General features: G+C 49.6%; 55 protein-coding genes and 1 pseudogene. 29 read left to right on the top strand and 27 right to left on the bottom strand.

The genetic code is table 11. The features are described from left to right. Positions 1-180: 180 nt before the first annotated feature. From FEK50_RS01110 to FEK50_RS01100, 3 genes are read left to right on the top strand one after another with little or no spacing between them, the layout of a single operon-like run. Complete coding sequence (locus FEK50_RS01110) at positions 181-1,413, top strand: ABC transporter substrate-binding protein (RefSeq protein ID WP_131161571.1); 1,233 nt, start codon at positions 181-183, stop codon at positions 1,411-1,413. Then, positions 1,410-3,377, top strand: coding sequence for an ATP-binding protein (locus FEK50_RS01105; protein WP_131161570.1), 1,968 nt, complete (start codon positions 1,410-1,412; stop codon positions 3,375-3,377). Before FEK50_RS01110 ends, FEK50_RS01105 begins: the two co-directional genes overlap by 4 nt. Positions 3,378-3,379: 2 nt before the next feature. Continuing rightward, positions 3,380-4,642: a sigma-54 dependent transcriptional regulator gene (locus tag FEK50_RS01100; protein WP_131161569.1), complete on the top strand. Its 1,263-nt coding sequence runs from the start codon at positions 3,380-3,382 to the stop codon at positions 4,640-4,642. A gap of 81 nt (positions 4,643-4,723) precedes the next feature. Here the strand turns inward: FEK50_RS01100 and rpmE are convergent, their stop codons facing one another. Next, complete coding sequence (rpmE, locus tag FEK50_RS01095; protein WP_000710769.1) at positions 4,724-4,936, bottom strand: 50S ribosomal protein L31; 213 nt, start codon at positions 4,934-4,936, stop codon at positions 4,724-4,726. 203 nt (positions 4,937-5,139) lie between these two features. Here rpmE and priA point away from each other — a divergent pair, with 203 nt between their 5' ends. From priA to FEK50_RS01055, 8 genes are all read left to right on the top strand, one after another. Next, positions 5,140-7,338 (top strand): primosomal protein N', encoded by a 2,199-nt coding sequence (priA, locus tag FEK50_RS01090; protein WP_131161568.1) that lies wholly within the window; start codon positions 5,140-5,142, stop codon positions 7,336-7,338. A 155-nt stretch (positions 7,339-7,493) separates the two neighbouring features. Beyond that, entirely contained in the window at positions 7,494-8,519 is a 1,026-nt protein-coding gene (cytR, locus tag FEK50_RS01085) for a DNA-binding transcriptional regulator CytR (protein WP_130206604.1), read from the top strand. 91 nt (positions 8,520-8,610) lie between these two features. Continuing rightward, entirely contained in the window at positions 8,611-9,570 is a 960-nt protein-coding gene (gene ftsN / locus FEK50_RS01080) for a cell division protein FtsN (protein ID WP_131161567.1), read from the top strand. Positions 9,571-9,662: 92 nt separating this feature from the next. Then, positions 9,663-10,193: an ATP-dependent protease subunit HslV gene (gene hslV, locus FEK50_RS01075; protein WP_000208242.1), complete on the top strand. Its 531-nt coding sequence runs from the start codon at positions 9,663-9,665 to the stop codon at positions 10,191-10,193. A gap of 9 nt (positions 10,194-10,202) precedes the next feature. Further along, positions 10,203-11,534, top strand: coding sequence for an HslU--HslV peptidase ATPase subunit (hslU, locus tag FEK50_RS01070; protein ID WP_001293348.1), 1,332 nt, complete (start codon positions 10,203-10,205; stop codon positions 11,532-11,534). A gap of 66 nt (positions 11,535-11,600) precedes the next feature. Continuing rightward, on the top strand, positions 11,601-12,527 hold the full coding sequence (gene menA / locus FEK50_RS01065; protein ID WP_130206608.1) for a 1,4-dihydroxy-2-naphthoate polyprenyltransferase: 927 nt from the start codon (positions 11,601-11,603) through the stop codon (positions 12,525-12,527). Between the two features lie 92 nt (positions 12,528-12,619). Beyond that, on the top strand, positions 12,620-13,105 hold the full coding sequence (gene rraA / locus FEK50_RS01060) for a ribonuclease E activity regulator RraA (protein WP_000872908.1): 486 nt from the start codon (positions 12,620-12,622) through the stop codon (positions 13,103-13,105). Between the two features lie 59 nt (positions 13,106-13,164). Continuing rightward, positions 13,165-13,839 carry a hypothetical protein gene (locus FEK50_RS01055; protein WP_131161566.1) on the top strand — a complete coding sequence of 225 codons (675 nt, stop codon included), beginning with the start codon at positions 13,165-13,167 and terminating at the stop codon, positions 13,837-13,839. A gap of 251 nt (positions 13,840-14,090) precedes the next feature. Here FEK50_RS01055 and zapB read toward each other — a convergent pair whose 3' ends face one another. Beyond that, positions 14,091-14,336 (bottom strand): septal ring assembly protein ZapB, encoded by a 246-nt coding sequence (gene zapB / locus FEK50_RS01050; protein WP_001296623.1) that lies wholly within the window; start codon positions 14,334-14,336, stop codon positions 14,091-14,093. A 424-nt stretch (positions 14,337-14,760) separates the two neighbouring features. Here zapB and glpF point away from each other — a divergent pair, with 424 nt between their 5' ends. From glpF to fpr, 4 genes are all read left to right on the top strand, one after another. Next, positions 14,761-15,606, top strand: a complete 846-nt coding sequence (gene glpF, locus FEK50_RS01045; RefSeq protein WP_130206614.1) for a glycerol uptake facilitator protein GlpF — start codon at positions 14,761-14,763, stop codon at positions 15,604-15,606. Between the two features lie 22 nt (positions 15,607-15,628). Then, the gene (glpK, locus tag FEK50_RS01040) at positions 15,629-17,137 is read left to right on the top strand and encodes a glycerol kinase GlpK (protein WP_130206616.1); all 1,509 of its coding nucleotides are present in this window, start codon (positions 15,629-15,631) and stop codon (positions 17,135-17,137) included. Positions 17,138-17,335: 198 nt separating this feature from the next. Next, positions 17,336-18,346, top strand: a complete 1,011-nt coding sequence (gene glpX / locus FEK50_RS01035; protein ID WP_131161565.1) for a class II fructose-bisphosphatase — start codon at positions 17,336-17,338, stop codon at positions 18,344-18,346. Positions 18,347-18,442: 96 nt separating this feature from the next. Then, positions 18,443-19,189 carry a ferredoxin--NADP(+) reductase gene (gene fpr, locus FEK50_RS01030; protein ID WP_130206620.1) on the top strand — a complete coding sequence of 249 codons (747 nt, stop codon included), beginning with the start codon at positions 18,443-18,445 and terminating at the stop codon, positions 19,187-19,189. A gap of 4 nt (positions 19,190-19,193) precedes the next feature. On the opposite strand, the gene uspD is transcribed toward fpr, so the two are convergent. From uspD to FEK50_RS01015, 3 genes are all read right to left on the bottom strand, one after another. Further along, on the bottom strand, positions 19,194-19,622 hold the full coding sequence (uspD, locus tag FEK50_RS01025; RefSeq protein WP_130206622.1) for a universal stress protein UspD: 429 nt from the start codon (positions 19,620-19,622) through the stop codon (positions 19,194-19,196). Between the two features lie 26 nt (positions 19,623-19,648). Next, complete coding sequence (locus FEK50_RS01020; RefSeq protein WP_032204720.1) at positions 19,649-19,948, bottom strand: DUF406 domain-containing protein; 300 nt, start codon at positions 19,946-19,948, stop codon at positions 19,649-19,651. A 211-nt stretch (positions 19,949-20,159) separates the two neighbouring features. After that, a complete protein-coding gene (locus tag FEK50_RS01015) occupies positions 20,160-20,600 on the bottom strand; it encodes a DUF805 domain-containing protein (RefSeq protein WP_064530283.1) in 441 nt (146 codons plus the stop codon). A gap of 100 nt (positions 20,601-20,700) precedes the next feature. Between FEK50_RS01015 and FEK50_RS01010 the strand changes: the two genes are divergently transcribed. Both FEK50_RS01010 and tpiA read left to right on the top strand, forming a co-directional pair. Beyond that, positions 20,701-21,300, top strand: a complete 600-nt coding sequence (locus FEK50_RS01010) for a YiiQ family protein (protein ID WP_130206624.1) — start codon at positions 20,701-20,703, stop codon at positions 21,298-21,300. 107 nt (positions 21,301-21,407) lie between these two features. Further along, positions 21,408-22,175, top strand: a complete 768-nt coding sequence (gene tpiA, locus FEK50_RS01005) for a triose-phosphate isomerase (protein ID WP_130206626.1) — start codon at positions 21,408-21,410, stop codon at positions 22,173-22,175. A gap of 58 nt (positions 22,176-22,233) precedes the next feature. Here the strand turns inward: tpiA and cdh are convergent, their stop codons facing one another. The 5 genes from cdh to cpxP all read right to left on the bottom strand — a co-directional run bounded on the left by cdh (position 22,234) and on the right by cpxP (position 27,097). Then, on the bottom strand, positions 22,234-22,989 hold the full coding sequence (gene cdh, locus FEK50_RS01000) for a CDP-diacylglycerol diphosphatase (RefSeq protein ID WP_131161564.1): 756 nt from the start codon (positions 22,987-22,989) through the stop codon (positions 22,234-22,236). Between the two features lie 104 nt (positions 22,990-23,093). Further along, complete coding sequence (sbp, locus tag FEK50_RS00995) at positions 23,094-24,083, bottom strand: sulfate/thiosulfate ABC transporter substrate-binding protein Sbp (RefSeq protein ID WP_130215254.1); 990 nt, start codon at positions 24,081-24,083, stop codon at positions 23,094-23,096. A 319-nt stretch (positions 24,084-24,402) separates the two neighbouring features. Beyond that, positions 24,403-25,365, bottom strand: a complete 963-nt coding sequence (gene pfkA / locus FEK50_RS00990; RefSeq protein WP_032185626.1) for a 6-phosphofructokinase — start codon at positions 25,363-25,365, stop codon at positions 24,403-24,405. A gap of 180 nt (positions 25,366-25,545) precedes the next feature. Further along, positions 25,546-26,448 (bottom strand): CDF family cation-efflux transporter FieF, encoded by a 903-nt coding sequence (gene fieF, locus FEK50_RS00985; RefSeq protein ID WP_064530279.1) that lies wholly within the window; start codon positions 26,446-26,448, stop codon positions 25,546-25,548. Positions 26,449-26,596: 148 nt separating this feature from the next. Then, positions 26,597-27,097, bottom strand: a complete 501-nt coding sequence (gene cpxP, locus FEK50_RS00980; RefSeq protein WP_130206850.1) for a cell-envelope stress modulator CpxP — start codon at positions 27,095-27,097, stop codon at positions 26,597-26,599. A 148-nt stretch (positions 27,098-27,245) separates the two neighbouring features. Between cpxP and cpxR the strand changes: the two genes are divergently transcribed. Beyond that, entirely contained in the window at positions 27,246-27,944 is a 699-nt protein-coding gene (cpxR, locus tag FEK50_RS00975) for an envelope stress response regulator transcription factor CpxR (RefSeq protein ID WP_130206632.1), read from the top strand. Then, positions 27,941-29,314, top strand: coding sequence for an envelope stress sensor histidine kinase CpxA (cpxA, locus tag FEK50_RS00970; protein WP_000580414.1), 1,374 nt, complete (start codon positions 27,941-27,943; stop codon positions 29,312-29,314). The genes cpxR and cpxA overlap by 4 nt, the downstream gene beginning before the upstream one ends. Before the next feature lie 214 nt (positions 29,315-29,528). Here the strand turns inward: cpxA and yiiM are convergent, their stop codons facing one another. Next, a complete protein-coding gene (gene yiiM / locus FEK50_RS00965; protein WP_131161563.1) occupies positions 29,529-30,203 on the bottom strand; it encodes a 6-hydroxyaminopurine reductase in 675 nt (224 codons plus the stop codon). 152 nt (positions 30,204-30,355) lie between these two features. Between yiiM and FEK50_RS00960 the strand changes: the two genes are divergently transcribed. After that, a complete protein-coding gene (locus FEK50_RS00960; protein WP_131161562.1) occupies positions 30,356-31,246 on the top strand; it encodes a dihydrodipicolinate synthase family protein in 891 nt (296 codons plus the stop codon). A 55-nt stretch (positions 31,247-31,301) separates the two neighbouring features. Here the strand turns inward: FEK50_RS00960 and kdgT are convergent, their stop codons facing one another. From kdgT to FEK50_RS00945, 3 genes are all read right to left on the bottom strand, one after another. Beyond that, entirely contained in the window at positions 31,302-32,285 is a 984-nt protein-coding gene (gene kdgT / locus FEK50_RS00955; RefSeq protein WP_131161561.1) for a 2-keto-3-deoxygluconate transporter, read from the bottom strand. Positions 32,286-32,544: 259 nt separating this feature from the next. Further along, a complete protein-coding gene (gene sodA, locus FEK50_RS00950; RefSeq protein ID WP_131161560.1) occupies positions 32,545-33,165 on the bottom strand; it encodes a superoxide dismutase [Mn] in 621 nt (206 codons plus the stop codon). Between the two features lie 156 nt (positions 33,166-33,321). Continuing rightward, positions 33,322-34,062 (bottom strand): MipA/OmpV family protein, encoded by a 741-nt coding sequence (locus FEK50_RS00945; protein WP_130206640.1) that lies wholly within the window; start codon positions 34,060-34,062, stop codon positions 33,322-33,324. A 124-nt stretch (positions 34,063-34,186) separates the two neighbouring features. On the opposite strand from FEK50_RS00945, the gene FEK50_RS00940 reads away from it, so the two are divergent. Then, complete coding sequence (locus tag FEK50_RS00940) at positions 34,187-35,161, top strand: LysR family transcriptional regulator (RefSeq protein WP_130206642.1); 975 nt, start codon at positions 34,187-34,189, stop codon at positions 35,159-35,161. Here FEK50_RS00940 and FEK50_RS00935 read toward each other — a convergent pair. Continuing rightward, complete coding sequence (locus tag FEK50_RS00935) at positions 35,158-36,294, bottom strand: HlyD family secretion protein (RefSeq protein ID WP_062883751.1); 1,137 nt, start codon at positions 36,292-36,294, stop codon at positions 35,158-35,160. The genes FEK50_RS00940 and FEK50_RS00935 overlap by 4 nt on opposite strands. Before the next feature lie 5 nt (positions 36,295-36,299). Then, positions 36,300-36,623 (bottom strand): DUF3302 domain-containing protein, encoded by a 324-nt coding sequence (locus FEK50_RS00930; RefSeq protein ID WP_130206646.1) that lies wholly within the window; start codon positions 36,621-36,623, stop codon positions 36,300-36,302. 182 nt (positions 36,624-36,805) lie between these two features. On the opposite strand from FEK50_RS00930, the gene FEK50_RS00925 reads away from it, so the two are divergent. Then, entirely contained in the window at positions 36,806-37,120 is a 315-nt protein-coding gene (locus FEK50_RS00925) for a hypothetical protein (protein ID WP_130259277.1), read from the top strand. Here the strand turns inward: FEK50_RS00925 and FEK50_RS00920 are convergent. Both FEK50_RS00920 and FEK50_RS00915 read right to left on the bottom strand, forming a co-directional pair. Further along, the gene (locus FEK50_RS00920; protein WP_131161559.1) at positions 37,117-37,527 is read right to left on the bottom strand and encodes a type II toxin-antitoxin system HicB family antitoxin; all 411 of its coding nucleotides are present in this window, start codon (positions 37,525-37,527) and stop codon (positions 37,117-37,119) included. The two genes, FEK50_RS00925 and FEK50_RS00920, sit on opposite strands and share 4 nt — an antisense overlap. Before the next feature lie 16 nt (positions 37,528-37,543). Continuing rightward, a pseudogene (locus FEK50_RS00915) lies at positions 37,544-37,737 on the bottom strand (type II toxin-antitoxin system HicA family toxin). 478 nt (positions 37,738-38,215) lie between these two features. On the opposite strand from FEK50_RS00915, the gene FEK50_RS00905 reads away from it, so the two are divergent. Further along, positions 38,216-39,295 (top strand): type I restriction endonuclease, encoded by a 1,080-nt coding sequence (locus tag FEK50_RS00905; protein WP_171025401.1) that lies wholly within the window; start codon positions 38,216-38,218, stop codon positions 39,293-39,295. Between the two features lie 40 nt (positions 39,296-39,335). On the opposite strand, the gene aldB is transcribed toward FEK50_RS00905, so the two are convergent. From aldB to FEK50_RS00865, 8 genes are all read right to left on the bottom strand, one after another. Continuing rightward, a complete protein-coding gene (aldB, locus tag FEK50_RS00900; protein ID WP_001551836.1) occupies positions 39,336-40,874 on the bottom strand; it encodes an aldehyde dehydrogenase AldB in 1,539 nt (512 codons plus the stop codon). 107 nt (positions 40,875-40,981) lie between these two features. Then, positions 40,982-42,277 (bottom strand): Fic family protein, encoded by a 1,296-nt coding sequence (locus FEK50_RS00895; protein ID WP_131161558.1) that lies wholly within the window; start codon positions 42,275-42,277, stop codon positions 40,982-40,984. 119 nt (positions 42,278-42,396) lie between these two features. Beyond that, on the bottom strand, positions 42,397-43,548 hold the full coding sequence (yiaY, locus tag FEK50_RS00890) for an L-threonine dehydrogenase (RefSeq protein ID WP_131161557.1): 1,152 nt from the start codon (positions 43,546-43,548) through the stop codon (positions 42,397-42,399). 189 nt (positions 43,549-43,737) lie between these two features. Beyond that, positions 43,738-45,582, bottom strand: coding sequence for a selenocysteine-specific translation elongation factor (gene selB, locus FEK50_RS00885; RefSeq protein WP_130258358.1), 1,845 nt, complete (start codon positions 45,580-45,582; stop codon positions 43,738-43,740). Then, the gene (gene selA / locus FEK50_RS00880; protein WP_131161556.1) at positions 45,579-46,970 is read right to left on the bottom strand and encodes an L-seryl-tRNA(Sec) selenium transferase; all 1,392 of its coding nucleotides are present in this window, start codon (positions 46,968-46,970) and stop codon (positions 45,579-45,581) included. The genes selB and selA overlap by 4 nt, the downstream gene beginning before the upstream one ends. A gap of 97 nt (positions 46,971-47,067) precedes the next feature. Continuing rightward, positions 47,068-47,676, bottom strand: coding sequence for a glutathione S-transferase (locus tag FEK50_RS00875; RefSeq protein ID WP_130206664.1), 609 nt, complete (start codon positions 47,674-47,676; stop codon positions 47,068-47,070). 70 nt (positions 47,677-47,746) lie between these two features. Then, entirely contained in the window at positions 47,747-48,883 is a 1,137-nt protein-coding gene (locus FEK50_RS00870; protein ID WP_000364939.1) for an HlyD family secretion protein, read from the bottom strand. Positions 48,884-48,885: 2 nt separating this feature from the next. Continuing rightward, the gene (locus FEK50_RS00865) at positions 48,886-49,248 is read right to left on the bottom strand and encodes a DUF3302 domain-containing protein (protein ID WP_131161555.1); all 363 of its coding nucleotides are present in this window, start codon (positions 49,246-49,248) and stop codon (positions 48,886-48,888) included. Positions 49,249-49,783: 535 nt separating this feature from the next. On the opposite strand from FEK50_RS00865, the gene mtlA reads away from it, so the two are divergent. The 3 genes from mtlA (at position 49,784) to mtlR (ending at position 53,657) form a co-directional block, all read left to right on the top strand. Beyond that, positions 49,784-51,697 (top strand): PTS mannitol transporter subunit IICBA, encoded by a 1,914-nt coding sequence (gene mtlA / locus FEK50_RS00860; protein WP_130206668.1) that lies wholly within the window; start codon positions 49,784-49,786, stop codon positions 51,695-51,697. A 227-nt stretch (positions 51,698-51,924) separates the two neighbouring features. Next, on the top strand, positions 51,925-53,070 hold the full coding sequence (gene mtlD / locus FEK50_RS00855; RefSeq protein WP_131161554.1) for a mannitol-1-phosphate 5-dehydrogenase: 1,146 nt from the start codon (positions 51,925-51,927) through the stop codon (positions 53,068-53,070). Then, positions 53,070-53,657 (top strand): mannitol operon repressor MtlR, encoded by a 588-nt coding sequence (gene mtlR / locus FEK50_RS00850; protein ID WP_130206672.1) that lies wholly within the window; start codon positions 53,070-53,072, stop codon positions 53,655-53,657. Before mtlD ends, mtlR begins: the two co-directional genes overlap by 1 nt. 4 nt (positions 53,658-53,661) lie before the next feature. On the opposite strand, the gene yibT is transcribed toward mtlR, so the two are convergent. Beyond that, positions 53,662-53,871 carry a protein YibT gene (gene yibT / locus FEK50_RS00845; protein WP_130206674.1) on the bottom strand — a complete coding sequence of 70 codons (210 nt, stop codon included), beginning with the start codon at positions 53,869-53,871 and terminating at the stop codon, positions 53,662-53,664. A 279-nt stretch (positions 53,872-54,150) separates the two neighbouring features. Between yibT and FEK50_RS00840 the strand changes: the two genes are divergently transcribed. The 3 genes from FEK50_RS00840 to FEK50_RS00830 form a co-directional block, all read left to right on the top strand. Then, the gene (locus tag FEK50_RS00840; protein ID WP_000665680.1) at positions 54,151-54,513 is read left to right on the top strand and encodes a YibL family ribosome-associated protein; all 363 of its coding nucleotides are present in this window, start codon (positions 54,151-54,153) and stop codon (positions 54,511-54,513) included. A gap of 535 nt (positions 54,514-55,048) precedes the next feature. Beyond that, positions 55,049-55,732 carry a DUF3251 domain-containing protein gene (locus FEK50_RS00835; protein WP_130206676.1) on the top strand — a complete coding sequence of 228 codons (684 nt, stop codon included), beginning with the start codon at positions 55,049-55,051 and terminating at the stop codon, positions 55,730-55,732. Between the two features lie 43 nt (positions 55,733-55,775). Next, positions 55,776-57,671, top strand: a 1,896-nt coding sequence (locus FEK50_RS00830) for an ESPR-type extended signal peptide-containing protein (RefSeq protein ID WP_276607070.1), incomplete at its 3' end; no start/stop codon positions are given.

The following is a 57,671-nucleotide window of genomic DNA, read 5'->3' as shown; positions in this document are numbered from 1 at the left end:
AACTAATGCACATTTCCGTAACAGTCACTTGCGGATATAGTAATGCTGGTTGCTTGCCGAATTAATGATAATTTACAAATACAAAAACATATGGCTTAAAGTTCGTTGCTTATGTTAACTAATGGATAACAACATGGATTACAGCCCAGGAATTTATCTCTTATTAATGGGATTTTTGACATGATTCGCATTATACAAAGAGCGCTAATCTGTTGGATTTTATATATCAGCGTTGCCTCAGCGCATGAATTAGTGATTGCTACAACGCTTTCTTCGGAAGCGACAGAGCACATTATCAGTCAATGGCAAAAGCAACCACAGGCAACCAAAATCCGTACGCTCAACCGAACCAGTGCATCTATTGAGCGCCTGCTGGAAAATCCATTGGGTGAAAATATTGATCTGGTACTGAGTTCATCCCCGATGTTGCTACAGCGGTTACAAAGTAAAAATCTGCTCCAGCCATTTAATAATCAAATAGAAACAAGTAGAAAGTTAGTACCGGAATCCATTCGTTCAACCACCGTTGCTGTTGCCATATCGGGCTACGGCATTCTTATCAATGTGGCGCATCTGGAAGACAAAAAAGAGCCGGTGCCAACGTCATGGCAGGAATTAAGTAAGTCGCGTTATCAAGGAACGCTATTAATGAGCAGTCCTTCTCGTTCAGATACTACTCATCTGATGATTGAAGATCTTCTGCAGCAACAAGGATGGAGTAGCGGTTGGAGTACACTACTGAAAATAGGCGGTAATCTCGCCACCATTTCATCACGTAGCTTCGGCGTAGCAAATAAGATCAGTACAGGACTGGGGGACGCTGGTCCGGTAATCGACAATTACGCTAACGTACTGCTTAATAATTCAACTTTACGTTTCAGCTATTTCCCCAACTCGCGCGCAGCGCCTATGTTTATTGCCATTACAGAAGGCAGTAATCATCCACAAGAGGCGGGACGTTTTATTGATTTCTTGTTGAGTCCGGAAGGTCAGCAAGCACTGAGCGATTCTGATTCAGGGAAGTATCCGGTATATCCTCTGCCCTCCGGCACTCCACTCGCTGACCAACAAATGCGGTTATTTGCATCTCCTTCGCTTGATTACCCGTTGATCATGCAACGCCAAAAGCTCGTGCAATTGTTATTTGATTATGCGATTACTTTTCGCCTTACCGAGCTTCAGAAAAGCTGGAAAGCATTATATGCCGCAGAACATCGGCTTAAGCGGACATTGCCAGAGATGCGCGCACTATTAACCGCGGTTCCCGTTACTCCGCAACAGTCTGTTAATCCTACATATCTACAGCAATTCGAACTGCAATCAGGTTTTCGTGAAGCCCAGATTATGGCATGGCAGCAGTTTTTCCTGCAGCAGCAGCAATTAGTGAATACGCAACTTGAGTCATTAAAGTGAAACAACTACATACTATCGGGACGAGCTTGCGTCTCGCCTTTGTTTTTAGTGCCGTTCTTACGCTATTCGTTAGTGTAGTTAGCCTTTATTCCTGGCATGAACAAAATTCCCAGGTTCGCTACGCACTTGACGATTATTTCCCACGAATTCAGGCTTCATTTCTTTTTGAAGAAAACCTTACGGCATTGGTAAATGAATTCAATGAACTACAACAGACAACCAACACCGATAGCCGCCTTCAGGTAAGAGAGCAAATTGAACAACGGCTACAAAAAATTCAGTCAATTAATCCCCATCTTGATTCAGTACATCAAAGTGCGCTTAACCAACAGGTCGCCAGTAGTCGCAAATTGCTGAGTAATCTCGATAAAGCATTAAATGAACATAATAAGGAAAACGGAAAACTCGACGTTATCTCTTCAAGAGTTAACTGGTTGCATGACGATTTCAATAATGAACTCAACTCCCTGACTCAGGATTTAAGTTGGCAACAATCATCATTGCTCAATCAACTCAGCCAACGGAAAGATCTTCACGAAAACCAGGGGTTGCAAAATGCACTGCAATCTATTCAAAACGAGTTGCAGCTCGTTTTCGAACTCTCACATATAGAAACTGAAATCGTCAGTACCTTAAAGGAGATGCTTAACACGCATAACAATGATACCGAGTCGTTAAGACAACATATTCAATACCTGGATTTTTTGAAGCATAGCATTGACGAAAATGTGCGGTCGTTAGCTTCTTATTCCAGCACTATTACATTACACCAGACAGTTTATTCCCTGTGGGAACTGGGTACACAGAAAAATTATCTACCCGAAACTCTGGCCGCCTGGCAGCAGGCTCAACAGACCCTTATGAATACCATCAGGGATAAAGAGCGTGTATTTACGCAAATACGTGGCCAATTAGAAACGCAACTGGGTAATAGCCATCAACAGCTACAAACTTTCAATCTGCGATTAGAAAAAATAATGCAAATTAGTGGACTACTGATTTTTGCCGCTATGGTGACGGCCTTACTGTTCGTTATTCTGGTGAATTACTTCTACATTCGGCCAAGAATGATCCGCCGTTTTCGCTTACTGAATGATGCCGTCGTCAAATTAAGTAACGGTGAACTCGATGCAGATATTCCAGTCTCCGGCAATGATGAGCTTGGTAGAATTGCCAACCTACTCCGCCAGACGATAGAGCAAATTAATCAGCAGCAACGTCAACTGGGGCAGGAAATCTGTGATCGAATCGCGACAGAAAAAAATCTGCGAACAGCACAAAGTGAATTGATCCAAACCGCCAAACTGGCCGTAGTCGGGCAGACAATGACAACACTGGCACATGAAATCAATCAACCGCTTAATGCATTATCTATGTACCTGTTCAGCGCCAATCGCGCTATAGAGCAACAAGACGCTGGTTTGGCGAAAAACTATATCGTTACGATGCGATCGCTGGTTGAGCGCATGGATAATATCGTTAAACGACTGCGAAACTTCGCCCGCCGCCGCGATAGTGAACTCGTAGGTGGAGCAATTAATTTACAGCAGGTAATTTATTCATCCTGGGAGCTTCTGGCATTGAAACATCGGCCACTGAAAGCATCTCTTCACTACCCGGATAATTTTCCTGCCGTTTATGGCGATGATGTTTTGATTCAACAAGTTTTAGTTAATTTATTTACGAATGCCCTGGAAGCCAGTCAGGAAAAACCGCCCACAATAACCATTAACTTTGAAGAAGAAGACACCACGTTAACGCTCTATATTGCTGATAATGGAAAAGGCTGGCCAGTGCTTCTGGCTGATCGACTATTAACACCATTTACGACTGACAAAGCTGTAGGTTTAGGTATTGGTCTTTCGATTAGTCATTCTATTATGCGTCAGTGCCAGGGAGAGCTATATATCGCGTCTACCCTCGACCGCCATGCGTTGGTTATTCTATGTTTCAGGAAACTTTAAGCATGACAGATACAACTCCAACAATACTGCTCATTGATGACGACAATGATGTTCTGCAAGCCTACAGTTCTCTCTTACAGCAAGAGGGTTATACCGTATGTACCTGTAGCAATCCTTCAGAAGCGCTGCAATTGCTGCAAGATACCTGGGAAGGAATCGTGGTATGCGACGTTTGCATGCCGGATATTTCAGGCATTATGCTGCTGGAAAAAATAATGCTGATTGATCCTAATCTTCCCATTCTGATGATCACCGGCCACGGCGATGTCCCAATGGCCGTTGAAGCGGTAAAAAAAGGAGCGTGGGATTTCCTGCAAAAACCGATCAATCCGGAACAATTTTTATCGCTTATCGAAAAAGCGCTGGCAGAGCGTGAAGATTATCTGGAACAAAAAAAATGGCGACGAGCGCAATTTAATCGGCACTTAATTGGTAACAGTGGCTGGGTTCGTCAGACACGTCAGCAGCTTGAAACTCTGGCAGAAACCGATCTTCCCGTCTGTTTTTACGGCGAACCTGGAACCGGCAGAACATTAGCCGCCCATTATCTTCACCAATTTAGTTCTCGCAAGGAAAGGCCTTTAATTGAACGCACACTCAGCGCTAATAGTCAGCAACCGCTGGAAGAATGGGTGGAAGAAGCCAAAGGTGGCACGCTGTTATTAAAAGAACTTGAATATTTAACGCAAGAAAATCAGCGTCTCTTGATTCAACTCCAGGAACGCCCACAGGATCGGTCGTTTCGTCTGATTGTTGTTAATCAAAGCCCTCTGGCTGCACTTGCCGCCACACAAAAAATTATTCCCGCATTGTATTTTCTTTTTTCACTTACCCACATCGAATGCCCACCGCTAAGTCAACGCCCGGGGGATATTGAGCCTATTTTTCACCATTATCTAACTCTCACCTGTAAACGATTAAATCGCCAACAACCGCTGCTGGGGAAAACGTTTTATAAGCGACTGATGGCGCGAACCTGGCCCGGTAATATCATTGAATTAATAAATGCAGCAGAATTGGTGGCTGTGGGTGTTTTAATGCTGGACGACTCAGTCAGTTTGCAGATGATGGATGCTGATCCAACACCACTTGATGAACGTGTAGAAAGCTATGAAAGACAAATAATTATTGATGCACTCAACTTCTTCCAGGGACGTATCAACGACGTTGCCGATTACTTTCAGATCCCCAGAAAAAAACTGTATTTGCGCATGAAAAAATACGATATTGATAAAATGGATTTTCGCGATGTAAAGGAAAGATAACAATCCAATACGTTATCCTGCTAATGAAAGTTTTCAGGCACAAAAAAAGCGCCGTTCGGCGCTTTTTTCGGAAATCCGGTCTTATTTGCTGCCCGGGATGTTGAAACGCTTGTTGAAGCGGTCAACACGGCCACCGGTAGCAACATCACGCTGTTTGCCAGTGAAGAACGGGTGGCACTTGCTGCACACGTCGAGGTTCAGATCATGACCAACGGTGGAGCGGATTTTCATTACGTTACCGCAAGAGCAGCTAGCAGTAATTTCTTCGTATTTCGGGTGAATATCTTTTTTCATGGGAAAACCTCGGTTTAAGGCCGCGTCGCTCTTCCAGCCCTAACGCCAGACACCACGCGATGTTTAAAGTATAGTTTCAATACGATCATTTCGTATCAAAGGCGCCGAATCATACAGAAATTAACCAGCGTATGCAAACTGATCCGCACTCCTCTACCGCAATGTGTATACTGTTCCACCGAATTTCAAGTCAGGATGATGCTATGCCCGTTGCCCACGTTGCCTTGCCCGTTCCGCTTCCCCGCACCTTTGACTATCTCCTGCCAGAAGGCATGACTGTTAAAGCCGGGTGTCGCGTGCGCGTGCCGTTTGGCAAACAGCAGGAGCGCATCGGGATTGTCGTGTCAGTTACCGACGTCAGCGAGTTGCCGCTCAACGAACTGAAAACCGTAGTAGAAGTGCTGGACAGTGAACCCGTTTTTTCCAGTTCCGTTTGGCGCTTACTGCTTTGGGCGGCGGATTACTATCATCATCCAATTGGCGATGTATTGTTTCATGCCTTGCCGATTTTATTGCGCCAGGGGCGGCCTGCGGCGAACGCGCCCATGTGGTACTGGTTTGCTACCGAACAAGGTCAGGCGGTGGATATCAACAGCCTGAAACGTTCGCCTAAGCAACAACAGGCGCTGGCGGCGTTGCGACAAGGGAAAATCTGGCGTGACCAGGTAGCGGAACTTGAATTCAACGATGCCGCACTACAGGCGCTGCGCAAAAAAGGTCTTTGCGAGCTGGCAAGCGAAACGCCGGAATTTAGCGACTGGCGAACGAACTATGCTGTTACTGGCGAACGTCTACGGCTGAATACCGAACAAGCCACCGCCGTTGGCGCAATTCATAGCGCGGCGGATACTTTTTCTGCCTGGCTGCTGGCGGGCGTTACCGGTTCCGGTAAAACAGAGGTTTATTTGAGCGTGCTGGAAAACGTGCTCGCTCAGGGCAAGCAGGCGCTGGTGATGGTGCCGGAAATCGGCCTGACACCCCAGACGATCGCCCGTTTTCGTGAACGGTTTAATGCGCCAGTGGAAGTTCTGCATTCCGGCCTGAATGACAGTGAGCGCCTTTCGGCCTGGCTGAAAGCGAAAAATGGCGAGGCGGCGATTGTGATTGGCACCCGTTCCGCACTGTTTACACCGTTTAAAAATCTCGGTGTGATTGTTATCGATGAAGAGCACGATAGTTCCTACAAGCAGCAGGAAGGCTGGCGCTATCATGCCCGCGACCTGGCGGTATATCGCGCGCACAGCGAGAAAATCCCGATAATTCTCGGTTCGGCAACACCCGCGCTGGAAACGTTATGCAACGTGCAGCAGAAAAAATACCGCCTGCTGCGTCTGACACGTCGGGCGGGTAATGCGCGTCCGGCAATTCAACATGTACTGGATTTAAAAGGTCAGAAGGTGCAGGCGGGGCTGGCTCCGGCGTTAATCACCCGTATGCGCCAGCATTTGCAGGCCGATAACCAGGTCATTCTCTTTCTTAACCGCCGTGGTTTTGCGCCTGCACTGCTGTGCCACGACTGCGGCTGGATTGCCGAATGTCCACGTTGCGATCACTACTACACGTTGCATCAGGCGCAGCAGCATTTGCGCTGCCATCATTGCGACAGTCAGCGTCCAGTACCGCGCCAGTGTCCGTCCTGCGGCTCTACCCATCTGGTGCCGGTGGGTCTGGGAACAGAACAACTTGAACAGACGTTAGCGCCGCTTTTCCCTGGTGTAGCCATTTCACGTATCGACCGCGATACCACCAGCCGTAAAGGCGCGCTGGAGCAGCAACTGGCAGAAGTGCATCGCGGCGGCGCGCGAATTTTGATTGGCACGCAAATGCTGGCGAAAGGTCACCATTTCCCGGATGTAACGCTGGTTGCATTACTGGACGTGGACGGCGCGCTGTTTTCTGCCGATTTTCGCTCGGCGGAGCGTTTTGCCCAGCTATACACCCAGGTGGCAGGCCGTGCCGGACGCGCAGGTAAACAAGGCGAAGTGGTGCTGCAAACGCACCATCCGGAACATCCTCTCTTACAAACCTTGCTGTATAAAGGTTATGACGCTTTTGCGGAACAGGCGTTGGCCGAGCGGCGAATGATGCAACTGCCGCCGTGGACCAGCCATGTGATTGTGCGCGCGGAGGATCATAACAATCAGCACGCGCCGCTGTTCCTGCAACAGTTGCGTAATCTGCTTCTCTCCAGCCCATTGGCGGATGACAAATTGTGGGTTCTCGGCCCGGTTCCGGCGCTGGCGCCTAAACGCGGCGGTCGCTGGCGCTGGCAAATCTTGTTGCAGCACCCTTCCCGCGTGCGTTTACAACACATCATCAATGGCACACTGGCGCTTATCAATACCATACCGGATTCACGCAAAGTGAAATGGGTGCTGGATGTTGATCCCATTGAGGGGTAAACCACTCACGATGCGAGGCGGATCGAAAAATTAAATATTCATCACACTTTTCATGAAAATTCTGTAACCGTTTTCACGCACTATCTGCTAAAAATGTTGCCGATATGAAGTAAACATGGATGTAGTACGCCTGACGTGCCAGGCGAGGAGTGAGTGTGAAAGCGAAGAAGCAGGAAACTGCCGCAACAATGAAAGACGTTGCCCTGAAGGCAAAAGTCTCTACAGCGACCGTCTCCCGAGCATTAATGAATCCAGATAAAGTCTCCCTGGCCACCCGTAATCGGGTTGAAAAAGCAGCCCGGGAAGTGGGTTATTTTCCGCAGCCAATGGGGCGTAACGCTAAGCGTAATGAATCCCGAACGATTCTGGTGATTGTCCCGGATATCTGCGACCCCTTCTTTAGCGAAATTATTCGCGGTATCGAAGTCACGGCGGCAAGTCATGGATATCTGGTTCTGATTGGCGACTGCGCACACCAAAATCAGCAGGAAAAGACCTTTATCGACTTGATCATCACCAAACAAATTGATGGCATGTTGCTGCTGGGTTCAAGGCTGCCGTTTGATGCAAGCATAGAGGAACAACGTAATCTGCCGCCGATGGTGATGGCGAACGAATTCGCACCAGAGCTGGAACTGCCTACGGTTCATATCGACAACCTGACCGCTGCCTTTGATGCCGTAAATTATCTGTATGAACAAGGGCATAAACTGATTGGCTGTATTGCCGGCCCCGAAGAGATGCCATTGTGTCACTACCGTCTACAAGGCTACGTGCAGGCACTGCGTCGCTGCGGCATTATGGTTGATCCGCAATATATCGCCCGGGGCGACTTCACCTTCGAAGCCGGAAGTAAAGCCATGCAACAGCTGCTCGACCTTCCGCAACCGCCAACTGCCGTCTTCTGTCATAGCGATGTCATGGCGCTCGGCGCACTTTCTCAGGCGAAACGCCAGGGGCTGAAAGTCCCTGACGACCTTTCCATAATCGGTTTTGACAACATCGACCTGACACAATTTTGCGATCCGCCGCTGACAACCATTGCACAGCCGCGCTACGAAATTGGTCGGGAAGCTATGCTGTTACTGCTTGATCAAATGCAGGGGCAAACGGTCGGAAGCGGCTCACGTTTAATGGACTGCGAGCTTATTATCCGGGGATCGACGCGCACGTTATCTTAAAGTAAACCTTTAAGGCTTCCGTGACTGGTCAAAGGCCCGCCGCTTAAGTAACATGGCGGGCTGACGAACGAATAAATACAGCGAAACGATAGTGGCACAACGAGATTATGTACGCCGCAGCCAACCGGCACCTTCGCGGCGAAAAAAGAGCACCTCACGGAAAAAGCAACGAAATATGCCTGCGGTTTCTCCCGCAATGGTCGCTATTGCTGCAGCCGTTCTTGTGACCTTTATCGGGGGTCTGTACTTCATTACGCACCACAAGAAAGAAGAGTCTGAGACGCTGCAAAGCCAGAAAGTGACCGGAAACGGACTACCTCCGAAACCGGAAGAACGTTGGCGCTACATTAAAGAGCTGGAAAGTCGCCAGCCGGGCGTACGTGCGCCAACAGAACCGTCTGCTGGCGGCGAAGTGAAAACGCCGGATCAGCTGACTCCGGAGCAGCGCCAGCTTCTTGAACAAATGCAGGCTGATATGCGTCAGCAACCAACGCAGCTTGCCGAAGTCCCGTGGAATGAGCAGACACCGGCACAGCGCCAGCAAACGCTGCAACGCCAGCGTCAGGCGCAGCAGTTAGCGGAACAGCAACGCCTGGCTCAGCAGTCGCGTACGACCGAGCAAAGCTGGCAGCAACAGACGCGTACGTCGCAAGCCGCGCCGGTACAAGCGCAACCGCGCCAGTCTAAACCGGCTTCTACCCAGCAACCGTACCAGGATCTGCTGCAAACGCCTGCGCATACAACCTCGCAGCCGAAGCCACAGCAGGCCGCACCAGTAGCACGCGCGGCTGAAGCGCCAAAACCAACAGCGGAGAAGAAAGATGAACGTCGCTGGATGGTTCAGTGCGGTTCATTTAAAGGTGCTGAACAGGCTGAGACTGTACGTGCGCAGTTGGCTTTCGAAGGCTTTGACTCGAAGATTACCACCAACAATGGCTGGAATCGTGTGGTCATCGGGCCGGTGAAAGGCAAAGAGAACGCTGACAACACCCTCAATCGTTTGAAGATGGCAGGCCATACAAACTGCATTCGGCTCGCCACCGGGGGTTGAAACCCTCAAAATCTCCCCCATCTATACTTGCATTATGCCCCGCACAATTGTGCGGGGCTTGAATTCTGTATTCCTAACCAAGGGGTCTGCTCGTGACAACTATAGTAAGCGTACGCCGTAATGGCCACGTAGTAATCGCCGGTGATGGTCAGGCCACACTGGGTAACACCGTAATGAAAGGCAACGTTAAAAAAGTTCGCCGCCTGTATAACGATAAAGTAATCGCAGGCTTTGCCGGCGGCACGGCGGATGCCTTCACGCTGTTCGAACTGTTTGAACGTAAACTGGAAATGCATCAGGGCCATCTGGTTAAAGCGGCAGTTGAGCTGGCAAAAGACTGGCGTACCGATCGCATGTTGCGCAAACTTGAAGCACTGCTGGCGGTCGCGGACGAAACTGCATCGCTGATCATCACCGGTAACGGTGACGTGGTGCAGCCAGAAAACGATCTTATTGCTATCGGCTCCGGCGGCCCTTACGCCCAGGCTGCGGCACGCGCTCTGTTAGAAAACACAGAACTTAGCGCCCGTGAAATTGCTGAAAAGGCGTTGGATATTGCAGGCGATATTTGCATCTATACCAACCATTTCCATACCATCGAAGAATTAAGCTACAAAGCGTAAGGATCTCCCATGTCTGAAATGACCCCACGCGAAATCGTCAGCGAACTTGATAAGCACATCATCGGCCAGGATAACGCTAAGCGTTCCGTGGCGATTGCACTGCGTAACCGCTGGCGCCGCATGCAGCTCAACGAAGAGTTGCGCCATGAAGTGACCCCGAAAAACATTCTGATGATCGGCCCGACCGGCGTCGGTAAAACTGAAATCGCCCGTCGTCTGGCTAAGCTGGCGAACGCGCCGTTCATCAAAGTTGAAGCAACCAAATTCACCGAAGTCGGTTATGTAGGTAAAGAAGTCGATTCTATTATTCGCGACCTGACCGATGCCGCAGTGAAAATGGTGCGTGTACAAGCTATCGAGAAAAACCGTTATCGCGCTGAAGAACTGGCAGAAGAACGTATTCTCGACGTGCTGATCCCACCGGCTAAAAACAACTGGGGACAGACCGAACAGCAGCAGGAACCTTCCGCTGCCCGTCAGGCATTCCGCAAAAAACTGCGTGAAGGCCAACTCGATGACAAAGAAATCGAGATCGATCTTGCCGCAGCACCGATGGGCGTTGAAATTATGGCGCCTCCGGGAATGGAAGAGATGACCAGTCAGTTGCAGTCTATGTTCCAGAACCTGGGCGGTCAGAAGCAAAAAGCGCGTAAGCTGAAAATCAAAGACGCCATGAAGCTGCTGATTGAAGAAGAAGCGGCGAAACTGGTAAATCCGGAAGAATTGAAGCAAGACGCTATCGACGCCGTAGAACAGCACGGGATCGTGTTCATCGACGAAATCGACAAAATCTGTAAGCGCGGCGAATCCTCCGGCCCGGATGTTTCTCGTGAAGGCGTTCAGCGTGACCTGCTGCCGCTGGTAGAAGGTTGTACTGTTTCTACCAAACACGGGATGGTCAAAACAGACCACATTCTGTTCATCGCTTCTGGCGCATTCCAGGTTGCAAAACCGTCTGACCTGATCCCAGAACTGCAAGGTCGTCTGCCGATCCGCGTTGAGCTGCAGGCCCTGACCACCAGCGACTTTGAGCGTATTCTGACCGAGCCGAATGCCTCTATCACCGTGCAGTACAAAGCACTGATGGCGACCGAAGGCGTGAATATTGAGTTCACCGACTCCGGTATCAAACGCATTGCAGAAGCGGCATGGCAGGTAAACGAATCTACCGAAAACATCGGTGCGCGTCGTTTACATACCGTTCTGGAGCGTTTGATGGAAGAGATTTCCTACGACGCCAGCGATTTAAGCGGTCAAACCATCACTATTGACGCAGATTATGTGAGCAAACATCTGGATGCGTTGGTGGCAGATGAAGATCTGAGCCGTTTTATCCTATAATCGCGTTCAATCATTTTCATCATTGTTTGATGGGGCTGAAAGGCCCCATTTTTATTGGCGCGTATTATGACTGAACAACAAATTAGCCGAACTCAGGCGTGGCTGGAAAGTTTACGACCTAAAACCCTCCCCCTCGCCTTTGCTGCAATTATCGTCGGGACGGCGCTGGCATGGTGGCAAGGTCACTTCGATCCGCTGGTCGCTCTGCTGGCACTCATTACCGCCGGGCTATTACAGATCCTCTCTAACCTCGCCAATGACTACGGTGATGCCGTCAAAGGTAGCGACAAACCTGACCGCATTGGACCGCTGCGCGGCATGCAAAAAGGGGTCATTACCCAGCAAGAGATGAAACGGGCGCTCATTATTACCGTCGTGCTCATTTGCCTCTCTGGACTGGCGCTGGTCGCGGTGGCGTGTCATAACCTGGCTGATTTTGTCGGCTTCCTGATTCTTGGTGGGTTATCAATTATCGCCGCTATCACCTATACCGTGGGCAATCGCCCTTATGGTTATATCGGCCTGGGTGATATTTCCGTACTGGTTTTCTTTGGCTGGTTGAGCGTAATGGGCAGCTGGTATTTGCAGGCGCATACGCTGATTCCGGCGCTGATCCTTCCGGCAACGGCCTGTGGTCTGCTGGCAACGGCGGTGCTTAACATTAACAATCTGCGCGATATCAATAGCGACCGCGAGAATGGCAAAAACACACTGGTAGTGCGCTTAGGTGAAGTGAACGCCCGTCGTTACCATGCTTGCCTGCTGATGGGCTCGCTGGTGTGTCTGGCGCTGTTTAATCTCTTTTCACTGCATAGCCTGTGGGGTTGGCTGTTCCTGCTGGCAGCACCGTTGCTGGTGAAGCAAGCCCGTTATGTGATGCATGAAATGGACCCGGTGGCGATGCGTCCGATGCTGGAACGCACCGTCAAAGGAGCATTACTAACTAACCTGCTGTTTGTTTTGGGAATATTCTTAAGCCAGTGGGCTACATAACTGACAAATATCAATTAACAATTGATGATTTTGCCAACAACCCACATAGCGCGATATACTGAAAATTCTCGCAGCAACTGAATGTTAAGCCTATGAAATACGATACTTCCGAGCTTTGTGACATCTATCAAGAAGATGTCAACGTCGTGGAACCGCTGTTCTCCAACTTTGGTGGACGGGCGTCGTTTGGCGGACAAATCATCACGGTAAAATGTTTCGAGGACAACGGGTTGCTGTACGATCTGCTCGAACAGAATGGCCGTGGTCGTGTCCTTGTCGTCGATGGCGGTGGTTCTGTTCGTCGCGCACTGGTCGATGCTGAACTGGCACGTCTGGCAGTACAAAATGAATGGGAAGGTCTGGTCATTTACGGCGCGGTGCGTCAGGTAGATGATCTGGAAGAACTGGACATCGGCATCCAGGCGATGGCCGCAATTCCGGTCGGTGCCGCTGGCGAAGGCATTGGCGAAAGCGATGTCCGCGTCAATTTTGGCGGCGTCACCTTCTTCTCCGGCGACCATCTCTATGCCGACAATACCGGGATTATTCTTTCTGAAGATCCGCTGGATATTGAATAAGTATCTGCCATGCGTTAAAAGGGGAATTAAATTCCCCTTTTTTATACATGGACGTATTCATGCAAAATATTATTCTTTTAATTTTATATTTATTTCTTATAGCCGTTAACCATTTCCGCTACAAATTCCTTTTATCTGGCAACACCGGTGAAATGATTTTATATTTTGCTAACGTATTTTTTAACCCACTTGCCCTATCATTTATTACCGCCACAATCATCTGTATAACGATAAAAAAAAGAAGCAGCCGCAGCTTTATTCGCGGCACTTGTTGGTTAATGGGATTATTTCTTATCTATAGCAGCTATACGGTGTGGGAACGGCACAGCACATGGGATTATACTTTCCCGGGGCCAGGTATCACCGTCACGGTTCCGAGCAAACAGTGGGTTGCCAATATAGTAAAACAAGGGCCAACCCTGGTGACTCGGGATGCCCATGCTATTTTAGCTATTGTTGCCTTCTCACAAAATGAACTCGGTGTACATTCAATCGAGGAACTTACCGCGACTCAAAACGGAACTGCAGAAATGCATGTTTGTGATGTTCAGGGATTTACCTGCGCTTATCAGGAAGGAGTGCAAACAATGAGTGATGGCAAAGTAAGACATGCTATTTTCATGACTCTACTGGATAACACTAATTTGATACAACTGGTCGCAGCCATCGACCCAGATTATTTGGACGAATATCAAGAAGAAGTAATGAAAATGATACTTTCTGCCCGTCAATGATCTGATTGATATATTATTGATACGAGATGCATTATCTTATTAATACTATGGATATTAGTTGTTTTTCTTAGTCACCTTCAGCACAGCAATCTGTGGTCCGGGGTCCCTGGCATGGCTGGAAAATATATCAGTTCAGTCTTTCTGGGGTCACTATTACGTCCCGTGCTTGTGTCAGGTCTTTTATGCGCATTCGCTCAAAAAACACTGAAGTAAAAAATAAGGCGCCTTGCGGCGCCTCTGCATGGAAGAGATTAAACCTCTTCCATACGACCCAGCAGGGCCTGCAGACGTTCCTGCCAGCCGTTCTGCTGTTCTTTCAGATGGTTGTTCTCACGCTCCAGCTCTTCGCGCTGATGCTGGGCATTTTGAACTTCCTGCGACAGTGAGTTGTTTTTTTCTTTCAGCTCTTCGATTTCCATCTGCAACAGAGTGATGGTATCAATCGCCTGCTGTACTTTTGCTTCCAGTTTCTCAAACACTTCTAATGACATTGTCATACCTCTCCTGAATTGCAAGGCGTTGATGGATAAAAATCCTCGTCCCGATTACCGGTGACGCCTTAATAAATACGAGCGCATTTTAGTTAGCTCCGATTGTATGAAGCCGCGCCATCGCTGTCCAGCGGCACGCCTTGTAGATTACGGTTTGCCACACTTTTCATCCTTCTCCTGGTGACATAATCCACACCAATCGAAAATGTTAATAAAATTGTTACATTAATGTTCTAACAAACATACATCATGTATAGACAGATGAAAAAAATAGCGCGATAACGCTCATTTTATGACGAAGCACACACATTTTAAGTTCGATATTTCTCGTTTTCGCTCGTTAACGATAAGTTTACAGCATGCCTACAAGCATCGTGGAGGTCCGTGACTTTCACGCATACAACAAACATTAACTCTTCAGGATCCGATTATGAGTCAAACATCAACCTTGAAAGGCCAGTGCATCGCTGAATTCCTCGGTACCGGGTTGTTGATTTTTTTCGGTGTCGGTTGCGTTGCTGCACTTAAAGTCGCTGGCGCGTCTTTTGGTCAGTGGGAAATCAGTGTTATTTGGGGACTGGGGGTGGCGATGGCCATCTATCTAACCGCAGGGGTTTCCGGCGCACATCTTAATCCAGCTGTCACCATTGCGCTGTGGCTGTTTGCCTGTTTCGACAAGCGCAAGGTTATTCCTTATATCGTTTCACAAGTCGCCGGAGCTTTCTGCGCTGCGGCATTAGTTTACGGGCTTTACTACAATTTATTCTTCGACTTCGAGCAGACCCATCATATTGTTCGCGGAAGCGTTGAAAGTGTTGATCTGGCGGGTACTTTCTCTACTTATCCTAACCCTCATATCAATTTTGTGCAGGCCTTCGCAGTTGAGATGGTGATTACCGCTATTCTGATGGGGCTGATCCTGGCGTTAACGGACGATGGTAACGGCGTACCGCGCGGCCCTTTGGCTCCCTTGCTGATTGGTCTACTGATTGCGGTCATTGGCGCATCTATGGGTCCATTAACGGGCTTTGCCATGAACCCAGCACGTGATATCGGTCCGAAAGCCTTTGCCTGGCTGGCGGGCTGGGGCAATGTCGCCTTTACCGGCGGCAGAGACATTCCTTACTTCCTGGTGCCGCTTTTTGGCCCTATCGTTGGCGCGATTGTTGGTGCATTCGCCTACCGCAAACTGATTGGTCGCCATTTGCCTTGCGATATCTGTGTTGTGGAAGAAAAGGAGATCACAACTCCTTCAGAACAAAAAGCTTCGCTGTAATGTGACTACGGGACAATTAAACATGACTGAAAAAAAATATATCGTTGCGCTCGACCAGGGCACCACCAGCTCCCGCGCGGTCGTGATGGATCACGATGCCAATATCATTAGCGTGTCACAGCGCGAATTTGAGCAAATTTACCCAAAACCAGGCTGGGTAGAACACGACCCGATGGAAATCTGGGCCACCCAAAGCTCCACACTGGTAGAAGTGCTGGCGAAAGCAGATATTAATTCCGATCAAATTGCAGCTATCGGTATTACGAACCAGCGTGAAACCACCATCGTCTGGGAAAAAGAAACCGGCAAGCCTATCTATAACGCTATTGTCTGGCAGTGCCGTCGTACCGCCGAGATCTGTGAGCATCTCAAGCGTGACGGCATGGAAGAGTACATTCGTAACAACACCGGTCTGGTGATTGACCCGTACTTCTCTGGCACCAAAGTGAAGTGGATCCTCGACCATGTGGAAGGTTCCCGCGAGCGTGCACGCCGTGGTGAACTGCTGTTTGGTACGGTTGATACCTGGCTTATCTGGAAAATGACTCAGGGCCGCGTTCACGTCACTGATTACACTAATGCGTCTCGTACCATGTTATTCAACATCCATACTCTGGACTGGGACGACAAAATGCTCGACGCGCTGGATATCCCGCGTGAGATGCTGCCAGAAGTACGTCGTTCTTCCGAAGTGTACGGTCAGACCAACATTGGCGGCAAAGGCGGCACGCGTATTCCGATCGCCGGGATTGCGGGCGACCAGCAGGCGGCACTCTTCGGCCAGTTGTGCGTGAAAGAAGGGATGGCGAAGAATACCTACGGTACCGGCTGCTTTATGCTGATGAACACCGGCGAGAAAGCAGTGAAATCAGAAAACGGTCTGCTGACCACCATCGCCTGTGGCCCGAGCGGAGAAGTAAACTACGCGCTGGAAGGTGCGGTGTTTATGGCGGGCGCCTCCATTCAGTGGCTACGCGATGAAATGAAGTTGATTAACGACGCCTACGATTCCGAATACTTTGCAACTAAAGTACAAAACACCAACGGTGTGTATGTCGTTCCGGCGTTTACCGGACTGGGTGCGCCCTACTGGGATCCGTATGCGCGCGGGGCCATTTTCGGCTTAACTCGTGGGGTGAACGCCAACCACATCATCCGTGCGACGCTGGAGTCTATTGCCTATCAGACGCGTGACGTGCTGGAAGCAATGCAGGCCGACTCAGGCATTCGTCTGCACGCCCTGCGCGTGGACGGTGGCGCGGTGGCAAATAACTTCCTGATGCAGTTCCAGTCCGATATTCTCGGCACGCGCGTTGAGCGCCCGGAAGTTCGCGAAGTGACTGCGTTGGGTGCGGCCTATCTTGCTGGTCTGGCGGTTGGCTTCTGGCAAAATCTCGACGAACTGCAAGAGAAAGCAGTGATTGAACGCGAGTTCCGTCCTGGCATCGAAACTACCGAGCGTAATTACCGTTACGCTGGCTGGAAAAAAGCGGTCAAACGCGCGATGGCCTGGGAAGAACACGACGAGTAATGTCAGGCACCTGAACCGATTGTCTGATGCTGATCGCCTGATGCGGCGCTGACGCGTCTTATCAGGCCTACGAGCCGGATACATATCCGGCATCACACAGACTCTGAAACCGTGCGGGGGCAACCCCCGCACACATCAATAATCCGCTCCCTCCCCTGTGCTACACTTCGCGCCATTCCTTACTGCTTAGAGTTTGCTATGAGACGAGAACTTGCCATCGAATTTTCCCGCGTCACCGAATCTGCGGCGCTGGCTGGCTACAAATGGTTAGGACGCGGCGATAAAAATACCGCTGACGGCGCAGCGGTTAACGCCATGCGCATTATGCTCAACCAGGTCAACATTGACGGCACTATCGTCATTGGTGAAGGTGAAATCGACGAAGCACCGATGCTCTACATTGGTGAAAAAGTCGGTACTGGTCGCGGTGATGCAGTGGATATTGCTGTTGATCCGATTGAAGGCACGCGCATGACGGCGATGGGCCAGGCTAACGCGCTGGCGGTGCTGGCTGTAGGCGATAAAGGCTGCTTCCTCAACGCGCCAGATATGTATATGGAAAAGCTGATCGTCGGACCGGGGGCTAAGGGCACCATTGACCTGAATCTGCCGTTGGCGGATAACCTGCGCAATGTTGCCGCGGCGCTCGGCAAACCATTGAGCGAACTGACGGTAACGATTCTGGCGAAACCGCGCCACGATGCCGTTATCGCAGAAATGCAGCAACTCGGCGTGCGCGTGTTTGCGATTCCGGATGGCGATGTTGCGGCCTCAATTCTCACCTGTATGCCAGACAGCGAAGTTGACGTGCTGTACGGCATTGGCGGCGCGCCGGAAGGCGTGGTTTCTGCGGCGGTGATTCGAGCGTTAGATGGCGATATGAATGGCCGTCTGCTGGCGCGTCATGATGTCAAAGGCGACAACGCAGAAAATCGCCGCATTGGTGAACAGGAACTGGCACGCTGCAAAGCAATGGGCATCGAAGCGGGTAAAGTGTTGCGTCTGGGCGATATGGCGCGCAGCGATAACGTCATCTTTTCCGCAACCGGTATCACTAAGGGCGATCTACTGGAAGGTATTAGCCGCAAAGGCAATATCGCCACTACCGAAACGCTGCTGATCCGTGGTAAATCCCGCACTATTCGTCGCATTCAGTCGATTCACTATCTGGATCGTAAAGACCCGGATATGCAGGTGCACATTCTCTGAGTGATTTGATCGATTGAGCCTTCCAGTCCTTCGGGACTGGAATTTTTTTGTTCGGAGAACGAAGATAAGGCAAGTCAATCAAAACAGGAGAAAAACATGGCTGATTGGGTAACAGGCAAAGTCACTAAAGTGCAGAACTGGACCGACGCCCTGTTTAGTCTCACCGTTCACGCTCCCGTGCTTCCGTTTACCGCCGGGCAATTCACTAAACTTGGCCTCGAAATTGACGGCGAACGCGTCCAGCGCGCTTACTCCTACGTTAACTCGCCCGATAATCCCGATCTGGAGTTTTACCTGGTCACCGTTCCCGATGGCAAATTAAGCCCGCGACTGGCGGCGCTAAAACCGGGTGACGAAGTGCAAGTGGTTAGCGAGGCGGCTGGCTTCTTTGTGCTGGATGAAGTGCCGGACTGCGAAACACTGTGGATGCTGGCAACCGGTACAGCGATTGGCCCTTATTTATCAATTCTGCAATTGGGCAAAGATTTAGATCGCTTCAAAAACCTGGTGCTGGTTCACGCCGCACGATATGCCGCCGACTTAAGCTATCTGCCGCTGATGCAAGAACTGGAAAAACGCTACAAAGGGAAACTGCGCATTCAGACGGTGGTCAGTCGGGAAACGGCTGCGGGTTCGCTCACCGGGCGAATACCGGCGTTAATTGAAAGCGGCGAACTGGAAAACGCGGTTGGCCTACCAATGGATAAAGAAACCAGTCATGTGATGCTCTGTGGTAATCCGCAAATGGTGCGCGATACGCAACAGCTGCTAAAAGAAACCCGGCAGATGACGAAACATTTACGTCGTCGACCGGGCCACATGACAGCGGAGCATTACTGGTAAGCGGTTACTTATCGATAAACGGCACGATGAGCAGGTCCGCATTCAACTTATTGATCATCCCGCGGTATGCTGGCATCAAACGGTTGATAAATGAGTGGTGATGCCCACAGACAAGGAGGTCGCACTGCTCTTGTTGCAGAATTTCAAGCAGTGTTTCCGGCATTTCTCCGCGTTCAATACGCAGTTTGGTCTTCGGCCACTGAATATTTTTCGTCAGTTTATACAGCTTGTTATCTGACTTATCTTTCAATAGTTGAAGAATATCTTCTGTTGCAGGGAAGTAAATGCCCGGATACAACTCGCTTAAGCCATCATCAATATGAATCAATGTCAGGTGAGCGTCATTATGTCTGGCGAGATCCAGGGCTTTGTTCACCAGTAAGGCATCTTCTTCATTTCCGGAAATTGCCACGCCAATGTGTTTATAAGCCATGTTTAACTCCTTCTAAAGCGACTCCATCAAGCTAACGAACGCAGGGATAACTCAAAAATAATCATCTCGGCCTGGCATGAGAAGGTGAAGGCCGCATCAAGCTCAACTTGCCCCTCCAGGTCCTTAATCTTATAGGCCACGCTGGCCCCTTCATCCGCAGAGGATGCAGTGGCGGCAAGCTCTTTCAGTTTGGTCATAAAGGACTCTGCTTCTTCGCGGGTGGCAAAAAAGCGCGAAAACTTACTGGTACAGTTGTCGTTATCAATCACCGTACCGATATCAATCGCACATCCTTTAGTACTGCATTTATCTACGACATCTTTCATAGGGCACCTCTGTATATTCGCCTCTCTGTCGATTACGACTTAAGAATAATGCGCCGTTAAGAGAAGAACAAACAAGTAATGATCTTATGGATTACCATTTTTTTTGATATTGCTTAAGGTGAGGAAATGAGGAGGATTTTCCGGGCATTGTCATTTCCAGCGTGGAAATAACGATCCCGGAAAAAAATAGCAATAAAAGATATATTAAAGGTTAATTACTTGATTTATTGTCGGCTTTATACTTCACATCCAGAGTATCTTTGCCAAATTTATTTTCGCCCTGCGTACCGACAAATGCGCCAAGATCAATAAGCATCATCACCAGAATCAACGTCGGGACAAAACGCCCCACCGTCCATTGCCAGACGCCTGGTAAAATCGCCCAGTTACCCGCCAGCAGCATCCACGCTACAATCATTAAAAATGCCCATGCGCCGGAACGCCCGCGATCGTGCAGTCGTTTGACCGTTACTGCCGCTGTCGGCCAAAGTAAGCACACCAGGCAAAACGCGGCGGTCTGGATATCGAGTAAGTTTTTACCTGCCAGTGAGAAAAGCACCAGCATGCCAACGAACCAGAGGCCAATCCAAATCCAGAAATCACGGCGCCCAATACGCCCTTTAAACGAGAATAACCATTGCTGTATGGTCATGTAAGTTCCTTGATGGTTGTCTTTTCCAGGATTCTACCCTTTTGACAAGGGAGACAGATATCGTTTTAATCGGAGCCAGTCATAACAAAAGGTACTGTCGATGAAGCCAGGGTTTACGCTGTTTTTTCTCTTATGTTCTGCATCAGCCGTTAGCACAACGGTGCATGCACAAACACCAGGTACGGCGACCACTGCGCCCTATCTGCTTGCTGGCGCCCCTACCTTCGATCTCTCCATCAGCCAGTTTCGAGAAAACTTTAACAGCCAGAACCCCAACCTGCCACTGAACGAGTTTCGCGCCATCGACAGCAGCCCCGACAAAGCCAATCTGACTCGCGCCGCCAGTAAAATTAACGAGAACTTGTATGCCTCTACGGCGCTGGAGCGTGGCACTTTAAAAATCAAAAGCATTCAAATTACCTGGCTACCAATCCAGGGACCAGAGCAAAAAGCCGCCAAAGCAAAAGCTCATGAATACATGGCGGCGGTGATCCGCACACTCACCCCGCTGATGACCAAAACACAAAGCCAGAAAAAGCTACAGTCGCTCCTTACTGCGGGGAAAAACAAACGTTATTACACAGAGACAGAAGGCGCACTGCGCTATGTTGTCGCGGACAACGGCGAAAAGGGACTGACCTTCGCTGTTGAACCGATTAAGCTGGCGCTATCTGAATCGCTTGAAGGGTTGAATAAATGACAAAAAGCAAAGCCTTTCCAGTGATGAATCTCTATACTGTTTCACAGACCTGCTGCCCCGCGGGGCGGCCATCTTCCTTTATTCGCTTATAAGCGTGGAGAATTAAAATGCGACATCCTTTAGTGATGGGTAACTGGAAACTGAACGGCAGCCGCCACATGGTTCATGAGCTGGTTTCTAACCTGCGTAAAGAGCTGGCAGGCGTTGATGGCTGTGGCGTTGCAATCGCGCCACCAGAAATGTACATCGATATGGCGAAGCGTGAAGCTGAAGGCAGCCACATCATGCTGGGTGCGCAGAACGTGGATCTGAACCTGTCCGGCGCATTCACTGGTGAAACCTCTGCTGCTATGCTGAAAGACATCGGCGCACAGTACATCATCATCGGTCACTCTGAACGTCGTACTTACCACAAAGAGTCTGACGAACTGATCGCGAAAAAATTCGCGGTGCTGAAAGAGCAGGGTCTGACTCCGGTTCTGTGCATCGGTGAAACCGAAGCTGAAAACGAAGCGGGCAAAACTGAAGAAGTTTGCGCACGTCAGATCGACGCGGTACTGAAAACTCAGGGTGCTGCGGCATTCGAAGGTGCGGTAATCGCTTACGAACCAGTATGGGCAATCGGTACTGGCAAATCTGCAACTCCGGCGCAGGCTCAGGCTGTTCACAAATTTATCCGTGACCACATCGCTAAAGTTGACGCTAACATCGCTGAACAAGTGATCATCCAGTACGGCGGTTCTGTAAACGCGTCTAACGCCGCAGAACTGTTCGCTCAGCCGGACATCGACGGTGCGCTGGTTGGCGGTGCTTCTCTGAAAGCTGACGCCTTCGCAGTGATCGTTAAAGCTGCAGAAGCGGCTAAACAGGCTTAAGTCTGACTGGTGCCGGATATCGCATCCGGCACTTAGCTTTCCTCAACAACTCCTCGCTTTAACGCAAAATCTCACACTGATGATCCTGAAGTTCCTCGGCTGAAGCACGATTCAGCGTCAGCAGATTGCGCTGCGTCGCCAGCAATACAAACGAGTTATCACTCTGCCGCACCATCGCCAGCGCGTAACTGCCCATATGTTCCCGTGCCTCTGGCACTTCTTCTGCCAGCATCATAAACGGACTCCGTTTTACCAGCTCGCTTTCAGTTACCCTACGTGCCAGGTATTCATGCCCACGCAGCCCTCCGGGCAGCGGTAACCAACGGGTGCTGATATTCGCCAGATTATTATCCAGTTGTTCGCGCACATCAGGACGAATACAAGAGATATGGATATGAAAATGGTTTTGCGTGCGCCCGGTACGGGAGTTAATCGCCAGAGATACCGCGCGATCGGGGACTGGCTGGCCGTATTTTTTGCTCATAAAATCACGCGCCTGCCAGGCTAACCAGAAGAAATTAGGCGTTGAAGGATCGGTTAACAATGGACTTTCAGTGCCGTTAATACGATACGTTGGCATCAACAAATATTGCAGAGGACCGTTGAGGTCTTTTAAAACCACATATCCGGCATTGGGTTTGACTTCCGCACATGGCGAAGGGCTTTGGTTTTGCTGCTGGTTGGGTAAACATTGCTCAAGGGCAATCTGGCGCAACGTGTCCGACTCTTCACCGGTCAATTTCCAGTAACCAATGCCTGTAGCAGCAACAGCGATAACCATCATCGCTAAAAAAAGAAGACCTGCTTTTTTCATCTTTTTTTCCCTGTACCTCAAAGAGATGCAAGGGTAACGCAAAATCGTGACAAATAAAAAACCCGGTCGCGAGATGCCACCGGGTCCGATTGCCTTCAACAAAATTAACGTTTGCTGATTTGGTCAAACGTACCGCCGTTAGAGAAATGCTCTTTTTGCGCTTTCGTCCAGCCACCGAACTCTTCATCAATGGTGAATAACTTCAGCTTCGGAAAGGCATTTTCATATTTTTTCGCTACCTGAGGATCGCGCGGACGATAGTAGTTTTTAGCCGCAATCTCTTGGCCTTCTGGCGAGTAGAGATAGTTCAGGTAAGCTTCCGCCACCTCTTTAGTGCCTTTTTTCTCTACCACTTTATCGACAACTGACACCGTAGGCTCTGCGAGAATAGACTCGCTCGGCGTGACGATTTCGAATTTATCTTTCCCCAGTTCATTCGCCGCCAGCAGAGCTTCGTTTTCCCAGGCAATCAGCACGTCGCCAATGCCGCGCTCAACAAAGGTATTCGTTGAACCGCGCGCACCGGAATCCAGTACTTCGACGTTTTTATACAACGACTGCACGAATTCCTGCGCTTTTGCCTGATCGTTGTTGTTGTGATGCAAGGCGTAGCCCCAGGCGGCCAGGTAGTTCCAGCGAGCACCACCAGAACTTTTCGGGTTCGGGGTGATCACCGAAACACCAGGCTTAATCAAATCGTTCCAGTCGTGAATCTGCTTTGGATTGCCCTTGCGCACCAGGAAGACAATGGTAGAAGTATAAGGTGCGGAGTTATCCGGCAGACGCTTGATCCACTCTTTATCGATACGACCACGTTCAGCAATGGCATCCACGTCATAGGCTAGCGCCAGCGTGACGACATCAGCTTCTATGCCATTGATTACCGACGTCGCCTGTTTACCCGAACCGCCGTGCGACTGGCGAATCACCACGTTATCGCCGGTTTGCTGTTTCCAGTGGGCGCTGAAGGCTTTGTTGTACTGTTCGTACAGTTCCCGCGTTGGATCATACGAAACGTTAAGAAGCTGAATATCCTTTGCCATAACGCTGGTCGCTGCCAGTAATAAAGTTAACCCTACGCCCCACTTGTTCATCGCCCGGCTCTCTTATGTTGTGTTGTGATGAACAAAGCGTGCCAGAAAGGGATTCAAACATTAAAGAATAAAAAAAGATTGGATATAACTTGCGGGTATATATGGGGGAGTTAAAAAGGCGGAAGAAATCCGCCTCATATTGCTGACAAAGTGCGCTTTGTTCATGCCGGATGCGGCGTGAACGCCTTATCCGGCCTACAAAAGCTTGCAAACTCAATAGATTGCAGAATTCATGTAGGCCTGATAAGCGAAGCGCATCAGGCATTTTTGCCTCTGTCATCGGTTTCAGGCTAAAGAAATCTGCCTTTTTCCGAAATCATTAATACAGTTTTTTCGCGCAGTCCAGCCAGTCACCTTTGAACGGACGCTTCATGTTTTCGATAGCATCGATGATGTCATGGTGAACCAGTTGTTCGTTCTGAATACCTACGCAACGACCACCGTAGCCTGCCAGCAGCAGATCGATAGCGTAAGCCCCCATACGGGAAGCCAGAATACGGTCGTAAGGTACCGGGGAACCACCACGCTGGATGTGGCCCAGCACAGTTGCGCGGGTTTCACGACCAGTTTCTTTTTCGATGAAGTGTGCCAGCTCGTCGACGTCACACATATGTTCAGTGATCGCCACAATCGCGTGTTTTTTACCTTTCGCGATACCGGCTTTGATTTCGTTTACCAGATCGTCACGGCTGAATTCAACTTCCGGAACCACAACGAATTCACAGCCACCAGCAATAGCCGCAGCCAGAGTCAGATCGCCACAGTAGCGGCCCATCACTTCCACCACGGAAATACGTTGGTGAGAAGAAGAGGTGTCACGCAGACGGTCGATAGCTTCAACAACGGTGCTCAATGCCGTGAAGAAACCAATGGTGTAGTCAGTACCTTTGATGTCGTTGTCGATGGTGCCCGGCAGGCCGATGCACGGGAAGCCCATTTCGGTCAGACGCATTGCCCCCATGTAGGAACCGTCACCGCCGATAACCACCAGCGCGTCGATACCACGTTTTTTCAGGTTTTCGATAGCCACGGCGCGGATGTTCTCGTCGCGGAATTCCGGGAAGCGCGCAGAACCGAGGAATGTACCACCACGGTTGATCATGTCAGACACGCTGTAACGGTCTAGCTGTACCATACGGTCTTCATACAGACCCAGATAGCCGTCATAAATACCCATTACTTCCAGACCTTCTGTCAGCGCAGAACGAACAACCCCGCGAATTGCGGCGTTCATGCCTGGCGCATCACCGCCGCTTGTCAACACACCGATTTTCTTAATCATGACTACCTCTGAACTTTGGAATGCAAAATGAAATCTGTTGCCGGAAGTCTTCTTGCACATCGAAGTGATCCAACGAATGTACAAATAGTATAACAATCACTTCCTGCTGAATTGATTCAGGTCAGGCCAAATGGCGGTATTTTATACACAAAATGCGGGTCTGGCTCTCTTTTGTACGGATTATGAAAGCGTAGACCGTTTACTCTCCCTGGGTACGACAGAACAAGGATCCTGATGGATAATCACATCTGAACCCGGAAAACGCCGTAAAATAGCCTGCTCTACCTGATCCGCCACCATATGTGCCTGAACCAAAGGCAGAGAGTCTTCCATTTCCAAATGAATCTGAATAAAGCGGGTCGGCCCTGACTGCCGCGTGCGAAGATCGTGAGCGCCGCTAACTCCCGGCCAGGAAGTCACGATATCAATAATTTCCTGTCGTTCGCCATCGGGCAGCGCGCGATCCAATAATGACTGGACCGCCTCATACCCCATGCGTAACGCGCTATATAAAATATAGATGCCGATTCCCAAAGCAAACAGGGCATCAGCACGATGCCAGCCGTACCAGGACAATCCCAGCGCCAGCAAAATCGCGCCGTTCATCATAACATCAGACTGATAATGTAGCATATCTGCCCGCACTGCCTGGCTTTGCGTCCGGCGAACGACCCAACGCTGAAACGAGACAAGAATAATCGTACAAATTAGCGCCACAATAGTCACGATAACCCCAACACCCGGGTCTTTCATCGGTGTCGGAGAAACCAAATGCTGAATACCGGTCAAAAACAGGAACAGCGCGGAGCCGGAGATAAACATACTTTGCGCCAGCGCGGCGAGCGATTCAGCTTTACCGTGACCAAAGGAGTGATTATCGTCGGCAGGTTGCAGTGAGTAACGCACGACCAATAAGTTAGTTAATGACGCACCGATATCCACCAGCGAATCCACCAGCGCAGCGAGAATACTCACTGATCCGGTATACCACCATGCAAAAATTTTAATCAGTAATAACAGCGAAGCCATCGCCGTTGCAGCAATCGCTGCCCGACTGACCAGCTGCCCATAAGATTGATTCATAAATACTCCCGCTATCAACTGACGGTAGTATAACGGATGCAAATCATCTGCAATGCATCAAGTAACAGGCAAATTGCGGATAAAAAAAACCCCCACATCATGTGGGGGAAGACAGGGATGGTGTCTATGGCAAGGAAAACAGGGTTTACTACTGGGAACGTGAGTTGCTACTACTCAATAGCTTCAACGATGAACTTTTTTGCCATTGCGTCACGTCGCGCAACTGTTCCATTCGTTGTTGATGTTTCTTGTTTAAAACCGCTTGCTGCTCCGGCGTTAACAGGCGATACATTTGGTTGCGGACTTTTGCCATCTCAACCTGACGAGCTATTTGCTCGTTCGCCATTTTTTCTGCCTGTGCGCGCACAGCGTTTTCATCAAAATTTTCTGCGGTGACAAGGCGATGCATTGTCTCCAGTTCGCTAACATTAACAGGTGGCTGTTCGTGCCGGGCCTGTTGCATAAGATCTCGCATCTGCTGACGCTGATGTTCGGTTAAACTTATGCCGTCGAACATATGGCTCTGCGTACTGCGCTGCGTAAGTTCTTCTCCCGGATGCCAGTTATCGCCTGAACCGACTTCAGCAGCGTGGCTTAATGAACTGACTGCCAGCGTTGAGGCCATGACGGCAGCGGTAACTATGCGCATCATTTGCTCCCAAATCTTTCTGTCGCGATTCAACGATAGAGAGTTTACGATTCAGGCTGCAAACATGCGTCAGGGGGTGTAAAACAACGTAAAGTCATGGATTAGCGACGTCTGATGACGTAATTTCTGCCTCGGAGGTATTTAAACAATGAATAAAATCCTGTTAGTTGATGATGACCGAGAGCTGACATCCCTGTTAAAGGAGCTGCTCGAGATGGAAGGCTTCAACGTGATTGTTGCCCACGATGGGGAACAGGCGCTTGCTCTTCTGGACGACAGCATTGATTTACTTTTGCTTGATGTGATGATGCCGAAGAAAAATGGTATCGATACGCTGAAAGCACTTCGCCAGACACACCAGACGCCAGTCATTATGTTGACGGCTCGCGGCAGTGAACTTGATCGCGTCCTCGGCCTTGAGCTGGGTGCGGATGACTATCTCCCGAAACCGTTTAACGACCGTGAACTGGTTGCGCGTATTCGCGCGATCCTGCGCCGTTCGCACTGGAGCGAGCAACAGCAGAACAGCGATAACGGTTCGCCGACGCTGGAAGTTGACGCCTTAGTGCTGAATCCAGGCCGTCAGGAAGCCAGCTTCGACGGGCAAACACTGGAGTTAACCGGTACTGAATTTACCCTGCTCTACCTACTGGCGCAGCATCTGGGTCAGGTGGTTTCTCGCGAGCATTTAAGCCAGGAAGTACTGGGCAAACGCCTGACGCCTTTCGACCGTGCTATCGATATGCATATTTCCAACCTGCGTCGTAAGCTGCCGGATCGTAAAGACGGTCATCCGTGGTTTAAAACATTGCGTGGTCGCGGCTATCTGATGGTTTCCGCTTCATGATAGGCAGCTTAACCGCGCGCATCTTCGCCATCTTCTGGCTGACGCTGGCGCTGGTGTTGATGCTGGTTTTGATGTTACCCAAGCTCGATTCACGCCAGATGACCGAGCTTCTGGATAGCGAACAGCGTCAGGGGCTGATGATTGAGCAGCATGTCGAAGCGGAACTGGCGAACGATCCACCCAACGATTTAATGTGGTGGCGTCGCCTGTTCCGGGCCATTGATAAGTGGGCGCCACCAGGCCAGCGTTTATTACTGGTGACCACTGAAGGCCGCGTGATCGGCGCTGAACGCAGCGAAATGCAGATCATTCGCAACTTTATTGGTCAGGCCGATAACGCCGATCATCCGCAGAAGAAAAAGTATGGTCGCGTGGAACTGGTGGGTCCGTTCTCCGTGCGTGATGGCGAAGATAATTACCAACTGTATCTGATTCGCCCGGCCAGCAGTTCTCAATCCGATTTCATAAACTTACTGTTTGACCGCCCGCTATTACTGCTGATTGTCACCATGCTGGTCAGTACGCCGCTGCTGTTGTGGTTGGCCTGGAGCCTGGCAAAACCGGCGCGTAAGCTGAAAAACGCTGCCGATGAAGTTGCCCAGGGGAACTTACGCCAGCATCCGGAACTGGAAGCGGGGCCACAAGAATTTCTTGCCGCAGGTGCCAGTTTTAACCAGATGGTGACCGCACTGGAACGCATGATGACCTCCCAGCAGCGCCTGCTTTCTGATATCTCTCACGAGCTACGCACGCCGCTGACGCGTCTGCAACTGGGTACGGCGTTACTGCGTCGTCGTAGTGGTGAAAGCAAGGAACTGGAGCGTATTGAAACCGAAGCCCAGCGTCTGGACAGCATGATCAACGACCTGTTGGTGATGTCACGTAATCAGCAGAAAAACGCGCTGGTGAGCGAGACAATCAAAGCCAACCAGTTATGGAACGAAGTGCTGGATAACGCGGCATTCGAAGCGGAACAGATGGGCAAGTCGTTTACGGTTAACTTCCCGCCAGGGCCGTGGCCGCTGTACGGCAACCCGAACGCCCTGGAAAGTGCGCTGGAAAACATTGTGCGTAATGCTCTGCGTTATTCCCATACGAAGATTGAAGTGGGCTTTGCGGTAGATAAAGACGGTATCACCATTACTGTGGACGACGATGGTCCAGGCGTTAGCCCGGAAGATCGCGAACAGATTTTCCGCCCGTTCTATCGTACAGATGAAGCGCGCGATCGTGAATCTGGCGGTACAGGTTTGGGGCTGGCGATTGTCGAAACCGCCATTCAGCAGCACCGTGGTTGGGTGAAAGCGGAAGACAGCCCGCTGGGCGGTTTACGTCTGGTGATTTGGCTGCCGCTGTATAAGCGGAGTTAAACTCCGCTTTTGTAGATCGGATAAGGCGTTTACGCCGCATCCGGCGTCTGAGCATGATGCCTGATGCGACGCTGATAGCGTCTTATCAGGCCTACTCTCTACTACGCAAAGGGCAGCATTTGTGGCCAGATAAGACGTTTACGCCGCATCCGGCATTTGAGCATGACGCCTGATGCGACGCTGGTCGCGTCTTATCAGGCCTACTCTCCGGGGGTTATTTCCCCCACAACCGCCGCGAATTATCTTCAATCTTGCCGCTAAGTCGGCGTTTCTGCATCGTCCGCGTCCAGCTTTTCGATAGCCCGGCTGCGGAAAGCAAGCGGTGATACTGCTCATCATCAAACGGCATATGCCATGCGATGGCGGCAGCCTCTTGCACGGTCACATCGCTAACGCGGGAAACCAACTCCAGCGGCGCATCAGCAGATACCAGCCCCGGCGCAATCACGCTATATAGCCAGCCGACTTTACCCGTGTTTTGCATCAACTGAGCTATATCACTGATATCAAAGTGGTAATTGAGTTTGTAGCACGGAGAGCGCGGCTGGGTGACCTGAATCAACGCCTCTCCCCAGCGGAAAATATCACCTATAAAAACATTACTTTCCGTCAGGCCGTCGGTTGAGAGGTTTTCACCAAACGCAGGTGCAACAAACAACTCTGCCTGTTCCGGAAATTCCCGCGCCCAGTAGAGATAATGCTCGCGAGGATAATGACACAGCGCCCTGTCTGGCCCACCGTGAATCTTTTTCTCTGCCTGTTCGTCGCCTTCCAGCCCCAGTTCTGTCAACATTAACTCGCCATCGACCTGGATTTTCGCAATTGCACTTGGACGGCTTTCCGGATAATCCCGAATGTTGCCTGTGTATACATCAACCGGATATCGCATCTGTTCCCTCTCCACCGAGAAATTTCCCCATTAGACAATATTTATTTTACGTCAGGCGCGCAAAATGAGAGCACGGTTCACATGACAAAACTGTAGACATGTTATCAATGAGATGTTTTTGAAACACCATTTCATTATGAGGAGTTTACAGCGTGGCTGATAAATCACTGTTTTCTGGCGTCTGGTGTCCTTCCATCACGCCGATGGATAAAGACGGGAATGTAGACCTTAACGGATTGAAGCAGCATCTGCAGCGACTCACTGACGCTAATATCGATGTGATATTGCTAATGGGAAGCATTGGTGAGTTTGCCTCCTTCACCCTGGAAGAGAGGCTCATGCTTATTCGTGAAGCACGAGCCATGAGCAAGCTAAAAATGGTGGCCAACGTCTCATCCACATGCACACATGATGTGCTGGTTATGGCGCAAGAAGCGTATCGCGTTGGCTACGATGCGGTGATGATCCTCCCGCCTTACTACTACAGCCAAACGGCAAAGCAATTATTAAGCTATTTCCGTCACCTGGGTCGCGAATTACAGGGCAAATGGTTCGCATATAACTTCCCGGCGCGGACCGGTTGTGATTTAACCCCAGACCTGGTCGCCACACTGGCGAGTGAGTTTCCTGAGTTTGCCGGAATTAAAGATACCGTCGATTGCCAGTCACACACCCGCAGCATGATTCAGGCAACTCAGGCTGTGCGTCCTGATTTTGCGGTGCTTTCGGGGTATGACGAATATTTCATTCCTAATTTGCTGGCTGGCGGTGCGGGGATAATCTCTGGCTTAAATAACGTTATGCCAGAGCTGTTTGTCGAAGCCCGCGAAGCCTTCAAACGCGGCGACCTGGCAGCTTTACAAGATATTCAGCAACAGATTGGTACTTATATGTCCATCTACGCCATCGGTGAAGATTTTGTCACTACCATCAAGACGGTGGTATCACGTAAGTTTGGTTACTGCACAGGAGTGTCGCGCAATGCCGGTGGGGAGTTAACAGAAAGCGAATGTCGGACGATTGATGAGGTATTTGTTATTTAAGGTAAAACGCCGGATGAACGTCAATTCATCCGGCGATGATATGGAATAAGAGAGGTTATTTCACCGTACCCAGAATTTCGATCTTCGCCGCTCTGGCTTTGGCTTTACGTGACCAGACAGAGGTAAGAATTGGCACCAGAATCGACGTCACAATTACCGCCGTCGCCACCAACGAAGTTGCCGCAGGCGCCATCGGTTTAAAGGCCGGGATCATTTCCGCAATCAGTACCGGCGTTGCCACCGCGGCCCCGGCAGAACTGGAGGCGGCAATTCCGGCAGTGCCATCGCCACCGCCAATCAATTTATCGGCAATAATCAACGGAATACCGGTCACGATAATCACCGCCACACCCAACAGGATCCCCAACAAACCGGTCTGGGCAATCACGGTTAAATCAATGGTATTGCCCAGCGCGAAGGCAAAGAACGGAATCAGCGTCTGCACCGCTTTGCTAAAAAACTCGCGCAATTCAGAATCAAGGTTCCCCAGCGCGAACCCCACCAGGAACGGCAATACTGCGCCAACGAAAACATGCGGTTCAAACGAAGCAATCCCGGCGGTTCCCAGAATAATCATCGTCATTAGCGGACCAGATTCCAGCGACATCAACACAAATGCCCCGGCCTCTTCTTTGGTGCCGTACTGTTGCATGATAGAGGCATACAGACCGCCGTTGGTCATGTCCATTGCCGCCACCAGCGCCAGCGTTGAAAGCCCGGCAAAAAATCCAACTTCGACACCGTGCTCAGGAATAATGCGCGAAGCAATGGCCGCAACCACCCACGCAACGGCAATTTTGGTTATCACCAGCGTACCGGATTTACGCAACACTGTTCCCGTCGCGCTTAATTTGATAGACGCCCCCATGCAGAAAAACCACACCGCCAGGATAGGCACCGTGCCAGTAATCATCCCGTTAGTGAATGATCCAAAATATTTCCCCGCCCCCGGCGAGAAAGTATGACACAGTGCGCCAAGGAACAGCGGGATGAGCATCATCCCCCCCGGGATTTTCTCTATCGTGCGTTTTATCTGCATTTCCATCACCTGTTGGCATATTTTTATAGGCTGATGCGAAGTTCCTTAACGGAGCATCAGTGTTGATGGAAACGAAGATAGACATTCATCATGGCAATAAAAGTGATCAACACCACACCAATTGAAACGTCGTTTTAATTTTATAGGATCATTGTTTTTCTTTTGAAATTGATCACAAAAAAACCACCGTTATGCACGATGGTTTGTTTTTTATGCTGACAAGAGGCGTAAACGCCTCATTGCAGCAGGCAAGATGCGATTATTTTTTCGCCGCGAAACGTGCCGCAGCTTCATCCCAGTTCACTACGTTCCAGAACTCTTTGATGTAGTCCGGACGACGGTTCTGGAATTTCAGGTAGTAAGCGTGTTCCCACACATCCAGGCCCACAATCGGGAAGCCGGAAGCGCCAGAAATGGCTTCGCCCATCAGCGGGGAGTCCTGGTTAGCAGTAGAAACCACCGCCAGTTTATCGCCTTTCAGCACCAGCCATGCCCAGCCGGAACCAAAGCGGGAAGCTGCCGCTTTTTCAAATTCTGTTTTGAAGTTATCAACGGAACCGAAATCACGTTCGATAGCCGCTTTCAGATCGCCCTGCAGGGTGGTGCCTTTTTTCAGACCTTTCCAGAACAGACTGTGGTTAGCGTGACCGCCAGCGTTGTTGCGCAGAACGGTTTTTTTGTCTGCTGGCAGCTGGTCCAGTTTGGTGATCAGCTCTTCAACCGGCAGGTTAGCGAATTCTGGCAGGCTTTCCAGCGCCGCGTTGGCGTTGTTGACGTAGGTCTGATGGTGTTTGGTGTGGTGGATTTCCATAGTCTGCTTATCGAAGTGCGGTTCCAGGGCATCGTAAGCATACGGCAGGGATGGCAGGGTATAGCTCATATTCATCTCCAGTATTGTCGGGCGGCCGATTGTTAATGCCGCGTAAGCAGTTGGTTCATTATAGTTAATTAAATGATATTGAAAATGATTATCAATGCCGTACTTTTCATAGGGGAATGCCCGAGATGATTCCGGTCAGTTTTTCTACCCAGTCAATTAAAAACGCCAACTCACGCCGGTGACAAAAGTAAAACTTTCATTACGGTCAATCATTGGGCTGTTAGTAATCTCTTCTGGCAGCTCACTGTATCCGGCACTCGCCATTAATACGACGTGTTCTCCGATGGGGTATTTTGCCGTCAGGCTGACATAAGGCACCCAGGCATCCTGCGCGGTATAACTCGCCAGACCGCTGCGACGAGACTCGCTCTCTGAAATGCCATAGTAATAGTCACTGAAATTCTCGTCATAATAGAGAACGCCAAGAGCAGGTGTCAGCGACAGGCGACCTATCTGCATTTTGTGGAATAACGATAACTCACCTACCCAACCGTTACTGTTATCCAGAACATCAGCTGCCGCAGAAGCTTTCACGGTCCCCCAACGCTCATGGTGATACCAGGCAACTCCCGCCATTGCCGTACTGTCACGCTTATCGAGTTGTTGCATAGCATGGTCGTCATTATCGGCAGGATCAAATTCCAGCGGCATCCAGGATGCAGTCAGGCTAAGTTCATTTTTTTCACTTTGCGACAGAATAAAACCTAACGTCGTCTGGCGGACATAAAAAGAATCGCCCTCATAACTGATCAGCGGAATTGCTTTGGTATTTTCATTATAACCGCGATAAGGCGATTCATTATAAACTGCGCCAGCACCAACGGATAATTCTGCGGCAGTTGCACTTGCCATAAAAGGCATAAAAAATAACGCCACAATATTGCGGTTAATTAACATGTCCGACATTCCATTTTAAATTAAGATAAAAAAGAGTCGGCATAGTAATACTTACAATTTCTCCGGTGCAAGATTCATATTTATATAGTAATATATAAAATTATATATAAATTGGACTGTTGCGATGACAAAATTACAACTCAAGTACCGGGAGTTAAAAATTATCTCGGTAATCGCTGCCAGTGAAAATATCAGCCATGCGGCCACCGTGCTTGGCATCGCGCAGGCCAATGTTAGTAAATATCTTGCTGATTTTGAATCAAAAGTGGGCTTAAAGGTCTTTGACAGAACCACACGGCAATTGATGCTGACGCCTTTTGGCACCGCGCTATTACCGTACATTAATGATATGCTCGACAGAAACGAGCAGCTTAATAATTTTATTGCAGATTATAAGCATGAGAAACGTGGTCGGGTTACCATCTACGCACCAACTGGCATTATTACCTATTTATCCAAACACGTTATCGACAAAATTAAAGATATCGGTGAAATCACCTTATCGCTAAAAACCTGCAATCTTGAGCGCAACGCCTTTTATGAAGGTGTCGAATTTCCCGATGATTGTGATGTTTTAATCAGCTACGCGCCACCAAAAGATGAATCGCTGGTTGCCAGTTTTATTACGCAATATGCAGTAACCGCCTATGCCAGCCAAACTTATCTTGAGAAACATCCCATTAGCCGACCAGACGAACTTGAACATCACTCCTGTATTTTGATCGACTCGATGATGATCGATGACGCGAATATCTGGCGCTTCAACGTCGCCGGAAGTAAAGAAGTACGTGATTATCGTGTTAAGGGAAATTACGTTTGCGACAATACTCAGTCGGCGCTGGAGCTGGCGCGAAATCACCTGGGGATTGTGTTTGCGCCAGACAAAAGTGTGCAGAGCGACCTGCAAGACGGCACGCTGATCCCCTGCTTTCAGCAACCGTATGAATGGTGGCTGGATCTGGTGGCTATCTTCCGTAAACGGGAATACCAGCCCTGGCGGGTCCAGTATGTGTTGGACGAGATGCTGCGTGAAATTCGCCACCAGCTTGCCCAGTCGCAGCAACTGCGGCCTGAACAAGCGGCGGAAAACAAAGATTAATGGTCGAGATAAAGGTAATGCACCCAGCTGGTCATGCGTAACAGCACTTTGCGCATGACCGAAACATGGCTGAAATGATCGGAATAGACCGCCACCTGGGCGTAAATACCGTCTGGTAATGCGCTCAAATCAGTATGCTCATCCAGCTCAATAGTCGCGATAACGCCATCAGAACCTGGTGCTGTATTTAAGGACTGTAAAGTGCCGGTCGACTGATAAGCCCCGCCGGGAACGGCTGGACTAATGGCAGCCAGCTTACCGCTGAAGACCTTACCTGGCAGGGCATTAAACACCACTTCCGCATCGTCGCCAGGAGCCAGTCGCAGCAAGGAGTTCTGGCGGAACTGCGCCACGATTTGTCGTTTCTGATCGGGTATAAACACCATTACCGGACGCAGCGGCAGCGACGCGGCATACGTTCCTGGACGAATCAGTACCTGAGTCACGTAACCGTCGCTCGGCGCACGCACTACCGTCTGCTCAAGGTTATATTTTGCTTCCGCAAGCTGCGCTTTCAGGCTGGCGATTTGAGAATGTTCCCCCAACACCAGGCTATCCAGTTGACTCTGGATCTGTTTTTGTTCCGCCGCCGATGACTTCACTGAGGCTTCCTGCGCCAGATAGTTTTGCCGCGCCACATCGATATCCCGTTCTGAAAACGGATTTACTTTCGCCTGGCTGCCGCGTGCGTAACGCTGGTACTCTTTGGCAAATTTATCCCGTGTGGCCTTTGCCTGCTGGGTATTCGCCGCCATCTCATCTAACTCTGCCCCCAATGCCCGCTGTTTATGTTCTGCGGTGACGATATCCGCCATCAGTCGATCCACCCGCGCCTGATAACGCGTCGGATCCAGTCGAAATAGCACTTCGCCTTTTTTAATCAGCGTATTTTTCTTGTCCGTCACTTCAATTACTACACCCGTCACCTGCGGAACAACCGGAATGGAAATAACCGCTTTTTGCGCTTTAAAGGTGTATGGATGGTTATAGTTCATTAATAGAATTAAGCCGCTGACAATAAATATGCCGCCCAGTGCCGCAGTAGGGATGGTCCATTTATTCACGGGAATTTTAAAAATCTTAAACATTGCCCATGCGAAAGCCACATAGGTCAAAATAATCAGTAAATCCATAAATATTACTCGGCAGAAGGAGCTTTCATGTCGGCGAGCTGTTTCTCCAGCCCGGCAATGCGCTGTTGTAGTTGCATAACGGATGAATCATGGCTTTGCATTCCCCATCCCCGCTCCGGGCGGTAAAGCGTGGCCCAAATCCACAAAAAGGGCCAGATAACATGCAGCGTAAACAAACTCACCCAACCGGCAACATGAATGGCATCGGCATGAGGATGGTTGCGTTTTTTCGCTATCAGGTAGGGAATATCATGTAAAATAATAATCCCATAGAAGATTACCAGGAATACAAAAATAAGCACTCCCAGTGCAAAATAATCCAGAAACATATTTCCCTCAGAGAATATAAAAAAGAACAATTAACGCATATTATGAAATGTCATGATGCAGTGCAATTTCCTTATTTATATAACGACATATTGTTTTTTATATACTTTCTGAAATGTGCTGCCTGGCTTTTAAACAGGTCGAGGCTTATCATATTGAAATAATGGAACTATTGGCCAAACTAATGAATAACTCCAGTAAAACATCCACAGTACAGATTAAGCGTATTAAACCTTCAATTATCTACCGTTTATTATTGATTGGTCTCGGAACACCAATGGTGATTTACGGCCTGGTTTGCGGCGTTTTAGGCATGTTTGGCTACGATCAGGTCAGATGGAACGACACCGTAATCCACGGCCTGCTGGCCCTGCCCGCAGGAATGCTTGCAGGCCTGTCAGTCAGTGTGTTCCTCACCGTGATGATTGGCACTATCGCTTGTTTTGGTTTGTGGTTGTACAGCCTGGTTCGCCCGCTCACCATCGAAACGCGAGATTAAACTACTGGCAAAACACGCCGGGCAGCTTCTGCCAGAAATGCACTTCTGTTGGCGTAGTCTGGGTTATTGCGCACGTAGGTATCAATCTTGTTCAGTAACCTTTTCGGCATCGTAATATTGATACGTTCAGCCCGACCTTCGAACTGATTCATATTGATATCCACCAGCAACCATTGCCCGCCAATAAAGTCCTGCGCCTGCTGAGCCAGATGTTCGTCTACGGAGCCAGGAAGAGGCAACTCTTCATTCATCTCGCACAAGGTTTCAAAGTGTGTGACCAGTGCACTTCGCGCATCCTGGAAAGCGTCATCAAGCGTATCCCCGGCAAAATAACAACCAGGTACATCAGGGAAAAAACCGCTGGCGCTACCGTCGGAATCGCTATGGATATAGGCGGGATAAAACATATTGCCTCCTGAAATTTTAAAATGTTAAACCAGCCTGACGCCCAATTTGTGCCAGCGTACCGGGCTTAATATCTTTTTTAGGATGCGGGATACTTACACCGTCACCAGGCCCGGATGAACAGGATGGCGAAACTGATGATGACTGCCGCGGGTTCGAATATGTTCCCAGCCATGCTGTTTCAGGATGGCGATCACGTCTGCACTTTTCACATCCCTGTCCTTCCATGATTATACATACGATACACATATAATTAGCGATAGCAATCACGATAGCGCGATTTATAGAGGCCGTCAGGTGGCTAAAATTGATTCAGGAATGTCGCTCGGAAGAAGAATAACCACGTGCAGTAACTTGTTGAAAAAATGCGAGGAGACTCGCAATTTACGTATAACTCATAGTATTAGGCGTTAAAAAACCTTGTATTAGATTATCCATGCGATATCGAAGCCAGTCTTGCTATAGCTCCAACTCGTATTCATAGAACGTTTAAAATAACTAATAAAAGAATAACAGACATTGTTTTATTTTCTTGATAAATATCAAGCTTGTTTCACCATTGTATTTACAATGTGCAAACATTATTTTTTGTGTTATACATTAACTATGACCAATGATAAAACGTTAATATATAAATATTTTCTATATTTTTATAAAGCGCATTTTATTAAATATATAAAAGGAGTTATAATGTCTATGGAGTTTATAGATAAGCTGAATTCATTATCCACAAAAATAAAACAACAAGCCGGGGTCATTGAAACTGAGGAGGCTACCAAAAATGCTTTCGTAATGCCGTTCATTAACAATGTGTTAGGTTATGATGTCTTTGATCCTACCGAAGTTATCCCAGAGTTTGTATGTGATATTGGAACGAAGAAAGGTGAAAAGATTGACTATGCGATCTTAAAAAGTGGTGAGGTTCAGATTCTCATTGAATGCAAAAAAATCGGCGATCCTCTAAATATAAATCACGCTTCACAGCTTTTTCGATACTTCCATGTAACAAATGCAAGAATATCTATTCTAACCAATGGACAAGTTTATAAATTTTTTACTGATCTAGAAGCGCCTAATAAAATGGATGAAAAACCATTTCTTGAGATAGATCTACTTGACTTAGATGAAACAGTTGTTCCCGAGATAAAGAAACTTACTAAATCAGCATTTGATTTGGAATCAATAATTAACGCTGCAGGTGAATTAAAATATGTTAGTTTAATTAAAAAAGTTCTCCATACACAAATGAATAATCCTGAAGAGGATTTTGTAAAATTCTTTGCAGCAAGAATTTATGAAGGTATGTTAACACAAAAAGTAAAAGATACATTTGCAAAATTAACAAAGAAAGCTGCCAATCAATATATTAACTCTCAAATAAACGAAAGATTGAAATCGGCAATAGGTGGTGGTTCATTATCTGTAATTGATTCTAATTCACACAATGAAGAAGTAGAATGTATTAATAAAGAAGAAACCGATATTGCGACTACTATGGAGGAGCTTGAAGGATTTCATATTGTTAAAGCTATAGTTCGCGTAGTGCTTGATGCACCACGAATAGTCCACAGAGATACAAAAAGCTATTTTGGTATACTTGTAGATGACAATAATCGAAAGCCACTCTGTAGATTACATTTCAATCGAAATCAAAAATATATTGGCCTATTTGACTTAGAGAAAAACGAAACCCGCCATCCTATTGAATCTCTCGATGATATTTATTCTTTCAGCGATGAGTTAAAAGCGACTGCCGCTTTATACAACTAAAACATAGGCAGGCAACAATTAATGTTGCCTGCCTAAACCATCAGAACAGCCCCAACGGTTTATCCGAGTAGCTCACCAGCAGACACTTGGTTTGCTGATAATGCTCCAGCATCATCTTATGGGTTTCGCGTCCGATGCCCGACTGTTTGTAGCCGCCAAACGCTGCGTGTGCCGGGTAGGCATGATAACAGTTGGTCCACACGCGCCCGGCCTGAATGCCGCGCCCCATCTTATAGGCCAGATTGCCGTTACGACTCCAGACGCCTGCACCCAGGCCATATTGTGTGTCGTTCGCCAGCTCCAGCGCCTCGTCCATCGTTTTAAAGGTGGTTACCGCCAGCACCGGGCCAAATATTTCTTCCTGGAAAACACGCATATTGTTCTGACCAAACAGGATAGTCGGTTCAAGGTAGTAACCATCTTTCAGCTCGCCTTCCAGCAACTTGCGCCGCCCGCCGGTGAGCACATCTGCGCCCTCTTTTTTACCGATATCAATGTAATTGAGGATGGTTTCCAGTTGCCCGTGAGATACCTGCGCGCCCATTTGTGTCACGCTGTCGAGCGGGTTACCGCTACGAATACTTTCAACACGGCGGATGGCGCGTTCCATGAAGCGTTCGTAGATAGACTCCTGCACTAAAGCACGGCTTGGGCAGGTACAGACTTCGCCCTGGTTAAAAGCAAACAATGCAAAGCCTTCCAGCGCCTTATCGAAAAAGGCATCTTCTTCATCCATCACGTCAGCAAAGAAGATATTGGGCGATTTGCCGCCCAGCTCCAGGGTTACTGGAATAATGTTTTGCGTGGCGTACTGCATAATCTGCTGACCCACTTCCGTTGAGCCAGTAAACGCCACTTTGGCAATACGTTTTGACGTCGCCAGATATTCGCCAATTTCGCCGCCCGCACCGTTGACCACGTTCACCACGCCCGGCGGCAGTAAATCACCGACGATTTCCATTAGCAGCAGTACAGAAAGCGGGGTAAGTCGTGCGGGTTTCAGCACCACGCAGTTGCCCGCCGCCAGCGCGGGAGCCATTTTCCAGCTCGCCATCAGCAGCGGGAAGTTCCACGGGATAATCTGCCCCACCACACCTAACGGTTCGTGGAAGTGATAAGCCACGGTTTCGCTATCAACTTCACTGATCCCGCCTTCCTGCGCCCGAATACACGAGGCGAAATAGCGGAAATGGTCAATCGCCAGCGGCACATCGGCAGCACTGGTTTCGCGAATGGGTTTGCCGTTATCCCAGGTTTCAGCCGTCGCTAACAGCTCGAGGTTCTGCTCCATCCGATCGGCAATCTTAAACAGAATCGCTGCGCGATCCTGCACCGAGGTATGCGCCCATTTATCTTTCACTTTATGCGCAGCATCCAGCGCCAGATCGATATCTCGTTTGCCCGAAGACGCCACTTCGCACAACAACTGCCCGGTTACCGGCGTCAGGTTCTGGTAATACTCGCCATCGGCGGGCGCGACCCACTCGCCGCCAATAAAGTTGTCATAGCGGGTTTTTAACTTGAGGGGAAAACCATACTCGCCGGGCTTAATCTGTGCTGAAGGGGGATTGTTGGTCATGATCGTCTCCTTGCGGTGTGAGGTATAACAAGGGTAGACGTGACTGGCGAAATCTTCGCCAGTCGGTAACAGCTTTACGACGGCTATCACGAATTTACTGGCAAGGACTACAGCGGGTAATGTGCGACGTACACTACTTGCTGGTCATTAATTTTCTTCTCTTGCGCAAATCCTTCTTTAACAATCGTCCGTAAATCAGTTCGCGCTGTATTATCAGAGACGCCCAGACTCGCGCTGGTTTCAGAAACTGTGTACTCTTTCCCCGGATTGGCGAGCATCACATTCAGAAGTGTCACCTGACGCGGATTCAGTCGCCTAAGTACACCAGAACTGAACAATAGGCGGTCAAGTTTTGCGCTTCGTTGCATAATTTCATCAATATGCTGCTGCCAGTTTTGCACAGCACGTTTAATGACACCCGCCTGATATTCAAGGAAATAAGTCAGATCCATACCATCTGATTCAGTGTACTGGTAGCTGGAGGCATATTTGACTGGTGCAACATGAAGCAAACGGCTGATGGAAATATATTTAAAGACATCGTAGCCCGATTTCAGCATATACCAGTAAAACAGCGCCCGACTGGTGCGCCCGTTGCCATCGCGAAACGGATGTTCATGGGCCAGCATAAAATGCAGAATGCAGGCGCGGACCAGCGGGTGAATATACCCTTCATGGCTGTTTAACCACTGGCAAACTTTTTCCAGTCGTTCCGGCAACAATGCCGCAGCGGGCGGTTGGTGCACAATATTGCCGTCATAATCGGCGATCACGACATCATCTGTTTCACGAAATTCACCCGGACGATATTTCGCGTCATTTATTCCCCCCATACCAATAGCATGTAACTGACGTATAAGCGCAGGTGTCAGCGGTTCTGTGAGTAATTGCGGAATTTCCGCCATCAGCCGGGCATTTCCCGCAATCATATGCTCGTCTTCAGTGCGTGGCGCCCGCCCTGTTTCCAGCATTTTTCTCGCCACCAGCGTCGTGGTATTCGCACCTTCCAGTTGGGAACTGGTAATCGGCTCTTCCAGGCGTAACTGGCTTAACTCGGCGCCCGCCCCGCGTAACCGTTCAGTCTGATCTTTCAGCGCCAGCGCGGTTGCATGTTTGTCGACAAGCTCGCACGCTTCTGCAATCACTGGCGTAATGTTGAATCCGGCCTGCTCACCCGCTTCATTGCAATAATTGATTCGCTGGATCGCCGCGTTGCGCGCCAGCCGGGTAAGCGTCCACGCCACTTCAATGTTTTCCCCTTTTTTGATGCGGTACTGCAACTCATCAAAAGGCAGATAACGTCCTTTTTCATCGGTAACCCGGTTAAAGCGTAAGTGGGCCTGGAGTTCCTCACCCGATAAGTGTGATAAAGGAATCAGTCTGGGAGGTGATTTGATAGCCATTTGCTTATCTCAAAAAAGCGCAATATTGAGATAGTGTATAGCAGACTAAAGAAACTATCTCAAAAATCGCAAATTTTGAGATAGCGGCTGACAATACGCCAGCCGCAGGAGAATGGGGATTACATTGCAGCGCGATAAATCGCCACAATTTCTTCCTCAGTTGCCTGAATCGGGTTAGTAAAGCCACAAGCGTCTTTCAGGGCATTGCTTGCCAGCTCCGGGAAATCTTCTTCTTTAACGTTCAGGTCTCGCAGACCTGCCGGGATATCCACTTTCTTCGCCAGGTCGCGAATCGCGTTAATACAGGCTTCCGCCCCTTCAACATCATTTTTACCTGTGACGTTCACACCCATCGCCGCGGCGCAGTCACGCAAACGTGATGCAACAACTTTGCTGTTATATAACTGCACGTGCGGCAGCAGAATGGCATTACAAACGCCGTGCGGCAGATCGTAAAAGCCACCTAACTGATGCGCCATCGCATGAACATAACCCAGAGAAGCGTTATTGAATGCCATACCTGCGAGGAACTGGGCATAAGCCATTGCTTCACGCGCTTTAGCGTTGCTGCCATCTTCGACGGCTAACGGTAGATTTTCCGCAATCATGGTCATTGCTTTCAGCGCGCAGGCATCAGTAATTGGCGTTGCCGCAATAGACACATACGCTTCGATGGCATGAGTAAGAGCATCCATTCCGGTAGCTGCAGTCAGTGACTTAGGCATACCGATCATCAGCGAGGAATCATTAACCGAAAGCAGCGGGGTAACGTGTTTATCCACAATCGCCATTTTGATATGTCTCACTTCGTCGGTGATGATGCAAAAACGGGTCATTTCAGACGCTGTACCCGCCGTGGTATTAATGGCAATCATCGGCAACTGTGGTTTTGCAGAGCGGTCTACGCCTTCATAATCACGGATATCACCACCGTTAGCGGCTACCAGTGCAATACCTTTTGCGCAGTCGTGCGGAGAACCGCCGCCTAAGGAGATCACGCTGTCGCAGTTATTTTCCTTCAACATTTTCAAACCTTCTGCGACATTCTTCGTGGTCGGATTAGGTTGGGTACCCTCATAAATAATGCTAAAAATATTGCGGTCATATAAGGCTTTTTGTACCTCTCCCGCCATACCTAATTTCGCTAGCATTCTGTCAGTAACAATTAATATACGGCGAAAACCATATTCCTCCATCATATTCAGCGCATCTTTTAAAGAATCTTCGCCAATGACATTAACAGAAGGAATAAAAAATGTGGAAGCTGCCATAACACACTCCAGAACGAGGGTAAAAGGGCGGGCAGCTTACAGAGGATTTATATTTAAAAAGTTGATCGATATTATTCTTTTTAGAATCGTATATTAAAAAAAGCACATTAGACTCATGTTCTAATGCGCTTTTTCAAAATTTATAAGACTTTTAAAGTAATTCGCATTTAATATGAATTAATCATTATCTTATTTATGCGGAAATAATAATGCGTCACGCAATAAATGATCATTTCCCCGACGACGCGTAAAACCAATGCGGTCAAAATATTCCAGAATTTGAATTGCCAGTTTTCGACCAACACCTAAGCGATCGCGGAAATCCGCCGCACAGGTCGAGCCACACTCCTGATCGAGATCGCGGATCATGTTGGCAAACTCGACAATCCGATCGTTACGGTAATAACGATCTTTAACGATCGCCGTAATTATCCCCTGCTGCGCCGCCTGCCGTAGTGTCAGGCGCATTGCCTGTTCGTCAGTTCCCGTCTCTTTTGCCAGGTCACGCACCCACCACGGCTCGTTGCCAAACAGCGGTTCCACTTTTTGCCAGATTGCTTGCTGCTCTTCGCTAAATCCCGCTTTGTGATCCGGCAGATGCAGCCAACCATGATGGCTGTGAATGTCGCCGCTTTCGCGCATCTTTTCAATCAGCAACAGCACCAGTGCTTCATCTTCCATCGGCAACGCCATGCGCCGCAGACGCTCACGCCCTGGACCTGGTTCATCGCGATGTTGCTCATGATAAGTTGCTAATGTGTCGAGAATTTTACGTTGCCAGCGGGCGGCAACTGGAGCGTTCAACAAACTGTAACCAGCCTGAATATAGCCCGGCTGTTGCAGCAGTTCGCGCATCCCTTCACCATTGAGCTGACGCGCCCAGGCGAAATCGGCAAGGTTAACCGCACCGCGCTCCAGATGAACGGTCAGTGCGTCGGCATCGCTTTGTGTGCGTGCCAGTGACGCCAGCCATTGCAGATATTCCGGCTTACGTTTACCGCGACGCGGCGGGTTAAGCATCACCACCCGCGCCCCCGCCAACGTGTTACGGGCAGAGATATCGCGCAGCACCAGGCGATCGTTATCCGCCAGCCACAGCGGCGTGTCGAACACCAGCTCGGCAAGGTTATCTTCCAGCAGCGAAACGCGCCCCGTAACGTGGCTGGCGGCGTGGTGAATATGCAGCGGCTGCCACTGGGTCAGCGGCGTATGGGTTTGTAACTCGACAATCACTCGTGTGAACGGCTCTGGCGGCACATCGGCAAGCAGCCAGTCGCCACGGTTAATCTGTTCTTTTTCCGCATCACCAGCGATGTTAAGCGCGATACGCTGCCCGGCATGGGCGGTTTCAGTTGGCTGGTTTTGCGCATGCAGCGCACGCACGCGCATCGGTTTATTTACACCAGTCAGCCATAGTGAATCGCCTACCTTCACTTCCCCGCTTAACGCCGTACCGGTGACCACCAGCCCGGCACCTTTTACGGTAAATGCGCGGTCGATAGCGAGTCGGAAACTATGTTGGCTGGCGTGTTCGCGTTCCGGCAATTGAAGCAGATGTTCGCGCAGGGCATCAATTCCCCGTCCTTCGGTCGCTGCGGTGATAAACAGTTTTGCCTCAGCAAAACCGTATTCCCGCAGCACCTCCTTTACCTGGCGTTCAACCTCATCAACACGCGCTTCGTCCACGCGATCGGCTTTAGTCAATGCCACTGTCAGCATCGGGTTACCGGTAAGCTGCAAAATCGCCAGATGCTCACGGGTCTGTGCCATCACGCCGTCATCGCACGCCACCACCAGCAGTGCGTGATCGATACCACCAACGCCCGCCAGCATGTTGGAAAGAAACTTTTCATGACCGGGAACGTCGATAAAACCAGGCACGCGTCCATCTGGCTGCGGCCAGTAGGCATAGCCGAGATCGATGGTCATCCCACGCTTCTTTTCTTCCGGCAGACGGTCAGCATTTACGCCCGTAATCGCCTGTAATAACGTCGTTTTGCCGTGGTCAACGTGTCCGGCAGTCGCAATAATCATTTCAACAACATCTCCAAAAACCGTTGCTCATCTTCAAGGCAGCGTAGGTCCAGCCACAGACGCCCGTCATAAATGCGCCCAATCACCGGAATCGGCAATTCACGCCAGCGAGCAGCTAATGACTCAAGGTGGCTACCGCGTCCGTCATGAGGCGTAAACGTCAATGCCGCGCTCGGCAGACGATCCACCGGCAGCGAACCACTGCCAATCTGCGAAAGGCATGGCATAACCTGTACCGCAAACTCCGCACCATAGTGAGCGGCAAGGGGGGCCTGCAACCGTTGCGCCTGGATTTGAATGACCTCTGCGCTGCGGGTAAGCAGACGCAGGGTCGGTAATTTTTCACTCAGTACTTCAGGGTGTAAATAAAGACGCAACGTGGCTTCCAGCGCCGCGAGTGTCATTTTATCTGCACGTAATGCACGTTTCAGCGGGTGACTCTGCAAACGCGCGATCATCTCTTTTTTACCAACGATAATCCCTGCCTGCGGCCCGCCTAACAACTTGTCGCCGGAGAAGCTCACCAGGCTGACGCCCGCCGCAATCAACTCCTGCGGCATAGGCTCTTTTGGCAAACCATACTGACTGAGATCCACCAGCGAACCACTGCCTAAATCAGTCACCACGGGAACATCCAGTTCTTTGCCGAGCGCCACCAGTTCAGCTTCGTCTATCGCTTTGGTGAAGCCTTGAATGCTGTAATTACTGGTATGCACCTTCATCAGCAGCGCGGTATTTTCATTCACTGCCTGACGATAATCATTCGCGTGCGTGCGGTTGGTGGTCCCTACTTCATGTAGGGTGCAGCCTGCCTGACGCATGACATCGGGAATACGAAACGCGCCGCCAATCTCCACCAGTTCGCCGCGAGAAACCACCACTTCTTTACCACTGGCAGTAGCTGCCAACATCAGCAGCACCGCCGCCGCATTGTTATTGACGATACAGGCATCTTCTGCGCCGGTGATGCGACATAACAACTGCGCCAGCGCACGATCGCGATGCCCGCGTCCGGCGTCATCCAGATCATATTCCAGCGTCACCGGCAAACGCATAACTTGCGTAACAGCCTCAACCGCCGCTTCCGCCTGCAATGCCCGCCCAAGATTAGTATGCAGCACGGTTCCCGTCAGGTTGATCACCGGACGCAGCGCGCTCTGCGCCTCTTTCGCCAGACGAGCATCAACCTCTTGCGCCCAGTTTTCACACCATGCAGGCAGCGACTGGCTGTCGCGAATCATTTCCCGCGCTTCGTCGAGCATTTGACGTAGCAACTCCACGACACGGGTATGGCCATAAGTATCACGCAAAGAAAGGAAAGAGCTATCACGCAATAAGCGATCGATAGCTGGAAGTTGACTATAGAGGGAACGCGTTTCGGTTGTCATAGGAAACCAGGCTCATCAAGGCCCTCTCGCACGGAGAAGGGCGTTTAACATAACCACGGATTGTAACGTGAGATGGGTCAGGAGGACATATCGCGCATCAAGCCTTTGGCGGTTCGGTGCGAGCGAAGCTTTCGCGGCTAAAGAGATTCTCGACCAGTTTGACTAAGTGTGGGCGGTCCACACACCAGCCCGGCGCAACGCGGCGGAAATTGAGATACCCGACGGCACAGGCAATGGCGATAGTCGCCAGATTGACTGTATCAGTTTTGAGCGTGCCATCGACCAGATATCCTTCCAGCACATCCAGGCTGCGGTTGATTTTCTCCCGCTGGCGTAACAATTCATCTTCAGACTGCTGCGCCGCCGGACGCGCCTGTTCACGCACCGACACCAGCCCGGCATCCATAATGCCATCCGCCAGCGCCTCAATTTTGCGCACTCGCAACGACTCCAGCGGATCGCGCGGCAACATCGCCGGAGCGACATTCATTAATTCAATATATTCAGCGATGATCGGCGAATCAAACCAACATTCGCCCTCTTCGGTCACCAGCACCGGCACTTTCCCTAACGGGTTAAATTGCGCCACGCCATTGTCCGCGCTATAGGGCAGTTCATTAATAAATTCGAAAGTTATGCCCTTTTCTAACAACAGAATAGAAAGTTTGCGTACAAACGGGCTGGTGTAGCTACCGACGAGTTTCATGCCGAGTCCTTTGTGCGAGGAAAAATATCAGTATGGCCCAGGCTCACGCAAAACACAGGTGATATAAGTCTCAATGATCCAAATAAAGATAATGCATCCAACTGGTCATTCTCAGCAGTACCTTCCGCATCACCGAAACATGGCTGAAATGGTCGGAGTAAACTGCCACCTGGGCGTAGATGCCGTCGGGTAAGGCATCGATATCATCGTTAGGGTCCAGTTCAATGGTTCCCAGCACACCGTCTGTGCCGGGCACGACCGTTAATGATTGCAGTACCCCCTGCGCCTGATACGAGCCGCCAGGCACGACAGGTAAAATACTGGTCAGTTTGCCGTGGAACACCTGCCCAGGCAGCGCGTTAAACACCACTTCCGCATCATCGCCGGGTTTCAGACGTAACAGCGAGTTTTGCCGAAATTGGGCGACAATTTGCCGTTTTTGCTCAGGGATGAAAACCATAACCGGACGCAGCGGCAAGGCAGCTGCGTATGTACCTGGGCGGATCAGTACCTGAGTAACGTAGCCATTGCTTGGCGCGCGAATGACGGTCTGCTCAAGGTTATATTTTGCTTCAGTAAGTTGCGCTCTTAAGCTCACAATCTGCGATTGCTCACCGTTGACCATGCTGTCGAGCTGGCTCTGGATCTGCGCCTGCTCCGCCACCGAGCCTTTCACTAACGCATCCTGCGCGAGAAAATTCTGCCGCGCATCGTCGATGTCACGTTCCGAGAACGGATTCACCGCCGCCTGGCTGCCTTTCAGGTAGCGTTGATAATTTTTAAACAGCCGATCGCGCTCCGCTGAAACCTGAGTGGTGTTAGCCTGCGCTTCAGTGAGCTGCGCCCGCAGCGTTTTGATGTTATGCGTCGCCGTCATCAGATCAGCCTGAAGTCTGTCTACTCGCGCCTGGTAACGTACCGGGTCGAGCTTAAAAAGCACCTCGCCCTTCTGAATAAGCTGATTATTTTTATCGGTGACTTCAGTCACGATCCCCGTCACCTGTGGCGTGATAGGGATAGCTATCACCGCCTTTTGCGCCGTAAAAGTGTAGGGATGGTTATAATTCATCAATAAAATCAAACCACTCACCAAAAACACACCGCCGAGCGCCGCCGTCGCCAGCGTCCACTGATTCACCGGAATGCGGAAGATTTTAAATACTGCCCACGCCAGCGCCACGTAAGTTAAGACAATCAACAGATCCATGATTAGATCTCCGGAAACGTGGAGTAGTCAGGTTTTTTCTCGGCGGCGAGTTGATGTTCCAGCCGGGAGATACGGTCAGAAAGCGCAGCGATGTCCGGGTCAGGCGCCCTCTCTTCCGGCGTAATATGCGACTGCATCCCCCAGCCGCGTTCCGGTTGATAAAGCGTGGCCCAGATCCACAGGAACGGCCAGATAATGTGGAGCGTAAACAAGCTGACCCACCCTGCGGTATGAATGGCATCGGCATGAGGATGGTTGCGCTTTTTGGCAATCAGATAGGGGATGTCATGTATCGCGATGATTCCATAAAAAATCACCAGAAAGACGAAGATCAGCACTCCCAACGCGAAATAGTTTAGAAACATAGCTGCCTCGAATTCACGCTTATCAGAGTTGTTATGGGCTGGCAGCCAGATACGCGTCGGGCTGATTATTTGACAATAATCCGGGTTTGCGATTCTCGCCATCACACCGAAGAATAATTTTAAGAAGCGATGAGTTGCTTAGTTACATAACGATTTTATGACTAAGGCATAACATGCTGTAGATCACATCAGGTGAACGCCGTGAGAAAATATCTTGTGATTTAGATCACAAAGATTCAACAAACCGTCAAAATAAAAATGTGACGTTACTCACATTTAAATGCCATTTTTAGCGAAAATCGCCGTCTTGTTGCTTTTTTACACAAGCGTTTTGTGATGAACATCACGTCAATTACCTCTCTACCCCCTATATTTATGTGACTAACATCACACAAAAGGCCACCAACTGGACAGTTAACCGATTCAGTGCCAGATTTCGCAGTATCTACAAGGTCCGGCTACCTCTGCCGCCACATTAACAAAAAACCTCGGGCTTCCAGCCTGCGCGACAGCAAACATAAGAAGGGGTGTTTTTATGTCATCCGATATTAAGATCAAAGTGCAAAGCTTTGGTCGTTTCCTCAGCAACATGGTGATGCCGAATATCGGCGCGTTTATCGCGTGGGGTATCATCACCGCGTTATTTATTCCAACAGGGTGGTTACCGAACGAAACGCTGGCGAAGCTGGTCGGGCCGATGATCACCTATCTCCTGCCGCTGCTGATCGGTTATACCGGTGGTAAGCTGGTAGGCGGCGAACGTGGCGGCGTAGTCGGTGCCATCACCACCATGGGCGTTATCGTCGGCGCAGATATGCCGATGTTCCTCGGTTCTATGATTGCAGGTCCGCTGGGTGGCTGGTGCATTAAGCATTTCGACCGCTGGGTAGACGGTAAAATCAAATCCGGTTTTGAGATGCTGGTGAACAACTTCTCTGCCGGTATCATGGGGATGATCCTCGCTATTCTGGCATTCATGGGGATTGGTCCGCTGGTTGAAGCCCTGTCCAAAATGCTGGCTGCGGGCGTTAACTTCATGGTTGTCCATGACATGCTGCCGCTGGCGTCCATCTTTGTTGAGCCAGCGAAAATCCTGTTCCTCAACAACGCCATTAACCACGGTATCTTCTCGCCGCTGGGTATTCAGCAGTCCCATGAACTGGGTAAATCCATCTTCTTCCTGATTGAAGCTAACCCGGGTCCGGGTATGGGTGTTCTGCTGGCGTACATGTTCTTTGGTCGTGGTAGCGCTAAACAGTCTGCGGGCGGTGCGGCAATCATCCACTTCCTGGGTGGTATCCACGAAATTTACTTCCCGTATGTGTTGATGAATCCGCGTCTGATTCTGGCCGTTATCCTCGGCGGTATGACTGGCGTGTTCACGCTGACTATTCTGGGCGGTGGTTTGGTTTCTCCGGCATCTCCGGGTTCTATCCTCGCGGTACTGGCGATGACGCCAAAAGGTGCTTACTTCGCTAACATCGCAGGTGTGTGTGCGGCGATGGCAGTGTCCTTCGTTGTCTCTGCTATTTTGCTGAAAACCAGCAAAGTAAAAGAAGAAGATGATATTGAAGCTGCAGCACGTCGCGTTCAGGAAATGAAAGCTGAGTCTAAAGGCGCGTCTCCGCTGTCTGCTGGCGATGTGACTAACGACCTGAGCCACGTACGTAAAATCATCGTTGCCTGTGACGCTGGTATGGGTTCCAGTGCGATGGGCGCAGGTGTGCTGCGTAAGAAAATTCAGGATGCGGGTCTGTCGCAGATTTCAGTTACCAACAGCGCGATCAACAACCTACCGCCGGATGTGGACCTGGTCATCACTCACCGTGATCTGACCGAACGCGCTATGCGCCAGGTTCCGCAGGCACAACATATTTCGCTGACTAACTTCCTCGATAGCGGCCTGTACACCAGCCTGACTGAACGTCTGGTTGCTGCCCAGCGTCATACTGAAAACGAAGTGAAAGTAAAAGACAGCCTGAAAGACAGCTTTGACGATTCTAATGCCAACCTGTTCAAGCTCGGCGCGGAAAACATCTTCCTCGGTCGCAAAGCGGCCACCAAAGAAGAAGCGATTCGTTTTGCTGGCGAGCAGCTGGTGAAAGGCGGTTATGTTGAGCCGGAATACGTACAGGCGATGCTGGACCGTGAAAAACTGACCCCGACTTACCTGGGTGAGTCTATCGCCGTGCCGCACGGTACGGTTGAAGCGAAAGATCGCGTGCTGAAAACGGGCGTCGTGTTCTGCCAGTACCCGGAAGGCGTGCGCTTCGGTGAAGAAGAAGATGACATTGCCCGTCTGGTGATTGGTATTGCAGCCCGTAACAACGAGCACATTCAGGTTATCACCAGCCTGACCAACGCCCTGGATGATGAGTCCGTCATCGAGCGTCTGGCACACACTACCAGCGTGGATGAAGTGCTGGAACTGCTGGCAGGTCGTAAGTAATCCAATCCCACCCTCTCCACATGGAGAAGGTGGGGCTGATTGCCTGATGCGCTTCGCTTATCAGGCCTACAAAACAAAGCGCAGTTTGTTGAATTTGCACGATTGTAGGCCGGATAAGGCGTTTACGCCGCATCCGGCGCTGCCCCTCTCCTCACGGAGAGGGTTTGGGTGAGGGAAATGCCTCACCCCAGCCCTCTCGGGTAAAAACATTGATGAAGGTTAATACTATGAAAGCATTACATTTTGGCGCAGGTAATATCGGTCGTGGCTTTATCGGTAAGCTGCTGGCGGACGCGGGTATCCAACTGACGTTTGCCGATGTAAATCAGGTGGTGCTTGATGCCCTGAATGCCCGTCATAGCTATCAGGTTCATGTGGTCGGCGAAACCGAGCAGGTGGATACCGTTTCCGGCGTAAATGCCGTCAGCAGCATCGGTGATGATGTCGTTGATCTGATTGCTCAGGTTGATTTAGTCACTACCGCCGTGGGCCCGGTCGTACTGGAACGTATAGCTCCTGCCATCGCTAAAGGGCTGGTGAAACGTAAAGAGCAAGGTAATGAATCCCCGCTGAACATCATCGCCTGTGAAAACATGGTTCGCGGCACCACGCAACTGAAAGGCCATGTGATGAACGCTCTGCCGGAAGATGCCAAAGCGTGGGTAGAAGAGCATGTTGGCTTTGTCGATTCCGCCGTTGACCGCATCGTACCGCCTTCCGCTTCTGCAACTAACGATCCGCTGGAAGTCACGGTAGAAACCTTCAGCGAATGGATTGTCGATAAAACCCAGTTCAAAGGCACACTGCCGAACATCCCAGGTATGGAATTAACAGACAACCTGATGGCATTTGTCGAGCGTAAACTCTTCACCCTGAACACAGGTCATGCTATAACCGCGTACCTCGGAAAACTGGCGGGCCATCAGACCATTCGTGATGCAATTCTCGACGAGAAAATCCGTGCAGTGGTAAAAGGTGCGATGGAAGAAAGCGGCGCTGTACTGATCAAGCGCTATGGCTTTGATGCTGACAAACATGCAGCATACATCCAGAAAATCCTCGGTCGTTTTGAAAATCCGTATCTGAAGGATGATGTGGAGCGTGTAGGGCGTCAGCCGCTGCGTAAACTGAGCGCTGGCGATCGTTTGGTAAAACCGCTGTTGGGTACGCTGGAGTACGGTTTGCCGCACAAAAACCTGATTGATGGTATCGCCGCCGCGATGCATTTCCGTAGTGAAGATGATCCGCAGGCGCAGGAACTGGCGGCACTGATTACCGAGAAAGGCCCGCAGGAAGCGCTGGCGCAAATTTCCGGGCTTGATGCTAACAGCGAGGTAGTCGCCGAAGCAGTCACGGCTTATAACGCAAAATAATGGTAGACCAGGCGCAGAAAACCCTGCGCCTGAACAACAGATTGTCAGATATGCAGGCAACAATGGAACAAACCCAGGCCTTTGAAAACCGTGTGCTTGAGCGTCTGAATGCTGGCAAAACCGTGCGAAGCTTTTTGATCACCGCCGTTGATCTCCTGACCGAGGCGGTGAATCTTCTGGTGCTTCAGGTATTCCGCAAAGACGATTACGCGGTGAAGTATGCTGTAGAACCGTTACTCGACGGCGATGGTCCGCTGGGCGACCTTTCCGTGCGCTTAAAGCTGATTTATGGGCTTGGCGTGATTAGCCGCAACGAATATGAAGATGCGGAACTCTTGATGGCGCTGCGTGAAGAGCTGAATCACGACGGTAACGAGTATGCCTTTACCGATGATGAAATTATTGGGCCATTTGGCGAGCTGCACTGCGTGGCGGCGATCCCACCGCCGCCACAATTTGAACCAACGGATTCCAGTTTGTATGCGATGCAAATTCAGCGTTACCAACAAGCTGTGCGTTCAACAATGGTCCTTTCACTGACAGAGCTGATTTCCAAAATCAGCTTAAAAAAAGCCTTTCAAAAGTAAGCGATTACTGCTTCTCAACCTGCTTCGGCCGATAAAGCCGACGATAATACTCCAGACGTTGCAGATATAACGGCACGCTATCCTCAGGTATACCGGACGGAATAGCGTCGCGGGGAGGAAGCTTTTTCAGATACTCCCGGAACGCCTGGCTTGATGCCATAAAATCTACGGCTTTGTCGATCAGATGCGGAACGTTTTCACCTAATTTGCCCATGATAATATCTCCGTATTACCCCGCGCCGGGAATGCGCGGCCGCCAATTTTAGTTTAGGATCCAGGTCAAGATGGCATTAAGGAAAACGTGCTTATTCCTCAATGTTCACCCTCACTGGTTATCTTTTTCTTTTAATTTTACTACAAATCAAAACGTTACATGGTTTTTGAGCATGTAACTGGTTGCAAGGAAGAACTATTACAATGTCATCAGTTGTGAACAAAGTGCCTGGTCGCGCATACTAGGGACTATAAATTTATCTTTATCAGAAGCCATCAAATGAAAGAAGTCGAAAAAAACGAAATCAAACGTCTCAGCGATCGCCTGGACGCCATCCGCCATCAGCAAGCCGATCTGTCACTGGTTGAAGCCGCAGACAAATATGCCGAGCTGGAAAAAGAGAAAGCCACGCTGGAAGCTGAAATTGCGCGTCTGCGCGAAGTTCATAGCCAGAAACTCAGTAAAGAAGCGCAAAAGCTGATGAAGATGCCATTCCAGCGTGCGATTACGAAAAAAGAGCAAGCTGATATGGGCAAGCTGAAGAAGAGCGTTCGCGGGCTGGTCGTTGTGCACCCGATGACCGCACTGGGCCGTGAAATGGGCCTGCAAGAGATGACCGGGTTCTCAAAGACTGCCTTCTGATCAATGTAATCACCGCTTCCTCTATTTTTACTCGCTCCTGCTGACACATGCAGGAGCTGGTTTCAGATACCGAATATCGTTAACATTCTTAACATCGCATGTTCAATGTTGCCCGCTCGCTTGCCTCATTGTCACAGGCTAAATTCTGAAAATATTCTGCGTAATAAAAGCACTATATATAAATATTAAATATGATTATTCGTGTATTAATGCTTAATTATTTATATTTTCCAACCATCATCACATTTATTTTATCAAAACATCCACCATACAAATATTAACTTCTTACCTTCCTCGCTTTTACTCCATTAAACATTTGACATTGATTGACACCGATCATTAAACTTCGCGCGATTTACTCATTATCATCAACAAACTAAAACAATTTGACATTTAATAAAACACTCTCAATGTCCATTAATTAAAAACTCTCTCATCTATTTTTATTGTGAATATAAAACATTAAATCATTCACACAAAAAATAATTATACCATAGTTTTCAACGCATCAGGATTATGAAAAGGAATTCATCCCATGAGCATAAAAAAAGCACTATTAAATGTGTTAACGATATCGTCACTCTGTGCATTAACGGGGTGTGACTATATTGAAAAAGTAAACTCAATCGACGAGTTCACCAGGCAGCAAGCATTGCAACAAAGTCAAATAGACGCGCTAAAAAAACAGCAAGAACAATATAAAAGCAAAATTGAACTTTTTGAAAAACAACAAAATAGCATCATAAACAGTACCAAAACGCTTGCTGGCGTCGTGAAATCAGTCAAGGACAAGCAGAATGAGTTTGTCTTCACTGAATTTAACCCGACACAAACACAATACTTCATTTTAAATAACGGCTCAGTCGGTTTAGCAGGACGCATACTGTCTATTGACGCCGTAGAAAATGGCAGCGTTATTCGTATTTCACTGGTCAACTTATTAAGCGTTCCCGTATCCAATATTGGTTTTCATGCCACCTGGGGCAACGAAAAACCTGCCGATGCTAAAGACTTAGCAAAATGGCAGCAATTACTTTTCAGCACCTCAATGAACTCCTCGCTGAAATTATTACCAGGTCAATGGCAAGACATTAACCTGACGCTGAAAGGCGTATCTCCTAATAATCTTAAATACCTGAAGCTCGCCATCAATATGGCAAACCTTCAGTTCGACGACCTTCACTCTGCTGCATATCAGCAGCGAAAAAGCAAAAAATAAATGCAGCTTCTGCGCTTATATCAAGGAATAGAGAGCATCAATAATGAACAAAATATTTAAAGTTATCTGGAATCCGGCGACGGGCAGTTACAGCGTTGCCAGCGAAACGGCGAAGAGTCGTGGCAAGAAGAGCGGACGCAGTAAGCTGTTAATTTCTGCACTGGTTGCAACTAGTGGGATGTTGTCGTCGTTTGCGTATGCAGATAATGCGACTGGTACTCCCGTTGTACCAGCAGGCCATAATAGTGGTAATGGATGGGTCGCGATCGGTCAAGGATCAACTGCAAGCCAGCACACAGATGCAGATGGCGCATCAACTGCTATAGGGAATCTTGCCAGTGCTCTAGGTAAATTTAGTACTTCAATAGGTGCCAGAAGTTCTGCGGGTGGCGATGCGTCAACAGCGTTGGGGGTGAAGGCGAATGCCAGTGGCAATAGAAGTACAGCTATAGGGGCGTCGGCTATCGCTGAGGGCCAGTTCTCTATGGCGATGGGTGTAATGTCACTGGCGAAAGGTGATTATGCCTCAGCATTCGGCTATGACAACGACGCGACGGGCGAAAAAAGCCTTGCATTAGGTTACAAAAGTAAATCCGGTGGTATCTATAGTATTGCCCTGGGGGCTGCGGCTAACGCATCTGCAACCGACGCCTTTGCTGTTGGCCGAGAAAGTGTAGCTAGCGGTACAGACAGCCTCGCTTTAGGCAGAAAATCAGTCGCCAGCGCCGCAAACGCAATTTCTATGGGCGCTGAGAGCAAAGCCGCTGAAAATGCGACGGCCGTTGGTACTAAAGCTGAGGCAAATGGGATTAATAGTATCGCGTTGGGCTTTGGGGGTATTGCAAATGCCGATAACACGATTGCTCTGGGCAATCAAAGCCAGGCAGTAGCTGCTGGTGCAATTGCCATCGGTCAGGGGAATAAAGCTGACGGCGCAAATGCTATCGTGTTGGGTAATGGTAGTACCACAGGCGGTGCAAATTCTATTGCTATTGGACAAGATAGTTATGCCGGTTTAGAAAATGGCATTGCAATTGGTGGTCAAGCCAGTGCTCAAGGGAAAAATTCCGTTGCTCTGGGCGCTGGTTCTGTAGCGACTGAAGAGAATTCCGTCTCTGTGGGGAACACAACAGTTCAGCGACAAATTGTCAATATGGCAGCAGGTAATATCAGCACTGACAGTACTGATGCTATCAATGGATCACAGCTTTATGCTATCAGTAAGTCAGTAGCGGACCATCTTGGTGGGGGAGCTACCGTCAATTCGCAAGGCGTCGTTACTTCCCCGAATTACAGACTGAAAAATGGTATTTATGGCAATGTTGGCGACGCCTTAGCGGATCTAAACAATAATACGATACAATGGGACTCCCTTAAAAAGGGATATAGTGCGGCACATGGTACAGATGCCACCAGCATCATCACCAACGTTAAAGCCGGCACTATTTCTGCTACCAGTACGGATGCGGTTAACGGTTCTCAGCTGAAAGCTACCAATGACGATGTCGAGGCCAATACCACCAATATCGCTACTAATACCAGCAACATTGCCACGAATACGGCAAGTATTGCAACCAACACCACCAACATCTCCAACCTGACGAATTCCGTTGGTGACCTTAAGGATGATGCCCTGCTGTGGAATGATGCTAAAAATGCATTCAGCGCCGCGCACGGCACCGATGCCACCAGCAAAATCACCAACGTACTGGCAGGCACTGTTTCTACCACCAGCACCGATGCCATTAATGGTTCACAACTTCAGAGTACGGCAAGCACCATTACGTCCTATTTGGGCGGCGGCGCAACAATGAGTGATACCGGCGTATTTACCGGCCCTAAATATAATATTGGCGGCAATGAATACACCAACGTTGGCGCAGCTCTTACTGCTCTGGATAATGACGCCCTGTTGTGGGATGCGACCGCTAATTCAAAT

This window comes from Escherichia sp. E2586 (assembly GCF_005781105.1).
Lineage (GTDB): Bacteria > Pseudomonadota > Gammaproteobacteria > Enterobacterales > Enterobacteriaceae > Escherichia.
This window is presented reverse-complemented; position numbering and strand designations above follow the sequence as displayed.

Coding starts and splice junctions, on each gene's coding strand:
- FEK50_RS01110 (WP_131161571.1), top strand. CDS start 181: ATGATTCGCATTATACAAAGAGCGCTAATCTGTTGGATTTTATATATC.
- FEK50_RS01100 (WP_131161569.1), top strand. CDS start 3,380: ATGACAGATACAACTCCAACAATACTGCTCATTGATGACGACAATGAT.
- rpmE (WP_000710769.1), bottom strand. CDS start 4,936: ATGAAAAAAGATATTCACCCGAAATACGAAGAAATTACTGCTAGCTGC.
- priA (WP_131161568.1), top strand. CDS start 5,140: ATGCCCGTTGCCCACGTTGCCTTGCCCGTTCCGCTTCCCCGCACCTTT.
- hslU (WP_001293348.1), top strand. CDS start 10,203: ATGTCTGAAATGACCCCACGCGAAATCGTCAGCGAACTTGATAAGCAC.
- menA (WP_130206608.1), top strand. CDS start 11,601: ATGACTGAACAACAAATTAGCCGAACTCAGGCGTGGCTGGAAAGTTTA.
- rraA (WP_000872908.1), top strand. CDS start 12,620: ATGAAATACGATACTTCCGAGCTTTGTGACATCTATCAAGAAGATGTC.
- FEK50_RS01055 (WP_131161566.1), top strand. CDS start 13,165: ATGCAAAATATTATTCTTTTAATTTTATATTTATTTCTTATAGCCGTT.
- zapB (WP_001296623.1), bottom strand. CDS start 14,336: ATGACAATGTCATTAGAAGTGTTTGAGAAACTGGAAGCAAAAGTACAG.
- glpF (WP_130206614.1), top strand. CDS start 14,761: ATGAGTCAAACATCAACCTTGAAAGGCCAGTGCATCGCTGAATTCCTC.
- glpK (WP_130206616.1), top strand. CDS start 15,629: ATGACTGAAAAAAAATATATCGTTGCGCTCGACCAGGGCACCACCAGC.
- glpX (WP_131161565.1), top strand. CDS start 17,336: ATGAGACGAGAACTTGCCATCGAATTTTCCCGCGTCACCGAATCTGCG.
- fpr (WP_130206620.1), top strand. CDS start 18,443: ATGGCTGATTGGGTAACAGGCAAAGTCACTAAAGTGCAGAACTGGACC.
- uspD (WP_130206622.1), bottom strand. CDS start 19,622: ATGGCTTATAAACACATTGGCGTGGCAATTTCCGGAAATGAAGAAGAT.
- FEK50_RS01020 (WP_032204720.1), bottom strand. CDS start 19,948: ATGAAAGATGTCGTAGATAAATGCAGTACTAAAGGATGTGCGATTGAT.
- FEK50_RS01015 (WP_064530283.1), bottom strand. CDS start 20,600: ATGACCATACAGCAATGGTTATTCTCGTTTAAAGGGCGTATTGGGCGC.
- FEK50_RS01010 (WP_130206624.1), top strand. CDS start 20,701: ATGAAGCCAGGGTTTACGCTGTTTTTTCTCTTATGTTCTGCATCAGCC.
- tpiA (WP_130206626.1), top strand. CDS start 21,408: ATGCGACATCCTTTAGTGATGGGTAACTGGAAACTGAACGGCAGCCGC.
- cdh (WP_131161564.1), bottom strand. CDS start 22,989: ATGAAAAAAGCAGGTCTTCTTTTTTTAGCGATGATGGTTATCGCTGTT.
- sbp (WP_130215254.1), bottom strand. CDS start 24,083: ATGAACAAGTGGGGCGTAGGGTTAACTTTATTACTGGCAGCGACCAGC.
- pfkA (WP_032185626.1), bottom strand. CDS start 25,365: ATGATTAAGAAAATCGGTGTGTTGACAAGCGGCGGTGATGCGCCAGGC.
- fieF (WP_064530279.1), bottom strand. CDS start 26,448: ATGAATCAATCTTATGGGCAGCTGGTCAGTCGGGCAGCGATTGCTGCA.
- cpxP (WP_130206850.1), bottom strand. CDS start 27,097: ATGCGCATAGTTACCGCTGCCGTCATGGCCTCAACGCTGGCAGTCAGT.
- cpxR (WP_130206632.1), top strand. CDS start 27,246: ATGAATAAAATCCTGTTAGTTGATGATGACCGAGAGCTGACATCCCTG.
- cpxA (WP_000580414.1), top strand. CDS start 27,941: ATGATAGGCAGCTTAACCGCGCGCATCTTCGCCATCTTCTGGCTGACG.
- yiiM (WP_131161563.1), bottom strand. CDS start 30,203: ATGCGATATCCGGTTGATGTATACACAGGCAACATTCGGGATTATCCG.
- kdgT (WP_131161561.1), bottom strand. CDS start 32,285: ATGCAGATAAAACGCACGATAGAGAAAATCCCGGGGGGGATGATGCTC.
- sodA (WP_131161560.1), bottom strand. CDS start 33,165: ATGAGCTATACCCTGCCATCCCTGCCGTATGCTTACGATGCCCTGGAA.
- FEK50_RS00945 (WP_130206640.1), bottom strand. CDS start 34,062: ATGTTAATTAACCGCAATATTGTGGCGTTATTTTTTATGCCTTTTATG.
- FEK50_RS00940 (WP_130206642.1), top strand. CDS start 34,187: ATGACAAAATTACAACTCAAGTACCGGGAGTTAAAAATTATCTCGGTA.
- FEK50_RS00935 (WP_062883751.1), bottom strand. CDS start 36,294: ATGGATTTACTGATTATTTTGACCTATGTGGCTTTCGCATGGGCAATG.
- FEK50_RS00930 (WP_130206646.1), bottom strand. CDS start 36,623: ATGTTTCTGGATTATTTTGCACTGGGAGTGCTTATTTTTGTATTCCTG.
- FEK50_RS00925 (WP_130259277.1), top strand. CDS start 36,806: ATGAATAACTCCAGTAAAACATCCACAGTACAGATTAAGCGTATTAAA.
- FEK50_RS00920 (WP_131161559.1), bottom strand. CDS start 37,527: ATGTTTTATCCCGCCTATATCCATAGCGATTCCGACGGTAGCGCCAGC.
- FEK50_RS00905 (WP_171025401.1), top strand. CDS start 38,216: ATGTCTATGGAGTTTATAGATAAGCTGAATTCATTATCCACAAAAATA.
- aldB (WP_001551836.1), bottom strand. CDS start 40,874: ATGACCAACAATCCCCCTTCAGCACAGATTAAGCCCGGCGAGTATGGT.
- FEK50_RS00895 (WP_131161558.1), bottom strand. CDS start 42,277: ATGGCTATCAAATCACCTCCCAGACTGATTCCTTTATCACACTTATCG.
- yiaY (WP_131161557.1), bottom strand. CDS start 43,548: ATGGCAGCTTCCACATTTTTTATTCCTTCTGTTAATGTCATTGGCGAA.
- selB (WP_130258358.1), bottom strand. CDS start 45,582: ATGATTATTGCGACTGCCGGACACGTTGACCACGGCAAAACGACGTTA.
- selA (WP_131161556.1), bottom strand. CDS start 46,970: ATGACAACCGAAACGCGTTCCCTCTATAGTCAACTTCCAGCTATCGAT.
- FEK50_RS00875 (WP_130206664.1), bottom strand. CDS start 47,676: ATGAAACTCGTCGGTAGCTACACCAGCCCGTTTGTACGCAAACTTTCT.
- FEK50_RS00870 (WP_000364939.1), bottom strand. CDS start 48,883: ATGGATCTGTTGATTGTCTTAACTTACGTGGCGCTGGCGTGGGCAGTA.
- FEK50_RS00865 (WP_131161555.1), bottom strand. CDS start 49,248: ATGTTTCTAAACTATTTCGCGTTGGGAGTGCTGATCTTCGTCTTTCTG.
- mtlA (WP_130206668.1), top strand. CDS start 49,784: ATGTCATCCGATATTAAGATCAAAGTGCAAAGCTTTGGTCGTTTCCTC.
- mtlD (WP_131161554.1), top strand. CDS start 51,925: ATGAAAGCATTACATTTTGGCGCAGGTAATATCGGTCGTGGCTTTATC.
- mtlR (WP_130206672.1), top strand. CDS start 53,070: ATGGTAGACCAGGCGCAGAAAACCCTGCGCCTGAACAACAGATTGTCA.
- yibT (WP_130206674.1), bottom strand. CDS start 53,871: ATGGGCAAATTAGGTGAAAACGTTCCGCATCTGATCGACAAAGCCGTA.
- FEK50_RS00840 (WP_000665680.1), top strand. CDS start 54,151: ATGAAAGAAGTCGAAAAAAACGAAATCAAACGTCTCAGCGATCGCCTG.
- FEK50_RS00835 (WP_130206676.1), top strand. CDS start 55,049: ATGAGCATAAAAAAAGCACTATTAAATGTGTTAACGATATCGTCACTC.